Genomic DNA, 57,671 nt, shown 5'->3' on the forward strand with positions numbered 1-57,671 from the left:
GAGCGGAGGGGACACGCCCGACGTCTCACCCCGCGAAGTGCCGTAGCCGGGAGGGTAGCCATGGCCGTCGATCGTGAACGCCGCGCTGCCACGGTCACGCGGCTGATCGCGCTGCGCACTGCGGGAACCCTGACAACCGAGCACGTCCGCCTGGCCGCCCGGGGCCTGAAGGTCACCGAGCGCACGATCTGGCGCTGGCTCGATGAGCAGAGCAGAACTCCGCCGCAGCAGGCCAGGACCGGACAGCCCGGCTGCCGCGCCTACGCGCTCACCCCGATTGACCGGGAGGCCTTCGTCTACCTCCGCGGCAACGTCGCGGCCGTGCATCGCGCCCGCGCCGCAGTGGCAGACGGCACGATCACCGGGGAATCACCGGGGACCTGAGCACCATCACCGGCGTGGCGGTGCCCGACTTCCTGCGGCAGGGCTGGACGGGGGCCACGCCGCTGGCTCTCCGCACGCTGCAGGAGGCCTTCGCCCGCCAGCTCACCCCGGCCGAACGGGCCGCCTGGATCCGTGGCGAGGAAGGCCGCAGGCAGGCCTCGGTGTATCTGACGCGGCCCCGCTCGCTGCGCAACCACACCTGGGAAGCCGACCACAAGCAGCTGCCGATCGTGGTGCTGCCGCCGCGCGGTCCGGCGCTCAAACCGTGGCTGACCACGGTGGTCGACGACGGCACTCGCGCCCTGCTCGGGTGGACGCTCGCCGTGACCCCGCACACCGGCACGGTGCTGACCGCCTTCCACATGGCGTTGGTCTACGACGTTGAGCGCCGATCGACGACCGCTTCGCCGCCCGCGCCAGCGCTCAGGACGACAGCGACCCACACAACAGGTCAAGCCGATACGGATCGAACACTTCGCCGCCAGGTTCGCGATCTGGGCGCGCTGGTACAACACCGAACGTCCCCACCGAATGCTGAGCGGCCGCACCCCGCTGCAGGCCTGGGAGGCCGACCTCGGCGGGCTGGTCGAGCAGGGTGTAGCGGCCGGCGAGCATGACCAGGTCGACGTCGGTTTCGCGGACGGCACGGGCGAGCGGCTGCCACCGGTTCATACCGACGCCGACACCCTTGACGACTCCCTGCCCACGCAGCTCCAGCAGGGCGGGCACAGCCTCCTCGACTGCCTGTTGCCAGTGGTGGGGGGTCGTGTACGCGTGCGATGTCGATCGAGGAGAGGCCGAGGCGGTCAAGGTTGTCCTCCAGCGAGCGGCGCACCCCGTCGGCGGAGAAGTCGCACACCCGCCGGTGGTCTGCGGGAACGTCGAAACCCTGGTCGTCACGGCCGCCGCCCTCGGCAGGGCCCAGCAACCTGCCCACCTTGGTGGAGAGCGTGAACGACTCGCGGGGTCTCCTCGCCAGGAAGGCGCCGAGCCGTCGTTCCGACAGCCCGAGGCCGTAGTGCGGCGCGGTATCGAACAGCCGGATGCCCGCCTGTGGCGGGCTACAGGAGTCGGCGCCTTGTGCTGAAAGACTGGGGCACCGAGGAAGAGGTTACGTCCCGGTGTGAGCTACAGATCTTGTAAGGCGGGTTGCGCCACACCCACGTAAGGCATCCCATCATCCTGGCCACCAGCGCCAGCAACCCCAATTAGGCCCTGAGCTGGGAAATCAGCTTCCCGCTTCCAGCAGGTCTGTATCGAACCAGGGATGCGCACGAGGCAGTCACGCCGGTGACCTTGCCCGGCTGAGCGTGGCCCGGTCGTACCCCTGGAGCTGACCCACCTTTCGGCACCGGGAGAGCGCGCCGAAAGCCCGTAAGACGGGCCCGAGTCTCACTCCAGGGGCAGAGGGCGACGTGGCACGGGCGCAGTATGGATGAGAGATGTGGTCGTGTGCCCGTACGGGGTGAACAGGTCGAGGATCGGTTCGAGCTCGTCGACCGCCCGCAGGTGCATCGTGAAGTAGAAGCAGTCGTCGCCGGTCATTCTGTAGCATTCGACTATCTGGGGAACTTCCTGGGCGATCTTGGAGATGCGTTGGAGTTCCCGGATCGCCGGGCGGATTCGAACCATCACTGTGACCGGAAAGCCCAGGGCCCGCGGGTCGACCTCAGCGCGATAGCCGGTGATCACTCCGGTCTCCTCCAGCCGCTGCACCCTGTCCGCCACCGCGGGGGCCGACAAGGCGACCCGGCGGCCCAGCTCAGCGAAGCTCACTCTGGCGTCGACCTGCAACTCGGCGAGGATACGAAGGTCGAGGGCGTCGATTCCCTTTGGTTCGTATGTCCGCTCGGGTCTGATCTTTCGATTCGCCATTCTCCTAAATTACGGCCTGGCCAACGATGGGGTCATGCCGACAACCGGCCCTCGCGCCGTCCTCTCCGCGGTGCCTCCGTGGACCTACTTCATCGGGAGCGCCGTCTTCCACTACCTCGGCCCGGCTTTCGCCGTGCTCCTGTTCACCAGGCTCGCCCCGCTCGGGATCGCGGCGCTGAGGATCTGGAGCGCCGCACTTGTTTTCGCGCTCTGGCGTCGCCCCTGGCGGACTCTCGTCCGGCTCGATGCCGAGGGTCGTCGTACGATCATCGCCTGGGGCGCGGTGCTGGCGGCGATGAACGTGTGTTTCTACCTGGCGATCGCCCGCGTACCCCTGGGAACCGTCGCCGCGATCGAGTTTCTGCCGGTCATCGTGCTGGCCGCGCTCGGTGCCCGTACGGCACGTAACCTCATGGCACTCGTGGCAGCCGTCGGCGGTGTCTACGTGCTGACCGGCATCCGGCTGGCCGGGGAGCCGCTGGGGTTGGTGTTCGCCTTCGCCAACGCGGTGCTGTTCGCTGCCTACATCGTGCTGGCCCACCGTACGGCTCGGCGTCTGGGCGGCGTCAGCGGCATCGACGGTCTGGCCGCCGCCATGCTCGTCGCCTGTGTGTTCGTCGCGCCGGTGGCGGTTGGGCAGGCCGCTCCTGCGGTGATCGACCCGATCACGCTCGCCGCCGGGATCGGGGTGGGGATCTGTTCGTCGGTGATCCCGTACGTGTGCGACCAACTCGCTATGGCACGCATGGCTCGCTCCACGTACGCGCTGCTGGTGGCGTTGCTTCCGGCCACGGCAACGATGATCGGCATCGTGGTGCTCAGGCAACTCCCCTCACTCGCCGAGCTCGCCGGAGTCGGGCTCGTGGTGCTCTCAGTCGCGCTCCATCGGGAACTTCGGCCTCCTCCAACTGCGGTGAAGACCACGCTCTCACAAGAAGGTAAGACGAAATGCGATACATGAAGCTGGGCTCATCGGGACTGCAGGTCTCCCGGATCTGCCTGGGCATGATGACGTACGGCGATCCAGGTTCCTGGGAGTGGCTGCTGCGCGAGGACGCGGCCATGCCTATCGTACGGCGCGCGGTCGAGGCCGGTGTGACATTCTTCGACACCGCCGACATGTACTCCAACGGCGCGAGCGAGGAGATCACCGGGCGGCTGCTCAGCAAGCTCTTCGCGCGCCGCGACGACTACGTTCTCGCCACGAAGGTCTACTTCCCGACGGGGCCGGGTCCGAACGACCGAGGACTGTCCCGCAAACACGTGCTGGCCGCCATCGACGCCTCGCTCACCAGGCTTGGAACCGACTACGTCGATCTGTACCAAATCCACCGCTGGGACTATGAGACGCCGATCGAGGAGACCCTGGAGGCCCTACACGACGTGGTGCGGGCCGGCAAGGCACGCTACATCGGGGCCTCCAGCATGTACGCCTGGCAGTTCGCCAAAGCGCAGCACACTGCTCAGACGGCAGGCTGGACCAGGTTCGTGTCGATGCAGAACCACTACAACCTTGTGTACCGGGAGGAGGAGCGAGAGATGATCCCGCTCTGCCTGGATCAGGGGGTGGGGGTCATCCCGTGGAGCCCGCTAGCGCGCGGACTGCTCACCGGGAGCCGCCGACGCGACGGTCAGCGGCGTACGGTCCGGTCCGGCAGCGACCGCCTGGCCGACAGCATGTACGAGGACGCAGATTTCGACGTCGTCGACGAGGTGCGTGCGGTCGCTGGCGAACGGGGCCTGCCTCCGGCGCAGTTCGCGCTCGCGTGGCTACTCGGAAGGCCTGGTGTAAGCGCCCCGATCGTCGGGGCAAGCAAGGTGGGTCATCTGGACGACGCGATCGCGGCGGTGGATGTGTCCCTGAGCGAAGAGGAGACGGCCCGACTGGAGGCCCCCTACCGGCCACACCAGATCATCGGCCACTCTTGAACGGGGCGATGGTGTGACTCAGTCTCCGGCGGATGGTTGTTCGGCACAGCAGACTCCTTCTTCCGGGAACCAGGGTTCCCCAGAGATCAGACGTCCACCAAACCGGGTCAACTCCAGAAGTTCTTGCCCGGATCGGCCTGCGTCTGTCAGCGGACAAGACTCGCGTGGTCCACATCGACGACGGGTTCGACTTTCTTGGCCAAACATCCGCCGCCAGCGGAAACGGGGCACGAACGAGCTCGTCGTCTACACGAGGCCGTCCAGGAAAGCCGTCCAGGCGATCAAGGATCGGATCTCGGAACGGACCTACAGGCACACCCTGAACCAGAGTCTGGGCACGCTTTTGAGGAGACTGAGCCAGAAGCTGGCCGGGTGGGCGAACTACTTCCGCCACGGCGTGTCCAAGAAGACCTTCGATGCGATCGACCACCATGCGTGGCAGCGGATCGCTCGATGGCTCCTTCGCAAACACCGGATTCCTCGCAGTCACTTGCGGAGATTCTGCGACCAGGGCTGGAGATTCGCTGAAGGATCGGTAGCCTTCCGCGGCGCATCCGGTGTCGCTATCGTCCGCTACCGATATCGCGGAGCGGCCATTCCCAATCCGTGGACGTGGACCATCGAACCGGCAGCTTCAAGCTGATCACCGGGCAAGACACGTAGAGAGCCGGATGCGGTGAGAATCGCACGTCTGGTTCGGGACGGCGGCTCGAGGAAACGGACCGGTGGCAACACCGACACCGCGCCTCGGGCCGACCGCACGTGGACACTCAGGATGTGGGCCTATTGAGCGACTCTAGGGTGAAGCTCCTCGCTGACGTAGCGGGCGAAATCCTTATTGCCTGGTAAACCCCGCGGCTGTCTCATGTCTGTATCCGATTGTGGTGGTGCAGGTGACGCGGGACGTCGAAGAGGGTTTCGCCTGGTTCTTCCGGGCGCAGTTTCCGCGTGTTGTGAGCACGGTCTACCTGATCTTGCGTGATCACGGCCATGCGGAGGAGATCGCGCAGGACGCGTTCATCCAGCTCTTCGAACGCTGGACGAAGATCTCCCGGTACGAGCAGCCCGAAGCGTGGGTGCGCAGGGTCGCCATCCGCATGGCCGTGCGGCACGCCCGTCGCGAACGCCTACGCAACCTGCTGGAACGGCGCGGCGACGGCTGGGCCACGCCTGACGACGTGCCGGTGGACGTCCACGCCGCGGTGCTGCGACTGCCGCCTGCCCAGCGCGCCGCGGTGGTGCTCTTCTACTTCGAGGACCGGCCGATTTCGGAGATCGCCGACTTCCTGGGCTGCACCCGGTCGACGGCCAAGGTCCACCTGCACAAGGCCAGGCAGCGGCTGGCGGCCTTCCTGAAGGAGGAGGTCGACGATGTCCTTTGAGCGGCGCCTCCGTGACGGGCTGGCCGCGGCCGCGGCCCGGGTGGAGCCCGACACCGAGCGGGCGCTGGTCCGGGTATGGCTTCATCGTCGGCGCCGCCGCCTTTTCCGTCCGCTGTTCGGGGCGGTGGCGGTGGCGGTGGCGGTGGCCATGATCGTCCTCCTGGTGCCCGTCTTCCTGGCCATCTCGGCCGAGCGCCGGGACGAGGCCGTCACGCGGGAGCTCGCGGCGACGTACACGGCCGAATTGCCGGACACGCCCGGGCTGAACCTGGCCGGAAGGTGGTTCCTCACCGTCCGGGCCGACGGGTCCGCCAATGTCGGCGGGCCGCCGGGGCTCACGATCAGGGGGCCCGGTCCCGCGGGCACGTACGTCCGGCTCGACGACCAGCGGCTGCGTACCAACCTCTTCTACAACGACCTGTGCACGGGAGAGGGGCTGTACGGCTGGCGGCGTGACGGTGACGTGCTGATCTTCACGGTCGTGGAGGACACCTGTGCGGCGCGGCGGATGTTGTTGACTACGAGCACGTGGAACCGGTAAACCTTCCCGCCGCATCGGGTCTGTCTACGGGTATGAGGAAGCATCACTGGTCGGCAGCACTGCTCGTCGGGCTGGCTTTGACCGCGTGCGCGGATACGGCGGCCAAGGAGCGCGCCTTATCGCCTGGCTCCTCGGCGGCCGTCGAGGCGAGATTGCCTGAGGGCACCTATCGGACGTCCCCTGTCGGGCGGGACCGGATCGAGGCGGTGTTGGAGGAAGGCGGCTTCGACGCCAAAGAGATCGAGGGCGTCACGGGGCGGATGTCGTCGCAGGATCGGGTCGTCTTCACGGTGAAGGCGCAGAGCGGCCGCTGGACACAGTTCCAGTCCTTCAACGGGGGGCCAGATGAACTGGGCTGGAGTGGCACCTACCGGGTGATCGACGTTGGGACCGTGGCGGCCACGGACGCCTGCGGGACGGTCACCTACACCTACCGGCTCTCCGGTACCCAGCTGCGGCTGAAGATGACAGAGGACACCTGCGAGGGTATGGCCGGCGACAGCAGGACGGGCGAGCTGATGGCGCAGACCATTTTCTTCCACAGTGCTCCCTTCGAGAAGGTGTCCTGATGCGCGCCATCATCGCGGTCCTGCTGCTTCTGACGGCGACCGCCTGCAGCCAGGCACCCGCCAAGCAGCCCACGCCACGGCTGGGCTATCAGGGCATCGCCTGTCCCGCGGACGTCCTGGCGGAGATCGTCGGCGTCGAGCCCTCGTGCGGCTACCTGACGGTGCCGGAGTCACGGGCCACGCGCGACGGGGCGACGGTTCGGCTGTTCGTCATCCGCTTCGGACCACCCGGGACGGCGTCGCCCGATCCCATGGTGGTGGTGGGCGAGACGCTGGGGCAGCGCAAGAACTACGGAGAACTGGCGCCCTTCGCGCCGCGGACCCACCGTTCTGTGATCTTCCTCGACCAGCGGGGCATCGGCTTGTCGGAGCCCAGCCTTGCCTGCCCGGAAGTCCGGGCGATCGCTCCTGAACTGGCCGGGCTGCGGATGGCGGAGGCGAAGGGGCCGCTGCTGGAGGGTGTGCGGGCCTGCCGTACCCGGTTGGAGCGACGGGGGATCGACCTGACCGCCTACAGTCTGCGGGAAAGCGCGGCGGACGTGGCTGATCTGCTCGAGGCACTCGGCCTGGAACAGGTCAACCTCACGAGCTTCGGCACCGCGTCACTCCTCGCCCTGGAGGTCATGCGCCGCTATCCCGAGCACATCCGCTCTGTCGTCCTGGACAGCCCCGCCCTCCCCAACCTGCGGGTCGACCCGGACAACCGCCTGCGCGAGGTGCTCGCGAGGGCCGGCCAACTGTGCGCCGACGCTCCCGGCTGCCGGGCGCTGACCAAGGACCTGCCCCGCTCGTTCGACGAGGCTCTCGCCCGGCTTCGCGACGAGCCGGTCACCGTCACCGCGCGGTCCGCCTCGGGCAGGGACGTCAAGGTCGTCGTGGACGACGTGGCGCTCACGAGACTGGTCACCTCCGCCTTGGGCTACGGAGGCAACCTCCAAACGGTCGCGGAACTCGTGACCGGACCTCCCGACTGGGCGAGCGCCGCCGCGGGCCTGGCCAGCGACGAGGGCATGTGCGTGGGGTTCATGCCCGAGTGCGCCGGCGGGCTGACGCACGGCCTGTACTACTCGCTGACCTGCCCGCATGCTGCCGGACCGCACGCGGAGGCGTGCACCGTCTGGCCCGCCGGCGAGGCGCCGTCCGGCGAGCCGGTCGCCTCCGACATCCCCACGCTGATCACCATCGGTGGTCTGAACACCTTCAGCGGCTCGGCGCAGGATGTGGCGGCGGCGACGAGCTCGCTCACCCGCGCTCGCCTTCTGGAGATCCCGTTCGGCAACTACGGCGCCTACCGCGAAGACTGCCCCCGCCCTATCCGCAACGCCTGGATCGACGATCCGGCCGCCCCGCTCCGGAACACCGGCTGCGTGAAGGAGGTCGGACCACGTGTGCGCTGACGTGCCGTTCGCGGGCCGTACGGCAGAGCGCCAGGCGATCCGGGCCGCGCTGCACGAAGGCACGGGGATCTTGGTCGTCGGCGAGGCCGGGATGGGCAGAAGCAGGCTGCTGGCCGAGGCGGTCCCGTGGCGCGAATCCGTGGTGCGGGTGGTGGGCACGGCCCCCGAGACGTCGTTCGGCGCGTTCGCGCACCTGCTGCCCGGTACGCCCGACCCGGTCAACGCGGTCAACCCGGTCGGCTGGGCGGCGGAGCGCCTCGCTGGGGAGGTCCTCGTGGTAGGAGACGCGCACCTGCTCGACGCGTCCTCGGCGGCGCTGGCCGCTCACCTGGTCAGGCACCTGGGCGTACGGCTGGCGGCGAGCGCGCTGGCGGGCGCGCCGATCCCGGGCCCGCTGCTGGCGCTGTGGAAGGACGGCATCCTGCGCCGCCTCGACCTTGGACCGCTGTCCGTCCACGAGACGGCGCAGCTGCTGGCCGGGATGCTCGGCGGGCAGGTGGAGCGGCTGACGGTCCGGCGGCTCTGGCACGCCGCCCAGGGCAACCCGCGGTTCCTCGTCGAACTCGTACGCTCCGGGCGGCTCTCGCATAGCGGCGGCCTGTGGCGGTGGCAGGGGGAGATCGAGCTGACCGACCGGCTCCGGCAGCTGATCGAGGAGGCGATCGGAGAGGTGGACGAGGCCGAGCGCGAGGTGCTGGAGTTCGTCGCCTTCGGCCTGCCGCTGGACCTCGACGCGCTGCTCAAGCTGGTGTCCGCCGAGGCCGCCGAGCGGCTGGAGCGGCGCGGCCTGATCATGGTGGAACGTTCCGCGGCCCGAGTGCGGCTGCGTCACCCCCTGTACGCGCACGTGATCCGGACCTGGCCGGGACCCGTCCGGACCCGTCACCGGCTGGCGAAGGTCATCCGGTTGCGGAGCAGCGACGACCAGGAGGACCTTCAGCTGAGCGCCCGCGAACGCGAGGTCGCCCGCCTGGCCTCGTGGGACCTGACCAACAGGGAGATCGCCGAATTGCTCACGGTGTCCCAGCGCACGGTGGGCAACCACCTGTGCCGGATCTACGCCAAGCTCGGCGTCAACGACCGCCGCGGCCTGGCTCGCCTGCTGGCCTGAGCGGTGTCTGAAACGAGGAGCAGCCCTTTCCCTGCGCCGGGATCCAGGCCGGAGCACCATGATCTCGACGTCCGACCTCGCCCCAGCAACACCAGCCAACCGAACACCCGAATCAAGGTCAGATACAGCAGACGAGCCGACACAATCCGCGATCTTGCCCGCACGGTGTTTGGAGGTCAGAACCGCAGATCAAGCACCACGCGATAAGTTATGAAGCGGTACAGGGTTCCCGGCCTGGATAGTCCGGTAGGTATGGAACCCACGGCCGCTCTTGCGTCCCGTACGCCCCTCCGCCACCAGCTCGGCGAGCAGTTCGCACGGCTCGAAGCCCTTGTCGCCCGTGCATTCGAGAAGGACGTGCAGCGAGTCCACCACGGTGTCCAGCCCGATGAGGTCCGCCGTGCGCAGTGGCCCCATCGCGTGTCCGAAGCACTCCTGGAAGATCCGGTCGACCGCCGCCGCGTCAGCCGTACCCTCCTGCACCACCCGGGCCGCGTCGTTGACTGTGGCCATCAGCACCCGGTTCGACACGAACCCCGGCGCGTCGCCGACGACGATCGCCTCCTTGCCCATCGTGCCGAGCAGCTCGGTCGTACGGCGCAGCGTCTCCGCCCCGGTGAGCGGCGACCTGATCACCTCGACCGCGTCCTTCAGCGGCGCCGGATTCATGAAGTGCGTGCCGATGACCCGGTCAGGCCTGTTCGTGTACGAGGCCAGCAACGTGATCGGCACGGCGGACGTGCAGGACGCGAAGACGGTCTCCGGCGGGCAGACCTCGTCGAGGCGCCGCAGGACGGCCTCCTTGACGGGGATCCGCTCGCGGACGCATTCCACGACGAATCCGGCTTCGTGCAGCTCAGCAGGGTCGCGCACCCAGCGCACCCGTTCTGCCGCGCCCTTGGGCTCGAGTGGTGTGCGCCCGAGCAGGCGGCTCATCCGAATGCCGTCGCGCAGCCGTACGGGCCCTGCTGCCAGTGCGGCGGGGTCGCTGTCGACGACCACCACCTGGTGTCCCGCTTCGGCCGCGCACTGGGCCACGCCCACGCCCATGGTCCCGGCGCCGACGATGCCAACCCCGGTCACTAGGGCACCATCCTTACTGCGGGGCCCGCATAGGGTCTTGTGGAAGGGACTCGGCGGGAGCCGGGGTGACGGCCTGGTTCGGTCGCCTGTGAAGGGCCTCGATGACACCGCCGCCCCCGATTTTCCCGGGGCTGTGAACTGGCAACAGAGGGACGCGCCGTAGAACGCCGGTTAGTGACCACCCAGCTGTCAGCCTCCTCGCCGAGTCGTCGCTGCCGCCGTGAGGAGTTGTCGTGTCGCTTGCGCTGCCCCGGGCGCTGATGTTCGTCGGAGTCGACTGGGCCGTCGATGAGCACGCGGTCTGTGTGATGGACCCGTCCGGGGAGGTGGTGACCGGGTTCGTGATCGGGCATGCGGCGGACGCGATCGCCCGCCTGGTGCGCCGTCCGGCCAAGTTCGGCCCGGCCGGGCAGCTTCCGATCGCGATCGGGCGCCCGAACGGCCGCCTGGTCGATCTGCTGTTGGAGGCCGGGCATCCCGTGGTCCCGGTCAAGCCGAACGCGATCAAGGTGTGGCGCGAGAGTGAGGGGCCCTCGGGCGCCAAGAACGATCTCAGGAATGCCGAGGTGGTCGCGGATTATCTGCGGGCTCGTCAGCGTCGGTTGCGCGTGGCCGCGCCGTACTCCGACCACACCAAGGCCGTGCGCACCGTGGTACGCACCCGCGGTGATCTGGTCGAGGCCCGGGTGGCGGCCACCAACCAGGTGTCGGCTCTGCTTGCCGCCTACTGGCCCGGCGCCCTGGCGCTGTTCGCCGACGTCGAATCGCGGATCAGCCTGGAGTTCTTGACCCGCTATCCCACCCCGACCTCGGCGGCGCGGCCGGCGATCAAGGATCTCGATCGGTCGACCGCCGCCCACCTCGGGGAGCATCCGGACGGTGAGGTCTTCACGTCGCTGCCAAGGTCGGGTCAGATCAACGCCGCCCAGATGCTCACCGAGTAGGGCGACTGCCGTCCAGCTGACGAGAGCGCCGATTCGGTTGCCGTGCTGGCCGGGTGCACCCCGGTCACCAAAGAGTCCGGCAAGCACCGCGCGGTGCACTTCCGCTGGGCCTGCAACAAACGCTTCCGCCAGGCGATGACCACTTTCGCCGACAACAGCCGGCACGCCAGCCCTTGGGCCAAGAAGATCTACGAGCAGGCACGCGCCTCGAACAAGGACCACCCGCACGCCATTCGCGTCCTGGCCCACGCCTGGATCCGCGTGATCTACCGCTGCTGGCTCGACGGCAGGCCGTACGACCCCGAACAACACAGGTCCGCAGCAGCCCTCACCTAGCAACTGACCGGCCAAAATGCGGCGTGAGGTTGACGTAGGGGGTGTCATCGGCACACCACCCGTACCGGACCGGTCGTCGCCGGTGGGGGGCTCGCGCTGCCGTACCCGAGGAGCAGGGTGTCTCCGGTTCGGCTCAGTACCTCGAATCCGCTGAACCTCAGGTTTACCAGCATGACGCGGTTGACCTCCGTCGGGACGAACTCCGCGGTGGGGCGGCGGCCCGTGGCCAGCGCGTCCCGCACCAGATGGCCGATCAGCGCCGGTCCCACCCCGCGTGACATCACCCGGCAGGACAGCAGCAGGAGCTGGAGGCAGCTCGTGTCCTCGCGGTGCTCAGTGAGGGCCAGCCCCACGGTGCCGTACGCGCCGAAGCGGTCGGTCAGGTCGGCGACGAGCACCTGGTGGGAGGGCGAGTCACAGAGTGCGCGCAGCTCCGCCAAGTCGTAGGTGCGGCCGGTGGTGTTGAGCTGGTGGGTGCGAACGGTCAGCTCGCTGGCCCGGACGAGGTCGTGCTCGTCTGCTCTGCGTACGGCCAGCTCCAGGCCGAGCGTGGCGAGGAACTCCGCCGGGGGGCCGGTGTAGCTCTCCTTCGCCCGCCTGCGCTCGGCCTCCCGCCGGTAGAGCAGGCGGCGCTGCCTGGACTCCTCGGTCACCGGTCCCGTACGGAACTCCGGGAGTCCGGCGAGGGAGCCCGCGGCTTCCGCCGGATACGTACGTACGGCGGGCAGGGCGGCACTCACCTCCGCGCGTTCCAGCGGGTCGTTGTCGATGAAGGCCACGCTGTCGACACCGATGCCGAGGGTGTCGGCGATCCGGCGCAGGGCTTCCGACTTGGGACCCCAGCCGATCTCCTCCAGGGTGAACAGGCCGTCCAGCCCTTGTTCGATCAGGTGGTCCAGGGCTCTCGCACGGTCGCCGCGGCTGGCCACGGCGTGCAGGACGCCGCGTTCGTCCAGGGTGCGCAGCGCGGACACGGCCTCGTGGAACGGGACGGGCCGGTCGCCCTCCAGCACCGTGCCGTCCCACAGGGTGTCGTCCAGGTCCCACACCAGGCACTTCACCTCTGCGGTCATGGGGCGGTCTCCTTCTCGAAATCGCGGGGCTGAGGTCTTGGGGCCGTCTTCGCGAGATCGCGGGCGGGGGCGCCGGGCTGAAAGCTGTGCCGTCGCAGCAACCGGTCGGCGATGTGCAGCTCCGCGACGTGGGCGGAGCCCTCGATGATCTCCATGACCTGCGCATCACGGGAGAAGCGTCCGACGGCGCTGTCCGGATCGCAGCCGGCCGCGCCGAGCAGCCGCACCGCGGCCCGGCTGACCGAGCCCGCCGCCCGGGCCGCCGCGTACTTGGCCATGATCGTGGCGGCCACGGCCTCGGGGGCGCGCTGGGTACGCAGCCGGGTGGCCCGCGCGCACAGTTCGCGGGCGGCGGCGCTCTCCACCGCGGCGCGCGCGAGTTCCGCCCTGACCAGTTGGTGCTCGGCGAGCGCGATCCCGGCCTGGGTGCGGCGGACGGCGTGTGCGGCCGCCGCGTCCAGGCAGGACTCGGCCATGCCGACGCATCCCCAGGCGACGGTGAACCGCCCGTGATCCAGGGCGGTGGCCACGACGTGCGACAAGCCCAGGCCCACGGGCGCCACGAGATTGTCGCGAGGCACCCGGACGTCGTCGAAGCTCAGGTGCGCGATCTCGGCGGCCCGCATGCCCAGTTGGCCCTCGACGGGTTCGCGCCGGACTCCCGGCAGCCGCCCGTCGACGAGGACCGTCGTGGGACGGCCCGCCGAGGCGCCGAGGACCAGGAAGACGTCCGCCGTGCGGCCGAAGGTGACCCATCTCTTGGTGCCGGTCACGTGGATCCAGTCGCCGTCCTCGCGGATCTGGGTGCGTACGGCGGCCAGGTCGGTGCCCGCGCCGGGTTCGGTGGCGGCGAATCCGGCGATCGTGCGTCCGGTGGCCAGGCCGGGCAGCCAGCGGGTGCGCTGCGCGTCGGTCCCCCAGCGGGACAGGGCAGCCGCGACCATCGCCTGGACGGTGACCAGGCCGCGCAGCGCGCTGCAGGCTCCGCCGATCTGTGCGCAGAGTTCGCCCAGGTCGGCCTGGTCGCCGCCAAGCCCGCCGTACCGGGCCGGGATGTCGGCGCCCAGCAGTCCCGTCCTGCCCAGAGCTTGGCGTACGTCCCTGGGCAGCCGTCCGTGCCGGTCCCAGTCGCCGGCGTGCGCGGCCGCGAAGCGCGCGAAGCCGGCGGCCTCGGCGCCGATCACGAGGCTGTCTTCTTCCTGACGAAGGCGGCGACATCGGACACCGTACGGAAGTGGTCCAGACTCAGGTCGTCCACACCGATCTCGAAGCCGAACCTGTGCTCCAGGAACGTGACCAGTTCCAGGGCGAAGAGGGAATCCGCGATTCCCTTGGCGAAATAGTCCTCGTCGGGGGTGATTGCCTGGCCCAGGGCGGATTCGAGGAATCCTTGGATCTCTACGTCAATGGCCTGCTTCACGCTCTTCCTGCCCTTAGAGAAGGTGTGTGGTTGCGCCGGTGTGGCCGATTTCGACGAGCAGGATGCTCCACGCGGCGACTGGACTCGTACTGACCACCACGACGCGGTCTCCGTCGACCACGTGCTTGTCCTCCCGCGCCGTGTAGAGGTTCAACAGCGAGTCGTTCGAGCCCAGATGTCCGTAGCGCCGCAGGTTCTCCGCGCAGGAGGGCAGGAGCTCCACTCCCAGCGTCTCCCGGACGAACGCGTGACCGCCCGCGGAGAGGTTCTGCACGGCCAGCCCCGCCAGGTCCGTGGGGCGCATCCCGCTGCGTTCCAGGAGGCGTGCGAGCAGGTCGCGCAGCCTGTTGCGGGACTCCACCGCGAGGCGGAAGGAGTAGTCGGCGGTGTTCCGGCACTCCTCGCGCCAGTCGGCCACCGACCTGTCGCGGAAGTCGACGCGGAAGAGGTCCCAGTACGAACCGTTCGTCTCCTGGAGCAGGTCGAGCACCCGGACGGGGCCCGTGCGGGCGAGCAGGAGTGCCTGGCCGCTGTCGCCGTTCAGGGTGACCGGGTGGCGGTAGCGGCCCGGGGTCGCCGGTTTGCTGCCGTGGGCCACCAGTACGTGGTGCAGCTCGGGGTCGGCGGCGAGCAGTCCGCGCGCTGCCAGGAGCGCGGGGGTCAGGGATGCGCAGCCCAGGCCGCCCACCGAGAAGGTGAGGGCCTGGTGCAGGCCTAGCGTCTCCTGGAGCCGGGTCGCCGCCGAGATCAGCAGGTCCTGCGGGGCGCGCGGCTCCACCAGGATCAGAGCGTCGATGTCCTCGGGGCGCAGTCCTGTGTCCGTCAGGACCTGCCGGGTTGCGGTGGCCGCCAGGTCATGGTCGTCGAGGGTGTCGTCCGTCAGGACCTGTTCGATGCCCAGGCCGGTCAGGGTCTCCCGCTCCTGCGGGGTGAGGGCCGGGAGTTCGGGGAGTGCGGTGAGGGGCGTGGACCGGTCGGGCAGGTGCCAGGCCGCGGCCCGGACAGCCAGGGGCGCGACCACGTCATCGCTCTCCGGCCAGGTCAGGCTGCCCCGCTGGTTCTGGCTTTCCAGCGAGTTCGGCGAACGCGTCTGCGAGGTGGTCGGCGAGTTCCTCCATGCGAGCGGTGGGGAGCTGCCCGTCGTGCGCGAGGTGGATGACCAGCTCGCCGTCGCTCAGCATGCTGGACACGGCGACCGGTAGCCAGGCGAGCAGCGAACGGTGCTCGACCATGAGCGGCACGGAGCGTATCCACGCGTCACCGCGGCCGACCCGCAGCGCCTCTCCCCCGGTCGCGGTGTGTTCGACCAGGACGGCGGGCTCGGGGAGCGCGCGGATCCGCTCGGTCATCGGGGTGGCCGCACTGAGCTGGCGCAGCATGCCGTACCCAACCCCATCGTTGGGTACGGCATGCAGGTAGTCGGTGGCCGAGGCGAGGGCGTCGTCGGCCCGCTGTCCCTCCGCAACCGGGATCACCGCCGGGTATGAGCTGGTGAACCAGCCGATCGACCGGGACCTGCCATACGGGCGGAAGGGGTTGTGGGTGGCCTCGCCGACCAGCATCAGATAGGCGTCGGCGCGCCCCGTCCACCGGCTCCACGCACAGGCCACCGCGGCGGTGGCAGCGGTTCGGCCCGCCGTACCGCTGGTGGCGAGCGCAGGAGCGACGCGGTCCGCTGGCAGCACCCTGCGCAGCACTCCCGGGGGCGAGGGCGAGCTCGATGGTTCGAGTCCCGTGGGCAGGCGGCCGGTGGTCCGGCCGCCCTCCAGCACCGCGGCCCAGTAGCCGGCCTCCGCCGCGACTTCGTCGCTCGTGGACATCTCGGTCAGATGCCTGCTCCACCGGCTCCAGGCGGCGCGGGTGGCGGGGTCCTGGCGAGGGGCCGGCCCGGAGTCGCGCAGCGCGGCGTTGAAGTCCTCCAGCAGTGGGACCGCCGAGGTGTGGTCGTAGGCGAAGTGATGGACGACCAGCGTGAGCAGACCGGTACGGGCGGAGCCCCGGTCGTAGAAGCGCATCCGCAGCATCGCGCCCCTGGCGGGGTCGATGTCTTTCAGCAGCTCGTCCTTGTCGCTCTCCAGCACCGCGAGCTCGGCGCTCTCCCCCATGGCGGGCAGCACCGTGACGTCCAGGACGTCGTGGGGCCGGGCGGTACCCACGTCGATCCGCCATCCCGCGGCGTTGCGCCGCACCCGGTAGCGGAGCGGTTCGTGAAGGTCGAGGAGGGTGGCGGCGGCATGGCACACCGCGTCGCTCCGTACTCCTGCCGCGATCTCCAGAACCTCCACCACGACGAAGTCCTTGGCGGTGTCCTTCGCGCGGTCCAGCATGCCGTGCATGAGCGGGGTCAGCGGGATCGGCGTCGAGGAGTCCGGGGGCGGGGGGCCGTCCGCCGGCGAAGGCAGCACCCCGGCGGCGAGGTCCCGCAGCCTCGGCCGCTCCAGGACGTCCTGCGGGGTGATCGACAGGCCCGCGCTCTCCGCGCGGGCCGCGACCGCGACGCTCAGCAGGGAGTCCCCGCCGATCTCGAAGAAGTCGTCGTGGGGGTGCACCGATTCGCGGCCCAGCAGGTCAGCCCAGATCAGGCTGAGCGTCCGCTCCGGGTCGGGTGTGCCTTCCGCCGCGGGCAGAAGGGGGGCCGGGCGAGTGGCCATCTCCATCATCCTTTTCCTGTCGGTCTTCGCGTTGGGCGTCTGGGGCAGCCGGTCGTGGACGATGATCCGGCTGGGGACCATGTGCGCGGGCAGTCGTTCCGCCAGCCATCCGCGGAGAGCGCCGGAGTCGAGCCTTGGCTCTCCTGCCACGTGTCCTGCCATGCGTACGGTGCCGCGCGGACCGGTGTCGGGCAGGACCACGGCCTCCCGCACGCCGGGGTGTTCGAGCAGTACGCGCTCGATCTCGATGGGCTCGACGCGGTAGCCGCGGATCTCCAGTTGCTGGTCGCCGCGGCCTTCGAAGACGAGGGAGCCGTCCGGGCCGAGCCTGGCGAGGTCCCCGGTTCGGTACATCCTGGCCCCCGGGCGATCAGAGAACGGGTCGGCGACGAAGCGGGCGGCGGTGGCGCCGGGGAGCCCGTGGTAGCCGCGGCCGACGGCCGCCCCGCCGATGTACAGCTCGCCCTGTTCGCCTGGCGCGCAGGGCCTGCCGTCGGCGCGCAGGACGTAGGCGGCGCAGTTGTCCACGGGCCGGCCGATGCCTGGCAGGGTGTCGGCCGGACCTGGGGTCACTTCTGCCCAGGTGGCGACGACGGCGCACTCCGTGGGGCCGTAGTGATTGAGTGTGCGGAAGGGCGCGTGTGCCGGAGGGCGCACCCGCAACCTGTCCCCCCCTATGCTCAGCACTCGAAGCCGCAGGCCCGGCACGTCCGGGAGGTCACCCAGCACCATCTCGCCCAGCGGGGCGGCCAGGCAGGCCACGGTGATCTGCTCCCGCGCCATCCAGCGCAGCAGGTCGGCGGGCGGGCGTGCCGCATTGTGCAGAACGTGCAGGGCGGCGCCCTGGGACAGCGCCGAGAGCGTCTCCAGTACGGCGGCGTCGAGGCCGGTGGCGAGGACCTGGGCCACCCGGTCCTGCCGGCCCAGCCCTGTCGTCGCCGCGTACCAGGTGAGCAGGTTGCCGAGGCTGCCGTGGGTGACCTCGCAGCCGTGCGGCCTGCCGGTGGTGCCCGAGGTGTGCGCGATGTAGGCGAGGGAGTCCGGCGGCGGGTCGGGCGGCAGAACGCCCTCATGGACGCGGCCCCCCGCGACGGGGATCACCTCAATTGCCGCGGGACGTCGTTGTCCCTCTCCCAGCACGGCGAGTGGGTTGCCGAGTCCGGTCAGCAGTTCGGCCATCCGGGCTTCTGGCAGACCGGTGTCGATCGGCACGAAGGCCCCGCCCGCCTTCAGCACACCCAGCCATCCGGTCACCAGGTCCAGGCCTCGCCCGGCGACGACGGGAACGGGGGTGCCGGGCGTGACACCGGCGGCGACCAGCCGCCGCGCGAGGTCCTCGGCGCGGGAGTCCAGTTCCCCGTAGCTGAGAGTACGGCCTGCTTCTGAGTCGACCACGGCGGGCCGGTCGGGGTGGCTGGCCGCCCACCGCTTCACCGCCCTGTGCACGGACAGCGGTGCGACCGGGCGCTCCCGGCCGCGCAGTACGGACAGCGCCTGGCCGTGCAGTACGGAGTCGCTGGAGCGCTCCGGCGCCTTGGCGGCGAGTTCGGCCAGCCGGCGGTCCGGGTCGTCCACGGCAGCGCCGACGAGGTCCTGGAAGAACGTGGCCAGTTGCTCCGCGGTCGACAGGTCGAAGAGGTCGACGGCGTACTCCAGGTAGCCCGTCATCGGGCTGTCCGGCTCGTCGTTCAGCCCGATGGTGAGGTCGACCTTGGAGGTGCCGGGCGCGACACCGCCAATCGTGCCGCCCGCGGGCGCCAGGTCGAGCGAGGCCGGTGCGCTGAAGTGCCCGGCGGTGTTCTGGTGTATGTAGGAGACGGTGAACACGGGATGCCGTGACGGATCCCGGCGTCCGCCCAGATCCGCGACGATCTTCCCGAACGGAATCTCCTCATGGTCCAGTACGCCTGCCACCGTCTTTGCGCAGCGCCGTACCAGCTCACGGAAGGTCAGGTCCTCGTCGACGCGGGTACGGAAGGGCAGCCCGTTGTTGAAATACCCGATCATTTCGTGGGTGTCCGGGTGGGAGCGGCCCGAGGTGGCACCCCCGACCACGACGTCCTTCTGGCCGGCCCACAGGTGCAGCAGCGCGTCCACGACGGAAAGCATCGTGACGAAGGTGGTCACGCCCTCCTGCCTGCTGAACTCGCGGAGCGCCAGGGCGTGTTCCGCGGAGAGGCTGAACGGCAGCAGGGCGCCCGCATGGGTCTCGACCACAGGGCGCGGCCGGTCCAGCGGTAGCTCGGTGGTCCGCAGGTCGGCCAGTTCCTCGCGCCAGAACCGCAGTCCCCGCTCCAGCCGATCGCCGGTCAGCACCTCGCGCTGCCAGGCGGCGAAGTCACCGTATCCGCAGGTGAGTTCGGGCAGCGTGGCAGGTTGTCGGGTCAGCCGGGCGGTGTAGTAAGCGCCGAGGTCGCGGAAGAACACGGTGGGCGACCAGCCGTCGAAAACGATGTGGTGCCACGTGCAGAGCAGGATGTGCTCGTCGTCGGCCACCTGCAGCAGAGTTGTGCGGAGGAGGGGGCCGGACGACAGGTCGAAGGGGGCGATGGCCTCGTCGTGGGCGAGCCGGCGGGCCTCCGTCTCAGGGTCCACCGATCCACGCAGATCGACCACGGTGAGAGCGGGGGCAGGGGCGTCGAAAAGCACATACGGGCGGCCCATGTCGTCCAGGACGCGGGTGCGCAGCACCTCGTGCCGCGCGACCACGTCGAGCAAGGCGGCCCGGAGCGCCTCGTGGTCCAGTGGGCCGCGGTGGCGCAGGTCGCCGGGGATGTTGTAGAGCGGTCCCGGCGAGGCCAGCCGATCGAGGTACCAGAGTTGTTCCTGGTTGTACGAGAGCGGGATCCGGGCCCCCGCGGGCAGCCTCGCGATCCTTCCGTCCGCGGGGGTTTCGCCCGGGGCTGTCAGGCGGGCGGCGATCAGGCCGGCCATCTCCCGTACCGTGCGGTGCTCGTAGAGGTCGGCGAAGGTGGGCCTGACACCGAAGCGGCTCTCGGACTCGCGGAGGAAGGTGATGCCCGCGATGGAGCTGCCGCCGAGGGCGAAGTAGTCCGAATCCGGGCCGATGTCGGGGGCTTTGAGGATGTGCGACCAGATGTCGGCGACCCCGCGCCGGATCTCCGCCGCGTCCGCCGCGTCCGGTGCCGGGCCGGACGCCGTGACCGTGGTGTCCTCCGGCGGCCGGTACCAGCAGGAGTCGGGTTCGAAGGGGTACGTCGGGACCTCGGTGCGGCGGATTCCCGCGCCCTCGTAGTGGCGGTCCCAGTCGATGGTCGCCCCCTGCTCGTAGAGCCGTGCCAGGGCGTCCAGCACACAACCGCCGCTGAGGAAGGGGAGCACGGTGAGTTCGGGCGCGAGCTCTCTGATTCGGCGTGACAGGACGCCGTCGCTGCCGAGCTCCAGCAGAAGGACGCCGTCCCGGTCGAAGTCCCGTACGGCCCTGCGGAGTCCGGCGTCGTCGACGTCCGCGGTGCGCTCCAGGTGCGTCGCGTCGCGCCAGGCGTCCTCGGGCGATATCTGCCCCCGGATGACCTGTACCGCGAGATTTCCCGGTCCGGAGCCCACCAGCCTGCCGGTGTCCAGCCCCAGGGACCTGGCCAAGCCGTACAGGGCTAGGTGCCGCCTCAGCAGGACCTGAGCGCCGCGGTCGCCCGCTCCGAAGAGCCGGTCCTCCTCGTCGGCGAGCGCGGGAAAGTCCTTACGCAGGGTGTGCCAGAGCGCGTCGCCCGTCGCCGTGTCGCCTATGTCGCCGTCGCCCGAGAACAGCAGGACGAGTGGCGGCGCCCGATCCGGAACCGGCTGCGTGGGCGGCTGAGCGCCGAGCAGCGCGTCGGCGAACTCTGGGAGGTCTCGCACCGCGAAGGCCCGCCGCCACGGGTGATCGTCGCGCCCCCGGTTGAGCGCGTGGGCGACGGTGGCCAGGTCGTCGTCCGTGGTCTTCAGGAATTCGCCAAGGCTCCGCGCGTACCGGACGTAGGCCTCCGGGGAGGCGGCCGAGAGGGTGACCAGTTCGGCGGCCGGGCGGACGCGGTCCGAGCGCGGCCGGGGCCGGGACTGCTCCTCCACCACGGCGTGCACGTTGGTCCCGGTCAGGCCGAAGGAGCTGACACCGGCACGGCGCGGGCCACCGTCCGGCGCGGACGGCCACGGCTGCCGATCGACGGACACTCTGACCGGTTCCTCCGGGACGAGTGACGGGTGGGGGGTGCGGAACCCGGCGGTCGGGTAGAGCGTGGCGTGCCGCAACCCGGCCAGGACCCGGAACAGGCCCGCCATGCCCGAGGCGTGGTCGAGATGGCCCACGTTGCCCTTGGCACCGCCGATCAGCACGGTCCTGCCCGCGCCCTCCAACGCCTGGCGCAGCCCGCCCACCTCCACCAGGTCACCCAGCGGCGTACCGGACCCGTGGCACTCGATGTACCCGGCGTCGGACACGGACAGACCCGCGTCCCGCCAGGCGGCGGTGAGCAGTTCGCTCTGGGCGTCCTGGCTGGGTGCGCTGAGGGCGGTGGCCCGGTAGCCGTTGTGGTTGACCGCGACGCCGCGCAGCACCGCGTGGACGTGATCTCCGTCGGCGACGGCGGCCGCGAGTGGTTTGAGCAGGACGAAGCCGCCGCCTTCACCGCCCACGGTGCCGTCGGCATCGGCGTCGAACGGGCGGCAGACGCCGCTGGGGGATTCGATGCCGGGCAGCGGATCGTACTGAGCGGCGGGCCGCAGCAGCGCCTGCACGCTGAGCCCGCCCGCGATCGCCAGGTCCGCCCGCCCCGCGCGGAGCTGCCCCACCGCGTCGGCGAGCGCGGCCAGGCTGCCGCTGCACGCGGTGTCCACCGCGAGCACCGGGCCCGCCAGGTCCAGCAGGTACGCGACGCGGGCGGCAGTCGCGGCGGGCAGGGTCCCGAGGATCTGCTGCGGGTCGTCCTCGCTGAACAGGGTGGCGTACTCGGGGCGGGGCGCGCTGAGCACGACCGCCGTGCGCGTCCCCCGCAACGAGCGGGTCGCGTACCCGGCGTTCTCCACGGCCCGGTGAACCAGTTGGATTGTGAGCCGCTGATGCGGGTCCATCAGCTCGGCCTCGCGCCGGGAGATGCCGAAGAACCGGTGGTCGAAGAGGTCGATACGGTCCAGATACCCGCCCGGCACGTAGGCGGTGCCGACGTCGCCGCCTGCGTGGCGGACCCTTTCGTCGGCCGGCTCACAGAGTCTGCTGTGCCCGGCGCCCAATCCGTCGTGCAGGGCGTCCAGGTCGTCGGCGCCCGGCAGGGACAAGGCCACTCCGATGATCGCCACCGCGTCCCGGTTCATGTCGTTACCTCGCCTCACAGTGCGTAGTCGCGTTCGTGATCGGTTCCGGTGGGCTGTTTCAGCAACTTCGCCATGGCCTCGACCGTGGAGTGCTCCAGGAGCGCGGCCACCGGTACGGGTACGCCGGCGATCGCGGTGAGCCGCTGCGCGAGCTGCATCAGAGTCAAAGAGGTGCCCCCGGCCTCGAAGAACTTCTCCTGAACGCCGATGTCGTCGGCCTCGCGTTCCAGCACCCGCGCCCACACCTCGGCGACCTTCTGTTCCGCGTCGTCCCGCGCGGCGCGGTGCTGGACGGGCGGAGCCTCGCCGAGGTCGCGCGTTTCCAACGCGCGCCGGTCGACCTTGCCGTTCGCGGTGTACGGCAGCGCGCGGTGCAGCCTGACGACATCAGGGACCAGGTACGGCGGGAGCCTGCGGGCCAGGTGTTCCCGAAGCTCAAAGACGCTCGGAGCATTGCCCGCCACGGGTACGACATGGGCCACCAGCCTGCGTCCCTGCGCCTCCCCCACCGCCACGACGGCGGCCTGGGCCACCGCGTGGTGGCGGGTCAACTCCCGTTCGACCTCGCCGGGTTCGACCCGGTACCCCCGGACCTTGACCTGATCGTCGGCCCTCCCACGGAAGACCAGCCCCCCACCGGGCAGGCGCCTCGCCAGGTCCCCTGTCCGGTACATCCGGGCTCCCGGCGGCCCAAAGGGGCAGGCCACGAAGCGCTCGGCCGTCAGCGCGGACCGCCCGACGTACCCTCGCGCGAGCCCCTGTCCGCTCAGATAGAGCTCGCCGGTCACCCCGTCGGGTACGGCCCGCAGCCGCTCGTCGAGCACCCAGGCGCCGGTGCCGGGGATCGGTTCGCCAATCTCCGGTTCCCTGGTGCCGTCCAGCCGCGCGCTGATCGTCGCAGCGACGGTCGATTCGGTCGGGCCGTACCCGTGGAACATCACGCGCTCCGACGCCCAATGGGCGGCGACCTCACGCGAACAGGCCTCGCCCACGGCGAAGAGCACCAGTCCTGGCGGAAGGCTGCCGGGGGGCAGCACGGCCAGGACCGCGGACGGCAACGTCGCATGGGTCACCCGGTGCTCGGCGATGGTTCGCGCCAGGGGTGGCCCCGCCAGCAGGTCCTCCGTGGGGGCGAGCACCAGCGCGGCCCCGTTGCAGAGCGCCGTGACCGTTTCCCAGAAGGCCCCGTCGAACCCGCCCGCGGCGAAGTGCAGCACCCGGTGCCCCGGACCGATGGGAGCGGAGCGGGCGGCCCCCGCAAGCATTCCGGTCACCCCGCGATGGGTGACCGCGACGCCCTTGGGACGGCCCGTCGACCCCGACGTGTAGATGACGTAGGCGAGGTGGTCGGGCAGCATCTCGACCTGCGGCGGCTCCACCGGGTACGCCGCGAGCCGGCCCGCGAGGACATCGAGGTGCAGGACCGGTATCTCCGGCGGGCACCAGTCGACTGGCGTCGCCCGGTCGGTGAGGAGCAGGGTCACGCCGGTGTCGGTCAGCATCGTGCGGAGTCGTTCGCCGGGGTGCGCGAGGTCCAGCGGAAGGTGAGCGCCGCCTGCTTTGAAGATCGCCAGCAGAGCGACCGTGTGGCGCATGCCCCTCGGCAGTGCCAGGGCGACCGCCCGGTCCGGGCCGACGCCGTACAAGCGCAGGTGGTGGGCGAGCTGGTTGGCCCTGCGGTCCAGTTCGGCATAGGTCATGACCTGCGTACCCTCGCGGAGGGCGGCTGCCCAGGGGGTTCGCGCGGCCTGCTCGGCGAAGAGCTCGTGCGTGCACCGCGCGGGTGGTGCGGCGGGAACCGGCCGGGGCGGCTCGCTGGGCAAGGACACTTCGGCGACCTGCCGTTGGCCGGGTGCCGAGAGCTGCGCCAGCAGTGCGCGCAGTTGGCCCGCGAGCCGCCGCGCCGCACCCTCGTCGAACAGCGCGCTGTCGCAGCGCACCTCCAGCACCAGGGTGGATTCGGTGCGCACGAGCAGGGACAGCGGGTAGTTGGTGGCGTTGGCGGTGTCCAGGGCGGTGACCCGCAGGCCGCCGACGGCCAGCGTGGTGGGGTCGACCGGCAGGTTGTCGACATTGATCGCTGTGTCGAAGAGCGAAGTGCCCGGTGCGACCGAGGTGTGGGCGCGTTGTTCTGACAGCGGGTAGGTGTCGTGCTGCCGGGCCTCCGCCTGCTCCGACTGCACCCGGCGCAGCCAGTCCCGCACCGTGGCGGCCCCGTCGATCCGTATCCGTACCGGCAGTGTGTTGATCAGCGGCCCGATGGTGGACTCCACGCCGTACGGCTCCGGCCCGCGATGCGCCACCGTGGCGCCGAAGAGGACGTCGTCGGTTCCGCTGTGCCTCGCCAGCAGGAGCGCCCAGGCTGCCTGGATCAGGGTGTTGACGGTGAGCCCGCTGCTCCGGGCGAAGTCCTGGAGTCCCAGGTGCGCGCTCTCCTCCAGCCGTTCCAGGTGCACCATGTCGGGGCCCGGCCTGCGCCCCGGTGCGGGGGCTCCGGCGTACGGCAGGGGCGTGGGGGCGGGGAATCCGGCCAGGGCCCGGCTCCAGTAGGTGCAGGCGGCGGTCAGGTCCTGGGCTTCGAGCCAGTACACGTAGTGGCTGAAGGGGGTACGGGCGGGGAGGTCGGGGGTGCGCCCCGCCGCCAGGGCCGCGTGGGCGGCGAGCACGTCGCGCAGGACCTCGGTTATGCTCCAGCCGTCGAGGAAGAGGTGGTGGCAGGTCCACAGCAGCCGTACCTCGTCGTCGGCCGTTCTGACCACGGTAAGCCGCAGGGGCACCTCCCGGCGCGGATCCGGCGGGTTCGCCTCCAGGTGCCCCCATCCGGAAAACCAGTCGACCGGGAGGGCGAAACGCGGCTGCACCCGCTGCACGGGTCCGGCGTCCTCGTCCTCCTCCACGGTGCTGCGCAGCGCCGGGGTGCGGTCGACCACGAACTGCCAGGCGCGTAAGAGGAGGTGCGGGTCCGTGACTCCGCTGATCGTGACGTCGATGCGCCGGGCGTAGACGTCCGGCGCCCCCTCCGCGGCCAGGGCGTGGTACAGCAGTCCGCTCTGGAGTGGGGTGAGGGGATAGCGATCGTGCTCCGCAAAGCTCGATACGGGTTCCAGGTGCGCCCGCGGGGCGTCCCGCGCGAGGGCGCGGATGGTCGGCCGGGTGAAGACGTCCTTCGGCGTCAGGGCGAGACCGGCGGCGCGGGCAGCGGTGGCGAGCCGGACGCTGGTGAGGGAGTCGCCGCCGAGGTCGAAGAAGTCGTCGTCGATGCCTATCTCCTGGACGCCGAGCACCTGCGACCACACCGAGACGAGGGCGTGCTCCGCCGGGGTCGAGGGCGCGGCGTACGCGGGTTCGCCCCGCCGCGCGTCCTGCGGCTCGGGCAGGGCGCGCAGGTCGACCTTGCCGTTGGGGGACAACGGGATGGCGTCGAGGACCTGGAACACCGAGGGGATCATGTAGGCGGGCAGCAGGGTCTCCAGGTGCCGGCGTAGCGCGGTGGTGGTGGGCGCGGGCCGCCCGGGGACGGGGACCATGTAGGCGATCAGCCGGTGGGGTTCCCCCGTTCGGGCGGTCACCGCCGCCTCGGCAAAGGTGGTCACCGCAGCCTCGGCTAGGTCGGGATGGGCGGCCAGGGCAGCGGTCACCTCGCCGGTCTCCACCCGGTAGCCGCGGATCTTGACCTGGTCGTCGCCCCGGCCGAGGAACTCCAGGACGCCGTCGGCCCGGCAGCGCACCAGGTCGCCGGTCCGGTACATCCGGCTGCCCGGCTCACCCCAGGGGTCGGCGACGAACCGTTCCGCGGTGCCGTACGGGCTGCCATGGTAGCCACGGGCGAGTCCGGCACCGGCCAGATACAGCTCGCCTGTCACGCCCGGGGGGACGAGGTTCAGGTTGCGGTCCAGCACGTAATGCCGTACGCCGCGTACGGGTTTGCCGATGGGGACGACGCGTTCCGGTTCCTGCTCCACGGCGTGGGCGGTCGCGCACATGGTGGTCTCGGTCGGGCCGTACAGGTTGGCGAAGGGGTGGACCGCGCGCCACCGACGGGCGGTGTCCGCGGGGCACACGTCCGCCGCCGAGCAGACGAGGTCCAGGCCGGGCAGCGACGCCGGGTCCAGGAGCGCGAGCAGCGCGGGGGGCAGCATCAGCACGGTGACGGAGTCCTGCCGGATCCGCTCGGCGAGCAGCGCGGGGTCCTCGTACTCCTCGGGCGTGCTCATGCAGACGGTCGCCCCGGTCAGCAGCGGCATCAGCGCCTGCCAGATGCCGCCGTCGAAGGCGAAGGGCAGGTGCTGGAGCATCCGGGCGCCCGGCCGCAGCCCCAGGGTCGTCCGGCTGTCGGCGGCCAGGTTGCCGACTCCGGCGTGCGGGACGAGCACTCCCTTAGGGCGTCCTGTGGAGCCTGAGGTGTACACCGCGTAGGCCAGGTTGCCGGGCAGGGCGCGGTGCGCGGGCAGGGTGGATGGGCAGGCGGCTGCCTGGTCCGGGCAGACCACGGTGGTGAAGGTGTCGGGGAGCCGTAGCAGGTGCCGTTCCCCGGCGAGCAGCACCCGGGCGCCGCTGTCGGCGACGATGTCGGCGATGCGGCTCGTGGGCTGTGCGGGGTCCAGGGGGAGGAAGGCGCCGCCGGCCTTCAGTACAGCGAGCGCGGCGACGAAGAGGTCGGGGTCGCGGTCCAGGCAGAGCGCCACCATGACGTCGGGGCCGACCCCCTGCGCGATGAGATGGTGGGCGAGCCGGTTGGCCTCGGTGTCGAGTTGGGCGTAGCTGAGCTGCCGCTCCCCGCACACGACGGCGATGCGGTCGGGCCCCTGGAGGACCTGGGCGTGGAAGAGGTCGTGTACGCAAGCGTCGTCCATCCGCTTCTGAGGGGAGCTCCAGGAGGCCAGCAGCCGGTTCTGCTCGTCGCCGGTGAGCAGGGGCAGGCGGGCCGGGGTGCTGGTGGGATCGTCCGTGATGCCGGTGAGCAGAGTCTCCAGCCCGTCGGCCATCCGTTGGATCGTCGCGCGGTCGAACAGGGCCGTGTTGTAGAGGAGGTCGACGGTCAGGCTGTCGTCGCACTCCTGGAACTCGACGGTCAGCGGGAAGGCGGCGCGCACCGGGGGCGTGTCGACGTCGCGGACGCGGAGGGGGCCGAAGCGGCGGGCGCGGGCGGGGGCGTTGCGCATGACAACGAGGGTTTCGATCAGCGGGGTGCGGTCGGCGTCGCGGGCGGGGGCCAGCGCCTCGACGAGCCGGTCGAACGGGAGATCGGCGTTCTCCGCCGCGTCGAGCATGGCGTCGCGTACGTCGGTGAGCAGCTCGATGAACGGCCTGTCGTCGGTCACCTGCGTGCGCAGGACCAGGGTGTTGACGAAGAACCCGATCAGGTGGTCGGCCTCGAGGTCCTCCCTGCCAGAAGTCACCGTTCCCGACACGATGTCGGACTGCCCGCTGTGGCGGGCGAAGAGAATCTGGCAGGCGGTCAGCAGGGCCTGGAACAGGGTGGCGCCGTGCTGGTGGGCGACGGTGCGCAGGCGGCCGGGGATTGGGCCGGGGATCCGGTGCCGTACGCGTGCGCCCTCGGTGCCGGTGTGCGGGGTCCTGGCGCGGTCGGTGGGGAGTTCCAGCGGGGGCGCCGCGTCGAGCCGCCGTCTCCAATAGGCCAGTTGCGCGTCCGCGGTGCCGTCGTCCAGTCGTTTCCGCCGCTGGATGCCGTAGTCGGCGTACGTCAGCGGCAGGACGGGCAGGTCGAGCCTTTCCCCGGTGTAGTGCGCGCCCAGCTCGGAGAGGAGGATCTCGTACGACCAGTCGTCGGTGATGAGGTGGTGGGCACTCAGGGAGAGGATGTGCTCGGTCGGGGTCAGCCTGACGAGCCTCGGTCGGAGCAGGGGGCCCTGGGAGAGGTCGAAGGGGTGCAGCAGTTCGGTGCGCAGGAGATCTCGCACCGCCTGCTCCCGCTCGGTTTCTGGGATTCCCGTGAGGTCGGTCCGTTCTGCCGCGATCGGCCCTGGAGGGTGCACCGTCTGTGTGCCCCGGCCTGTCGCATCGGCCGCGAACGTGGTGCGCAGTGGTTCGTGGCGGGCCACGACCTGGGAGAGGGCCCGGTCCAGCGCGTCGGGGTTCAGCCGGCCTGTGAGGCGTACGGCACAGCCGACGTTGTAGTCCACGCCGGGCGCGTAGCAGTGCAGGAACCACAGCCGCTGCTGGACAGGCGCGAGCGGCATAATGCGCGGCCTCCCGGCCGGCACGTCCGTCGGCTCTGCGGCGGGGGCCGCGGATGCTGGATGTCCGGGCAGTACCTGGGCGAGCGCCGCGACGGTGCGGTGTGCGAAGAGGGCACGTACCGGGAGGTTGACGGCCAGGGCCGCGCGGACTCTCCCAACCAGCTGTGTGGCATGCACCGAGTCGCCGCCGAGGGCGAAGAAGTCCTCGTCTACCCCGACCTGTGCCAAGCCGAGCACTTCCGCCCAGAGCCTGGCCAGCGTCCGTTCGCGGTGGTCACGGGGCGCGGGGCCGTCGGCTGGGGTGGAGGGCGGCGCGTCGGGGAGGGCCTTGCGGTCGACCTTGCCGTTCGGCAGCAGCGGCAGCGACTCCAGCGGGACCAGGACTGCGGGTACTGAGTGCTCCGGCAGCTGCCGACGGAGGAAGGCGAGCAACTCCTCGGGGTCGACTGTTGCGGGGTGGGCGGGGACAAGGAAGCCGACGATGCGTCGGGGGCCCTGGCCTCCGCCGCCGCGGACGGCCACCGCCGCGGCGGCGACGTCTGGGTGGCGTACCAAGGTGTTCTCGATCTCCCCAGGCTCGATGCGGAACCCGCGGACCTTCATCTGCTCGTCGCTCCGGCCGAGGAACTCCAGCACCCCGTCCGGCCGCCTGCGGGCCAGGTCGCCGGTCCGGTAGAGGCGTGCGCCCACGGCCCACGGATCGGCCACGAACCGCCGCGCGGTCTCCCCCGGGCGGCCGTGGTAGCCACGGGCGACGCCGGGCCCGCCGATCCACAGCTCCCCGCTCTCGCCGTCCGCCACCGGGCGCAAATGCGCATCCAAAAGGTGCGTGGTGGTGCCGGGAACGGGCAGTCCGATCGGGACCAGAGGACTGTCCTCCGAGTCCTGGCGGCCAGGGAAGAACGCGCAGGAGTCCACGGTGGTCTCCGTGGCCCCGTAGGCGTTGACGACGGTGGTGCCGGGCGAGAGGAGGCCCAGAAGTTCCCGGCAGTCCTCGGCGAGCCAGCCCTCGGAGCCGACGGACACCAGCTTCAACGGAGGCAGGAGCCGCCCGCGCGCCACCGCCTCCCTGCCCAGCGCCTTGGCCATGCTCGGCACCAGCTCGACCGCGTCGGCCCGCTCCGACTCCAGGAGGTCCAGGAGCCTCGCGGGGTCGGCGACGGTGTGTTGGGGCGCGATGACGATCGTTCCGCCCGCGAACACCGAGCGGAGCAGGTCGGCGAGGAAGAGGTCCACCGAGAGGCTGGTGGTCGACACGAAACGCAGCTTGTTACGACGCAGCCCGTGAAGGGCCTCCCACGCCTCGAACACACTGCACAGCCCTCGGTGTTCGACCACGACGCCCTTGGGCGTGCCGGTCGAACCCGAGGTGTACATCAGGTAGGCGGCCGACTCCGGCAGCGGGCTGGTGATCGAGACGGCGGGCTCGGGGGCCGGGTCGAGGAACACCGGCGCCGGGCCTCCAGCCGGGAGACGCCCCGCGAGTCGCGAGCGGGTGAGCACGAGGGAGATCCCGGAGTCGGCCGCCATCAGCTCCAGCCGGTCGCGCGGGTACGCGGGGTCCAGCGGCACGTACGCCCCACCGGCCTTCAGAATGCCGAGCACGCCGACGGCCATGTCGGCTTCGCGCTCGACACAGAGCCCCACCAGCACCTCGGGCCCGACACCGCGCCGGGCAAGCCGCCTGGCCACCTCGTCGGTGCGACGGTCGAGTTCGGCGAAGGTCAGCCGCTGCCGCCCGGCGACGACGGCGGTCTCCTCAGGGGTGAGCGCGACCTGCTCCGCGAACAGTTCGGTCAGGGTCATGCTGGGTCTGCTCCTCGCACTCCAGGTCGAGCGCGCCGGGACCGTAGATCTCCTGGACCCATCCGCGCTGGTAGACCGAGTCCAGGTACCGCTCCCCCAGGTCGGGCGCGATGGCCACCGCGGTCAGGTCCGCGTACGCGGGATGCTCCGCGAGCCACCGCATCGCCCCGCTGATCACGGTTCCGGTGGACCCGCCGAACAGGAAACCCTTACGCGCCAGGCGGTGGCAGGCCCGGATGGTGTCCGCCTCCGGCACGTGGATCACATCGTCGATGTACGACTCGTCGAGCAGCGGCGGGCGGACGCCGGTGCCCAGCCCGGGGATCATCCGGGTCAGCGGCGGCCCGCCGAAGGCCACAGAGCCGACCGCGTCGACCGCCACCACGGTGGCCTCCGGCCGGTGCTCCGTGAAGTACCTGGCGCAGCCCATCAGCGTGCCCGTGGTCCCGGCGCCGACGAACAGCACGCCGAGGTCGGGGAACCGCTCGGCGACGGCGGGCGCGGTCCAGCGGTAGTGGGCCTGCCAGTTGGCCGGGTTGGCGTACTGGTTGAGCCAGAGGTAACGGTCGTCCGACTCGCACAACTCACGCACGTACCGCAGCCGCGCGCCGAGGAAGCCGCCGTCCAGCGCGGGCTCCACCACCGTGTACACCCGGGTGCCCAGCGACTCCATCAACTGCTTGGTCGCCAGGTTGCACCGGGTGTCGGTCACGCACACGAACGTGTAGCCCCTGCTGGCCGCCAGGATGCTCAGGGCGACGCCGAGGTTGCCCGACGAGGACTCCACCAGGATCGACCCCGGCCGCAACCGGCCACTGCGCTCGACCGCCGCGACCATCTCGCGGGCGACCTTGAGCTTGATCGAGCCAGCGAAGTTGAACCCCTCGCACTTGAGGTAGAGCCTGCGGCCGAAGGTCTCCTCGAGGTCGACGTACAGATCCTCCTCGTGGTAATCCTGCGGTTCGACGATGATCGGCACCGCTCCACCTCCGTCTAGCCGTACCGGCGAAGTTCATGGAAGAAGTCCTCGACGACGTGGAGTTCCCCGCTCTGGCTCAGCTCGGCGTAGACGTGCGCGCCGACGGCGAGATCGAGGACGCCGAGCCCGAACGGCGAGAACACCAGCGGGCGGTCGGCGGGCGGCTGCACCCGGCCCGACATCACGTCGTACAGCGTGCCGTCCACGAAGTCCCGGTTGCCGACGAGTTGCTCGGCCAGGTGCGGGGAGGTGCCGGCCTTCAGGCAGTGGTCGACGTCGTCCACGATGGTGGTCGAGGCGAGGATGATCTCCGGGGAGAGATCCCGCAGCGACACGTGCAGGACGATGGGGTTGTGCGAGAACCAGCTCGGCTCGGTCACATGCGGGGTCGCCGCCACGGTCGCGAACACCAGCAGGTCCGAGCTTCGGATCAGGCTCTCCGCCTCGTCGTGTACGGTGACCCGCCCGCTTTCGCCACTCCGCTCCAGATGGTCACGGAAGCCGGCGGCGTGCTCCTGCGACAGATCGTGCACGCCGACCTCGTCGAACGCCCAGTCGGTCGCGGCGAGGTAGGTGTGGATGTACCTGGCGATCAGACCGGTGCCGACGAACCCGACCCGTGGCGGGCGTCCGCGTTCCCTGGTGAACCAGTCGGCGGCCAGCGCGGCCGACGCGGCGGTCCGTGTCGCGCTGATGATGGAGCCCTCCATGCAGGCGAAGGGGTAGCCGGTTCGCTGGTCGTTGAGTATCAGCACCGCGGAGGCGCGTGGTAGTCCTGACGGGACGTTCTCGGGGAAGCTGGAGATCCACTTGATGCCGTCCACGCCGGGGTCGCCGTCGATGGAGGCGGGCAGGGCGATGATCCGTGCGGTGGGACGGTCGGGGAAGCGCAGGAAGTACGACGGCGGGTTGACCGTGTGTCCGGCCCCGTGCGTTCTGTAGGCGGCCTCGACGATCTCTGTCATGCGTTTCTCCTGGCCCCGGAGCGCGCTCTGGACCTGCGCGCCGGAGATCACGGAGAAGGTGGGGACATTCTGCGACATCAAGCGCTCCAAAGTTGTGGCCGGTCCGCGCTCGGAGAGCAGGCGTCCAGCGAGACCGGGTAGCCCATGGCGACCAGCACCTCACGGGGTCCTTCGTACGCCTCTCTGCTGTGCGCCATGCGGAGGTTGTCGACGAGCATCACGTCACCGGCCTGCCACGGCTCGCGCAGCGTCACCGAGTCGTAGATCTTGTTGATGAGCTGGACGACGTCCTCGCCGATCTCGTCGCCGTTGCCGAAGCGGGTGTTGAACGGCAGGCCGTCCCTGCCGTAGACGTCCACCAGGTACTCGCGCACCTCGGGCATCATGGTCCACTCGTTGAGAAACGCGATCTGGTTGAACCAGAGCCTCTGGCCGTTCTCTGGATGGGTGATCACGGCGGGACGGCGCTGGCTGGTGCGTAGCCCGCCGTCAGAGGTCCACTCGAAGGTGATCCTGTTGGCGGCGCAGTAGCTCTCCACCTCGGCCCTGCTGGAGGTGCCGAACGCCTCCTGCCACGGCACGCCGATCTCGTCGTTGTAGGACCGGGTGAGCAGCCAGCCCTCGCGCTCGAACCGCTCGACAAGATCCGCGGGAAGTGCCGCCAGCACGCGGGACGCCTCGGCCACCGCCGTGACGCCGCCCTGCGGGGGCGCGCTGAGACAGGCGAAGAGCAACATGCTTGGAGACTCCAGCGTGTAGCTGAGCTCGTGGTGCATGCACATCGGCTGGTTGGACGGCCATTTCGAGGAGGAGTAGACACCCTGCTCGTAGGTCTCTCTGGGGGCGAACGCCTCTCGTTCCGCCATCAGCTCGGTGGCCAGGTTCTTGAGTATCCTGCCCGCCTCCGCGGCGTCGCGCGGGACGAGCCCGCGCACCATGACGGCTCCGTGGCGAGCGACCGCGCGGTGCAGGGCGTCCCGGTGCCCGGCGACCCAGACGGCGGGGTCACCCGCGCCGCTCACCCAGACGATGGCCGGTCTCCCTTCCTCGACGTCGAGGTCAACGCCGAGGTCGAGGGAGGGAGAGGGGACGAGGGAAGAGTCAGGGTCGGCGGAGGGATCGGTTGGTCGCACCATCACACTCGCTCCTTAGTGTTCCGCTCAACAGCGGTGGATCATCACGCTGGCCTTCGATGAAGGCCGCCAGCTCAGCCAGGACCGGATAGCGGATCAGTTCCTTGAGCGACACCACCCGCCGCAGCTTCACCACCAGCCGGACCGCAGACAGCGAGGTCCCGCCGGAGTCGAAGAAGTGGCTGGACCGTCCGACCTCGGCAGGCGTGACGCCGAGCACCTCCGCCCACGCCGCCGCCACCTCTCGCTCGGTCGGTGTGCGTGGCGGCTCCACGACGTCCTGGCCGTCGGCTCTGAGACTCGCGGCGAGTACGGCAAGCGCCTTCTTGTCAATCTTGCTGTTGGCGGTCAGCGGCAGCCGCTCCAGCCAGTGCAGGTGGCTGGGCACCATGTACTCGGGCAGCGTCAAGGACAGGTGCGCGAGCAGCTCGGCGGCGGGCAGCTCGGCGGGAGCGGAGTAGAAGGCCACCAGGGTCCTGCCCCGGTCCGGCCACTCGGCGACGACCACGGCAGCGTCACGCACGCCCGCGGCGCCCAGCAGCCTGTTCTCGATCTCGCCGATCTCGATGCGGAAGCCGCGGATTTTCACCTGGGCGTCGCGGCGGCCGAGGAACTCCAGCTTGCCCTCGGGGAGCCAGCGGCCGAAGTCGCCGGAGCGGTACAGGCGCCGGCCGGGCCTGTGCGGGTCGGTGAGAAAGGCGGCAGCCGTACGCTCAGGGTCGTTGATGTAGCCCCGGCCGACGCAGACTCCGGAGAACACGATCTCGCCTGGCGAGCCGAGCGGCACCGGGTTCAGATTCTCGTCCACCACGTAGACGCTCACGTTGTTGACCGCCCGCCCGAGAGGCACCCGGTCCCGCTCTGGCACCCGGTCCATCACCTCGTGATTGGTGTCGTCGCAGGTCTCGGTGAGTCCGTACGCGTTGACGAGTTTGATGTGCGGGAACGCGGCGAACCAGCGCTCGGTCAGCTCTTTCTTCAGCGCCTCGCCCGTAGCCGAGACGCAACGCAGCCTGCCCAGGTCGCCGGGGTGTTCCTCGAGATGCGAGAGCACGACCTCCAGGTAGGACGGGACGACCTGCATCACGTCGACCCCGCCCGCGACCAGCTCCACGAAGCGCTGGACGTCGAGGACCGCGCTCTGCTCCACGATCAGCGTGCGCCCGCCGACAAGCAGCGCCGACACGAGCTGCCACAGCGAGATGTCGAAGCACTGCGGGGCGATCTGCGCGACCACGCTCCCCTCGGTGATCTCCAGGTCGTCGATCTTGGCGTAGAGATGGTTGACCATGCCCGCCTGCTCGCACATGACGCCCTTGGGTTCACCGGTGGATCCTGAGGTGAAGTAGACGTAGGCCAGGGCGTCATGGGCGACCCGTACTCCCAGGTCGTGGTCGTCGTACGGCTCCGCGCAGATACCTTCGATGTGCAGCTTCCGCACCCCTGGCAAGGTTTTCACGGCTTCGTCGAGCGTGCCGGTGCTGCCCGGCTCGGTGAGCACCAGTCCGCACCCGGCCCGGCCGAGCATCGTGGCCACCCGGTCGGCCGGGAAGTGCGGCTCGATCGGCAGATACGCTCCGCCTGACTTGAAGATGGCCAGCACCGAGGCCATCCAGTCCAGGTTCCGCTCGGTCACCACCGCCACGACGTCCTCGTCGGACAGGCCCGCGGCGAGCAGCGCGCGGCCGATCCGGTTGGCGCGCCGGTTCAGCTCCGCGTAGGTCCACCGCCGGTCGCCGTGAATGGCGGCGACCGCGTCAGGGGTGCGGCGCACCTGCTCCTCGAAGAGTTCGTGGAAGCGGCGGTCCGGCAGCTCACGCTCCGGCCCTGCCAGGCCGTTGAACTGAAGGTCCAGTTCCTCGGCGGACAGCAGGCTGTGTACGGCATGCTCGGCATCCGGCTCTGTGGCGATCATCCGCAGCGCGCTGAGGTAGTACCCGCCTATCCTGGCCATGTGGTCGGCGTCATACGCGTCCGTGCGATATCGCAGCCGCAGCGTTCCTCCCTCAAGGGAGACCCAGAGCGCCACCCCCTCAGGCAGGTGGCCCTGATATGCGCCGAGAACAACGTCGAACACCGGCTCCGCGACTTCGGCGGCCGCCCGTCCCGCACTCTCGACGAGGTCCCGCCACGACCTACCGCCAACCTTGAGCAGGCACGAGAGCGGCTCACCCGCGTCCCCATCAGGAAGGAACCCGGTCAACACCTCCTGCTCACCCTGCACCGCGGCGATCACCTTGGCGTGCGCCGCCAGGATCTCCTGGACGGTGAACTCGCGGGCAACAGCCACCTCGTGCTCGGCGACGTCCGACGCGAGGGCCGTGGCTGATCCGCTCGCGCTGTGAACTCTCTGCCTGGAATCGGTGGGCGCCATCGAGGTCTACTCCCCCTCACGGAAATGCGTGGAATGCGGCCGTACTATTCACGCGCTCGGAGAGCGCGCGCAGCAGATCGGGCTCCTGGTCGGCCAGGTAGAAGTGCCCACCGGGGAAGGCCCGCTGCGTGTACGTGCCGGTGGTGGTGTCAGCCCACGCCCGCATGCCCTCGGGCCGCGAGTCGACGTCCTGGTCGCCGAAGCAGGCGAGGATCGGGCAGTCGAGAGGCGCGCCAGGTTCGGGCCGGTAGGTGTGGACCAAGGCGAAGTCGGCGCGGATCGCGGGCAGCACGAGATCACGCATCTCGGGGTCCTCGAACAGTTGGGGGTCGTATCCACCGACTCTCTGGACCTCGGCCACCAGCGCGTCGTCGTCCTCGAAGGCCCTCGCGGGGTCCTTGCTGTCCGGGGCCACCTGCCCGGACACGATCAGCAGGTTGAGGCTGAACCGTCGGCGGCGGAGCAGCCGCAGCGCCACGTCGTAGGCGACCCAGGCGCCCATGCTGTGCCCGAACATCACCATCGGCAGGTCGAGTAACGGGTCGAGCGCATCGGCCACATGGCCGGCCAGCGTGTCCATACGGTCGACGCATTCGTCCATCACCCGCTCCTGGCGGCCCGGGTAGCGCACACCGAGGACCTCGATGTCCTCCGGGAGGCCGGCGGGCCAGGTGCGGAACGCGCTGGGGCCCCCACCGGCGTGGGCGAAGCAGACCAGGCGCAGCCGGGGACGGTCTACGGGCCGATATCGGCGGAGCCATTGTTCGGTCTGTTCATTGAACATTGCAGTCATCGGGTCATCTCATCTGGAGAAGCACTACACGCACCGGTCTTTTTCACGCCGTCTCCCGTTCGTCATACGGTTACCTGACTTTCCAGCAGGATTTTCATGCGGTTTTTGAGAGCTCCGCGCATTCTCGTGCGTGTAGCGCCAGCAATCGTGGGAGCCGGTAACGGAATCGCCCGTTCGGTTCTTCTCCCGCCACCTCCAGCAGCGCGGCGTCCACGAGTTGTTCCATCAGGTTCTCCGCGTCCGTCGGATCGGTGTCGAGGAGCTCCGCGCCGAGCCGTACGTTCAGGTCGGGTGGGTCTGTCTCCGAGCCGTTCAGCAGGCCGAGCCGCCGGTACATGGCGGCGGCCGCCGGGCTGAGGTCGCGGTAGCTGAGGTCGAAGGCGGCGCGGATCTCGGGCCTGCCACGGCTGAGCTCCGCGAGCCTGTTCAGCGGATCGCGCAGGCGGCTTTCCAGGTGGGAGAGGCTCCAGTGCGGTTTGGCTGTGAGGCGGGCCGCCGCCGCGGTCAGGGCCAACGGCAGGTGGTCGCAGAGCGCGGCCACCCGCATGGCGGTGCCTGGATTCTCGCGTACCCGGCCGTCTCCGACGAGCCTGTCGAGGAGCGTCACCGCGTCCGCGGCCTGCAGAGGGTTCAGGCGCAGCCGTACCCGGGCCGGAATCGACAGCATCTCGCGGCTTGTCATCAGCACGGAGCAGACGCCCTGGGGAGGGATCAGCGCACGGGCCCAATCCTCCTGGACGTCGTCGAGCACGATCAGCATCCGGCGGTTCTCGAGCGATCGGTGGAACAGCGCCACCCGGTCCGCCAGATCGTCGGGAATCTCCTCCTCGGAGAAGCCCAGGGTCCGCAGGAACCGTGTCACCACAGCGGGGACGGGATCGCCGTTGTCGCTCCCATCCTCACGCAGGCGGGCGAACAGCCGGCCGTCGGGAAACGCGCCAGAGACCAGACGCGCCCAGTACGCCGCCAGCGTGGTCTTGCCCACGCCCGGCCGCCCGACGAGCAGTCCAATGGCCGGCGAGCGGTCCCGAGGGGGGCGATCCAGCAGTCCGTTCAGCGCCGCGAGCTCGTGCTCCCTGCCCACGCACGTCGAAAGGTCCGGCGGAAGGGTGGTCATCGATGAACCGCCGCGCGGCGAGGCGAGCAGCGCCGCGGCGGGCATGAGCGCGGGATCCTCGCGGAGGATCGCGCTGTGCAGGTCCTGCAGCACCCGCCCCGGCTCAAGCCCGAGCTCTCCGACGAACACCTCCCTGGCATGCCGGAACAGCTCCAATGCCTCTGACCTGCGGCCGGACCGGTACTGGGCGAGCATGAGCGACGCGCGCGCGTGCTCTCGCAGTGGCCGCTCCTGGACCAGGGCGGACAGCCCGGGTACCACCTCGCGGTGACGGCCGAGCTCCAACTGCAGCGCCGCGTACTGCTCGTAGGCGCTGCAGCGCTGCTCGTCCAGGAGTGCCGCCTCGGCCTCGACGGTGTAGCTGGAGATTCCGGCGAGTGCTGGTCCCCGCCACAGGCCGAGGGCGTCGCCGAGCAGTTCCGCGGCCTCTGCCGTCCTCCCCTGCTTAGCCAGGCGCTGGGCGGACTCCGCCCGCTTGGAGAAGCGCACCGCGTCGATGCGATGCTCACCGGCGAGCAGCATGTAGCCGGTCGGGACGGTTTCGATGACCTCTCCTGGAAAGCCCGCGGCCTTGAACGCCTTGCGCAGGCTGCTCACACAGATGGCGATCTGAGTACGGCTGGTCGTCGGCTGGTGCCCGGCCCACACCGCCTCGACCAGCCGGTCGACCGATGCCACCTGGTCCGGTGTGAGCAGCAGCATGGCCAGCACCGTGCGCTGGCGGTGCCCGCCGATGGCGACGCGGTCGCGACCCGCCGTCACCTTGAGTGGACCGAGGATACGGAAGTCGAATCCCACGGCCTCCGAGTCACCGACTTCGGTGGTTGCCTGGTCGGCCGCTTGGGAAGAGTCCTGGTAGATATCTGCCCCCTGGTCGCTCGACTGTCTCATGCCCGCAGCGCGGCATAGCCCATAGGCGGCAGGAAAGCCGGCCTACCAGGAAAACGGGCTACGGAGTCACATATCCAACACCGTCCGTTAAATATGCGGCTTGCGACATGCGGCAATCTCAAGGAAATCAGCTATATCCACTGTATGAGACCAAGTGGATATCTCCCGTATAGCCTTCGTATAAGGGCGTTGACTTGGGGATCCTCATTTTGTAACGCGCCAAGCAAGCGAGCGGCACCCGGAAGGCTTGCGCCGATATAGGGGCATGTGTGATCTTGGGTCTGCCGGGTTGGACGTGCGGGAAGGGCCCACGGGGTGTCGTCGGCGCCGGCACAGGATCATTGAGGCGCTGCTCTGACGCACCACCGGAAATGTGCACGCCGGTCATACGGCCGTCAGCACTTAGGGCACCAATGTCCAACCTTGGGGGCAAATATGATCTTTCAGCTACTTGGTCCAGTTTTGGCCGGAGACGTCGAGATGATCACTAATTCCCCGCTGGTGAGGACGCTACTCACCGCCTTCCTCGTCGCCGATGGCAAACCTGTCACACGGAACGGCCTCATCAATCTGGTCTGGCAGGACCCGCCAGCGTCCGCGGCGGACAACATAAGACTGCACGTTAGACGTCTTCGCGAGGCACTGGCCTCGGTTGACTTGGCCGAACGGCTCACCACGATCCGCGGAGGGGGCGGAGAGGGAGGTGGAAGCGCCTACCATCTGCTCATCGACCCCGGGGAGCTTGACGTCCACATCTTCCACGAGCGCGTCAATCAGTCGCAGAGCCACGCGGACAAGGACCAGATCGCTCAAGCCGCTGTTCAGCTGGAACGGGCACTCCAGCTCTGGCGCGGCCCCGCGGGGACGGATTCCAGAGGCTCGCAGAGCCTCGCACGCCGCCTCGACGCGCTCAACGAGCAGCGGCTGCTTGCCTGGGAGGACCTCCTGGAGCTCAGGCTCCGCCTGGTCCCACCCTCGCGGATCACCCCCGACCTCTACACGCTCATCGCCGAGTCTCCGCTGCGGGAGCGCTCGCACTCCCTGCTGATGAGAGCCCTCTACTTGAGCGGTGACACCGTCGGCGCGCTCGCCGCGTACGGGAACGCCAGGAACCTGCTGACTGAGGAGCTGGGCATCGATCCCGGCCCGGAGCTGCGGCGCATCCACCAGGCCGTCATCGACCACAACGAGCCGGCCATTCTGCACTTCAACGGCAGACTGCTGCCGAGATAGCCCGTGCTATTCATCGATGGGCAGGCCCATCAGGTGGATCAGCGGACGGGTGGCCGCCGTGGTGATCAATGCGACCAGGACGAGCATGGTCAGGCCGAGCGCGCTGATCAGGTGATGCTGGTATCCGATCGCGGCGACGACCAACTCGGTCACCCCTCGGCAGTTCATCAGCGCCCCAAGACGCCACGCGTCCCTCCGTGGCAGCGAGGCCAGGCGGGCGAAGCCGACCACGCCCGCGAACTTGGTGGCGACGGCGGTCAGCAACACCGCGACAAACAGCCCCCAGTGCGCGATGGAACCACCGATCAAGCCGACCGAGGTGGTCAGACCGATCCCGGCGAAGAAGAGCGGAAGGAGCACCATGATCACGAAACCCTGCAGTTGCCGCTTGAGGTCCTCCACGACCGGCACTTCCCGGGGAACCACGGCACCGAACAGGAAGGCGCCGATCGCCGGGTGCAGCCCCATCAGGTGGGTGACCGCGGCATAGCCGAGCGCGCCGACCAGCAGCACGGGCAGGAGGAACCGTCCCGCGAAGGCCTGTTTCTCGGCGGCGCGCACCATGGCGGCCAGCGCGGGACGGACCCACAGCATGGTGATCAGCGCCAAGGCGACGCCGATGCCCGCGGTCGTGATGACGGAGACCCCCCCGCTCAGGCCGAGCACGACGGTCAGCGCCAGCCAGATCAGCCCGTCGCCTGAGGCGGCGGAGGCCAGTGCGAGGGTGCCGATCCGCGTGCCCTCGATGCCCAGGTCCAGCAGAACGCGGGCGAGCACCGGCAGCGCCGTGATCGACAGGGCAAGGCCGAAGAAGACCACGTAGGCGCCGCGGTTCGGTGAGTCGCCCGCCAGCGCGTCCCCGCCGACCAACGCGAGGCCGGCGCCGCCGAGGAAGGGCAGCCCGATCGCGCCGATGCTGACCAGCGCGACCACGCCGCGGGAGGTGCGGACACCGCCCCTGCCCAGCTCACAGCCCAGCAGGAACATGAAGGTGACCAGCCCCAACTGCGCGACCGTGCCGAGGGCGCTCACCACCGTCGGGGTGAACAGCCACTTGCTCGCGCCGGGCCACAGGGAGGTCAGGACCGAGGGACCGAGCAGGAGGCCGCCGAGGATCTCGCCGAGCACGGGCGGCTGGTGGAGTCTCTCGAGCACGGTGCCGAGCAGGTGGCTCACGAAGACGATCACGGCGACCGCGAGCAGGAACGGGGCGACCGGGTCGAGCTTCCCTGTACCGCCGGCCGGTAGTTCGAAACCGAAGGCGGCCGCGACCGCCGCGAGCACCACCAGGCCTCCGGCCAGCCGTAACAGCACCGTGCGCCGGACCGGGCCCTTCGCACTGCCGGCCGGGCTCGGTGCGGGACGTTCTGGCTCGACGCTCACCATGCTGGCGACCTCCGCGTGCCGTACGAGTCGGAAACAGCAGTCATGGCACTCACCTCGGGGCTCTCGTGGCGCGGCGTCGGTACCAGACGATGGACAGGGGGGCGAAGACGATGACGAGCGCCGCGATCCAGGCGAGGCTGTGCAGGACTGGTCCCGTCGGCGGTCCGCCGGTGAGCAGGGCGCGGGACGCGTCGACGATGGAGGTGGTCGGATTGAGCTCGCTGAAGATCCGCAACCAGGTCGGCATCGTGGCGGGATCGACGAACATGGAGCTGCCGAACTGCAGCGGCAGCGTCCAGAGGAATCCGATCGACTGGACGGTCTCCGGGTTCCGTATCGCCAGGCCGATGAAGGCGGAGACCCAGCAGAAGGCCATTCCGTAGAGCATGAGCAGGGCCAGGGCCGCAAGCGCGGAGAGCAGGTCGGTTTCCACTCGGAAGCCCATGATCAGGGCGAAGACGAACATCACCGCCAGCCCGAGCAGCATGCGGCACATGTCGGCGACGATGCGGCCGGTGAGCACCGCGGACCTGGCGATGGGCAGGGTCATGAACCTGTCCATCAGGCCGTTGGCGAAGTCGAACGACATCCCGATTCCGGTGGACCGGGCGGCGAACGTGACGATCTGCACCATGATCCCGGGGATGAGGAACCGCTGGTAGTCCGCGGAACCGTTGCCGATCGCGCCGCCGAACACATAGACGAACAGGAGCGTGATCACCAACGGCATCAGCATCGCGTCGAGTAACTGCTCGGGGTCGTTGCGTAGCTGGATGAGGTTGCGCCGGGCGATCGCCATCGAGTGGCGCAGGATCGCGCCCGGCCCGATTCTGGCCGGCGGCACCTCGATGCCGGGCAGCGCCCGCAACGGCAAGGAGTCGTTGGCAGTCGATGTCATGTCGTGGTCCGATCCGGAACGTCGCTGGTCAGGGAGAGGAACACCTCGTCAAGGCTGGGCAGGTGGGTGTCGATGCCGGCTAGCTGAAGGCCCGCCGCCGCCAGAGCACCGATCGCCTGGGTCAACTCCGATTCCCCGCCAATGGGCAGCACCACCAGGCCGTCGTCGGCCAACGTCATGGGGGCGCCTGAGCCGATGGCGGAGAGCACCGCCGCCACCGCGGCCAGGTCCGCCGGGTCCGCCGGCCGTACCTGGAGCACCTGGCCACCGACGGCCGTCCTTAGCTCGGTCGGGGTGCCCGTGGCGACGATCTGGCCGCTGTCGATCACCGCGATCGCGTCGGCCAGCATCTCCGCCTCCTCCATGTACTGGGTCGTCAGCAGCACACTCGTGCCCTGGGCCACGAGCAGGCGCACCTCGTTCCAGAGGTTGTTGCGGCTACGCGGGTCAAGGCCGGTGGTCGGTTCGTCGAGGAAGAGCACTCGGGGATTGCCGATCATGCTGGCGGCCAGGTCCACTCGTCGCCGCATGCCGCCTGAGTAGGTGTGTACCGGCCGCCGTGCCGCCTTGACCAGGTCGAAGCGTTCGAGCAGCTCGTCGGCCCGCCGGCGCGCGCCGGACGCGGACAGGTTGAGCAGGCGGCCGATCAGGTAGAGGTTCTCCCGCCCTGAGATGTTCCCGTCCACGGTGGCGTACTGACCGGTGAGACCGATCAGCGTGCGTACCTGCTGCGACTGCCTGACCACGTCGAAGCCGTACACCTCGATGCGCCCGGCGTCCGGCCGGACCAGTGTGGAGAACATGCGCACCACGGTCGTCTTGCCCGCGCCGTTGGGACCGAGCAGACCCAGCACGGTTCCGGCGGGCACCTCGAGATCAACGTGTCGTACCGCTTGGGTAGCACCGAAGCTCTTCTTCAGGCCTTCGGCTCGTAGCGCGTAGCTCATGCCCGTCATAGGCGTGACCATAACGACGAGCGTTTTCGTCTCCATATCAATGCCGCGTCCCCTAAGCGGCCGGGCGATCTGGAACCGATAACGAGTGGAAGCTGGGAATTCATAGCGTGGCTCCGATGGGGACCCCATGGTCGCTGCACGACGAGGAGGGTCCCGGACGATCTATCGCGGAGGTTCCGATATGACGGTGGTCACGCCTTCCGTCGCACCGCCCCTACCTGTCGAGCTCAACGCGGATGACCGAGCAGAGGTCGCCCGGCTGGCCGAAGCGCTGTGCGGTCCAGGCACCATGCAGGTCGACGATTCCCTCTGGGTCTCCAGAGCCAGGGAAGCCTGGGAGGAGAGCCCGGTCGGCCTGCGTCAGCCGCTCCGGGCATTTCGCCGCGATGCGGGTCCGCATGGCGCGATGATCATTCGGGGGCTGCCCGTACGGGAACAGGGCCTGCCTGACACGCCGTCGGTGCCGGGCTCGGTACAGAGGACCGCGACGGTTTCGGCGGCATTACTGATCATGATCGCCGCCGGCCTCGGCGACCCCTCGGCGTTCCTGTCGGAGAAGTCAGGATCCCTGGTGCAGGACGTCGTACCGGTGCCGGGCAAAGAGAAGTTCCAGGGCAACGCGGGCTCCGTGCTGCTGGAGTGGCACAACGAGAACGCCTTTCACGCGCACCGGCCGGACTACGTGATGCTGCTCTGCCTGCGCGCCGACCACGAGAAGATCTCAGGCCTGCGTACGGCCTGCGCCCGCCAGGTGGTTCCGGTGCTCGGCGACGCCGCCCGCGAAGCACTCTTCGCCGACGAGTTCGTCACCGCGGCACCGCCCTCGTTCGACGTGGGCGAGAGCACCGTCCATCACGCGGTGCTGACCGGCGCGCCGGAGGATCCCGACATCCAAGTGGATCTCGCCGCCACGACGGGCCAGACTGCCCGGGCGCAGAAGGCGCTTCAGGAACTACGCACCGCGTTCGAGCAGACCGCGCTGGTCCACCGGCTCCAGCCGGGTGAACTGGCGATCGTGGACAACCGGATCACGGTCCACGGGCGAACCGAGTTCCGACCGCGCTACGACGGCCGGGACCGCTGGCTGCAGCGAACGTTCGTGACGAACGACCTGAGACGCTCCCGCCACCAGCGACCGGCTGACGGTTACGTCCTCAAGTGACATAGATGTGCCGCATCCCCACCGGGATGCGGCACCTGGTCATCGCTCCAGGATCGGGGCCAGCGCCCCGCAGACCTCGGCCACCGGGCCGGGGTCTATCAGTTCGTGGTGCCGGCAGTCCACCTCGACCACCTGGATCTCCCCGTCCACGCGGGACTTCCAGCTCTCCGGCGTCATCCAGGGCTGACGATCCCGCAGCGCGGCGATCAACAGCACGTCGCCGGGGTAACGGTCCGGCTCCTCGTCGCGCAGCAGGGCCTGCACGTTGCTGAGCATGACGTCCAAGATCCGGGATCGCCGCGCGACGGTCAGGAAGCGCAGCTCGCTGGTTCCCCTGCCGAGGTAGCTCAGGCACTGCTCACGCAGGGCGGCGGGGTCGGTGGCCATCTCCACATCGTCGATGCCGTCGTAGAACTTGGCATAGCCGGCCACCATGGCGGTCATCATGGGGAGGTCCTCGGGCGGAACCCTGGACTCCGGGTCGTCCGACGGGTACGAGTCCATGATCCCGACCAGGCCGACCTGCTGGCCGGCCTTCCGCAACTGCACGGCGACCGGCTGCACGAGGTTGCCGCCGAACGACCAGCCGAGCAGATGGTAGGGGCCCTCCGGCCGGACGCCGCGGATGACGTCGGCGAGTTCGGCGGCGATCTCGGCGATATCGGTCGGCAGCGGCCCGTCTCCTGTGAGTCCCTTCGACTGGATCGCGTAGACGGGAACCCGAGGGTCGAGCGCGCTCAGCAGGTTGACGTACCGCCAGCTCATCCCGGTGTTCTGGGGCAGGCAGAACACCGGCGGCAGGTCGCCTTCCGCGCGCAGCGGCAACACCCTGGCGAACGGGTCCAGTGCGCTGCCCGCGTCATCCAGGAGCGCGTCGACGCCGGCCGGGGTCGGCGCGTCGGACAGCGCGCGGACGCTCAGGTCCACGCCCAGCACCGACCGGATCCGCGCGGCCAGCTTGGCGCACGTCTGGGGATCTCCTCCCAGCTCGAAGAAGTCATCCTCCGGCGCCGTCTCCGGCGCACCGAGCGCCTCGGCGAACAGCCGGCACAGCACGTACTCCCGCAGGGTCTTCGGCGCCTGGCGGCGCCACCGCGCTTCCGGCGGCGGGGCGGGCAGCCGGGCCGGGTCCAGCTTTCCGCCGGGCGTCACCGGTAGCGCGTCCAGCGTCACGAACACCGAGGGCACCATGTACTCAGGGAGCTGTCCCGCGAGGTAGCCACGCAGTTCGCCGGTGGAGACCGGCTCGCCGGACGGCACCACGTAGGCGACCAGCCGCCGGTCGCCATGCCGGTCACCGCGCACCACGGCCGCCGCGGCGGCGACTCGCTCGTGTCCGCGCAGGGCCACCTCGACCTCGCCGACTTCCACACGGAAACCACGGATCCTGAGCTGGTTGTCCGCGTGCCCGGCCAGGTCAAGCCGCCACCCCTGGGCCGCGCGCCGCCATCGGGCGAGATCCCCCGTGCGGTACAGCCGTCCACCCGGCGGGCCGAAGGGGCTGGCCACGAAGCGTTCCGCGGTCAGCGCGGGCCTGCCGTGATAGCCGCGTGCCAGACCGGCGCCCGCGACGTACAGCTCGCCGGTCACCCCTGGCGGTACGGGCCGCATCGCCGCGTCCAGCACGTAGGTCCGTACGCCGTGGATCGGCCTGCCGATGCCCGTGGTCCTGTCGCCTGGCTCGCACCGAGCGAAGGTCGCGTCGACGGTCGTCTCGGCCGGGCCGTACGCGTTGACCACCAACCGGTCCTGCGCCCAGTGGTCGATCAGCTTGTCCGGGCACGGCTCCGCGCCGGTGATCCAGGCACGCAGGTGTGGCAGCGGCACCGTGGGCACGCCGAGCATCACCGATGGCGGCACCTGCGCGTGGGTGATGCGCAGCCGGTTCAGCTCGCTGGCCAGGTCCGCGCCGGCCAACTGGTGCGGCGTCACCACCAGGCAGGCGCCGGAGAGCAGTGCGAGCGTCAGTTCGGCGATGGACACGTCGAAGCCGGGCGAGACGAACGGGAGCACCCTGGACTCGGGGGTGATCCGGTAGTGCTCGCGCTGGTTGGCGGCGAGACCTGACAGTCCCGCGTGGGTGACCACAACACCGCGGGGGCTCCCGGCGGTGCCTGACATGTAGATGACGTAGGCGGGATGGGCAGGACTCAGCGGCGCGGTTCGATCCGCGTCGGTAGGCTCTGTGACGGGCAGTCCAGTCAGGTCGAGGTCGTCCAGCTCGACGACCTTGGCGCCGCCGTGGGACAGCCCGGCGGACCGGTTGGTCAGCACCACGGTGGGAGCGAGGTCGGCGAGCAGGTAGTCGGAGCGCGTGGCGGGATCGTCCAGGTCGATCGGCGCGTACGCGGCCCCGGCCTTGGTGACGGCCAGGACGGCCACCACGAATTCGACGGAGCGGCGCAGGGCCAGCGCGACCACCTGTTCAGGACCGACACCCAGGCCGATCAGGTGGTGCGCCAGCCGGTTGGCGCGCGCGTCCAGCTCGGCGTAGCTGACTGCCACTCCCCCTGCCTCGACCGCCGGGCGGTCCGGGGTCTTCTCGGCCTGGGCGGTGAACAGGGCCGGCAGGGTGGCCTGCGGCTCGGCCTCGACGGCTTCGCCCGCGGGCACCAACTGGCCGCGCTCCGTCGCCGACAGCAGGTCGAGCGCGCCGAGGCGGAGGTCGGGGTCGTCGGCGACCTGCGCCAGCAGCCGCGCCAGCCGGTCCGCGATGGCCTGCGCGGTATCGGCGTCGAACAGGTCCATCGCGTAGTCCAGCGTGCCCCTGATCCCGCTCGGCGCCCCGTCCGCGAACCGCTCCGCCACGCTGAAGGACAGGTCGATGCGGGAGGCGCCGATGCTGACGTCCTCGGCCGCCACCTTCAGCCCTGGCATGTTCAGGGTCGGCCCCGCGTTGTTCTGGAACACCAGCATCACCTGGAACAGCGAGTGCTGCTCGGTGGAGCGCGCCGGTTTGGCCATCGCCACCACCCGCTGGAACGGCACGTCCTGGTGGGCGAACGCCGCCAGGTCGGCCTTGCGTACCCGGCCGACCAGGTCGCGGAAGCTGGGCTCGCCCGAGGTGTCCGTGCGCAGCACCAACGTGTTCACGAAGAACCCGACCAGGTCCTCGAGCACCTGGTCGTTGCGGCCGGCGACCACGGTGCACAGCCGGACGTCGGTGCCCGCGCCCAGCCAGGTGAGCAAGGCGGCGGTCGCCGCGTGCACCACCATGAACATGCTGGACTGGGTGGCGCGCGCGAGGTCGGCCAGCCCGCGGTGCGCGGCGGCGTCCATCTCGAAGGACACCACGTCGCCCCGGTGGCTCGGCGTCGCGGGGCGTGGCCGGTCAGTCGGCAGTTGGAGCTGGCTGGGCAGACCGGCCAGGTTGTGCCGCCAGAACTCCAGTTGGGTGCTGACCAGGCTGCGCGGATCCGACTCAGCGCCCAGCAGTTCCCGCTGCCACTGCGTGTAATCCGCGTACTGCACCGGCAGGTCCTGCCAGTCAGGACGTCGCCCCGCGCGACGCGCGGTGTACGCGGCGGCCAGGTCACGGCCCAGCGGCGCGGCGGACCAGCCGTCGCTGACGATGTGGTGGGTCAGCATCAGCAGCACGTGCTCCTGCGGGCCGGTGGCGAACAACCAGGCACGCACCGGCAACTCGGTGGCCAGGTCGAACGTGGTGGTCGCCGCCCGCAGCATCGCGTCGTCCAGCTCGTCGGCCGCCACCTCGGCGTACTCGACCACCGGGCGCGCCTGCGCCGGCGGCAGCACCTGCTGGTACGGCATGCCGTCCACCTCGACGAACAGCGTGCGCAGGCTCTCGTGCCTGCCCACCACGTCGACGAGCGCGGCCACCAGTGCCGCCCGGTCGAGCTCTCCTGTCAGCCGCATCGACATCGGCAGGTTGTAGGTGGCGCCGGGGCCCTCCAACTGGGCGGCGAACCAGAGACGCTGCTGGGCGAACGACAGCGGGATCTGGTCCGGCCTCGCCGTACGGCGCAGCGCCGGCCTGGCCAGGCCCGCGTCGTCCAGCCGCGCCACCAGAGCGGCGATGGTCGGAGCCTCGAAGACACTACGGACCGGCAGCTCAACGCCGAACACGGCACGCGTACGCGAGAGCAACTGGATGGCGCTCAGCGAGTGCCCGCCGATGTCGAAGAAGTTCTCGTCAGGCAGGACCCGGTCACGGCGCAGCACATCGGCCGCCAGCCCGCACAGGATCTCCTCTCGCGGATCCCTGACCAGGCGCGCGGGTACCGCCGCGGCGTCGGCCGGCGCGGGGGCGGGCCCGGCGAGCAGGTCGCCGAAGAGGATGACCCGCTCGGCATCGGCCAGGGTGACCGGCCGGCCCAGCGGACGCTCCCCCGCCTGGATCAGGCAGTGCAACGCGTCAGAGAACGCGTCGGCGACCCAGTGCGCCGCGGCCTCGTTGAGCAGGTCCTGCCGGTACTCCAGCACGACCTGCAGGCGCTCGCCGGTCAACCTGACCACCAGACGCAGCGGGTAGTGCGCGGCGTCATCGCCGGTGATCTCGGTCAGCCGCACGCCCGGCGCGATCTCCCGCGCGGACGTGTCGACCGGGTAGTTCTCGAACACCACGAACGTGTCGAACAGGGTGGCCAGGCCGGTCTGCTGGGTGACGTCGGTCAGCCGGAGGTGCTGGTGCGCGATCAGCCGGGTCTGCTCGTCGGCGAGCCTGGCCAGGTTGTCCGCGACGCTCGCCTCGGGCCGCAGCCGGACACGCACCGGGACCGTGTTGATGAACATTCCGACCATCTTCCGCACGCCGTCGATCTCCGGCGGCCTGCCGGACACCAGCGTGCCGAACACCACGTCGTCGCGGCCGGTGATGGCTGCGAGCACACTCGCCCACGCCGCCTGCACCAGGGTGTTCGCGGTCAGGCCGGTGGACTGCACGAGCTGACGCAGTCGCGCGCCCACCTCAGGGTCAGGCCGGACGTCGAGCTGCGCGGGCAGTTCGGAGCCGAGCGCCGCGTCAGGAGCCACCAGCGTCGGCCGGTCCACCCCGGCCAGCGCCACCTGCCACGCCTGCGTCGACGCCGCGCTGTCCTGGGTGGACATCCAGGTCAGGAAGTTGCGGTAGGGGGTGATTGCCGGCAGCCCGCTGGGGTCGCCGCCGCTGGCGTAGAGCGTGAACAGGTCGTCGATCAGCACGGCCAGGGACCAGCCATCCACCAGGATGTGGTGGTTGGTCAGCACCAGCCGGTACTCGTCAGCGGCGAGCTTGACCAGGGTGAACCGCATCAGCGGCGGCCGCCCGAGGTCGAAACGGGCCACCCAGTCGGCGGCCACCAGCTCGCTGAGTCTTAGGTCACGCTCCTCAGCTTCGAGATCGGACAGGTCCATCTCGGACCAGTTGAGCGGGACCTCGCGGTAGATCACCTGGATCGGCTCGCCCGTCTTGCGCTGGCGGAAACCGGAACGCAGCACAGGGTACCTGCGGACCAGGGCCGCCGCGGCGTCACGGAGCACCTCGGGATTCAGCCTCCCGGCCAGGGCGAGCACGGCCTGCGCCTGGTAGACGTCGACCCCGTCGTCGTCGTAGGCGGCGTGGAAGAACATGCCCTCCTGCAGCGGCGTGAGCGGCAGGATGTCCTCAAGCTTGGTCACCCCAGCGCTCCCTCTTCAGCTTCCAGCTCTGCTTCCAGCTCGTCGATCTCTGCCTGCGCGAGGTCGATCGACAGGTCGGACGGTGTGAGGCCGCCGGCGCTCGGGTCCACCGCATGCCGTACCAAGGTCCGCAGCGCGTCGAACCACGCCTCGGCGAGCTCGGCCACGTCCGGCTTGGCCAGCAGCGCTTCTGGCCAGGCCCAGGTAACCGACAGGCTGGGCCCGTCAGGTCCGTCGATCGCCGCCGCGTTGATCTCCAGGACGTGGGGTACGGCTTGCGCGGCGTCGAGAGCCGGGGGTTTGGCGATGTCGTCGACCTGGTCCCAATCCTCCCCTGAGGCATCACCCGAGCCGACACCGAACCGGCCGATGTAGTTGAACCCCAACTGCGGGGCGGGCAGGGCCGCGAGTGCGGGCGCGGTCTCCGTGTTCAGATAGCGCAGCAGGCCGTACCCGATGCCGTGGCCGGGGATCACGCGTAGCTGCTCCTTGACCGCCTTGAGCGCACGGCCGATCGCGGGCCCGCCCGCGCTGGCCTCCTGCCAGTCGGCCGGTCCTGGCTCCAGCCGCACCGGGTACATGCTGGTGAACCAGCCCACCGTGCGTGACAGGTCGGCTCCGGGCACCACGTCCTGGCGGCCGTGGCCCTCCAGGTCGAGCAGTACGGCGCCGCCCGGCCTGTCACGCCACTTGTTGATCGCCAGGGCCAGGCCGGTGAGCAGCACGTCGTTGATTCCGGCGTTGAAGGCCGCGGGCACCGTGGTCAGCAGCGGCTCGGTGTGCTCAACCGGCAGCGTGGTGGACAGATAGCACAGGGTGTCCGCGACGTCCACATCCGGATCGAGCGCCCGCTTGCCCACCCGCGGTTCATCTCCGGCCAGCAGCCCCTGCCAGAAGTCGAGCTCGGCCACCCGCTCCGGCCGGTAGGACTCCTCCGCCAGCCCCCTGGCCCAGCTACGCGCCTGGGTCGGCACAGGATCCAGCAGCGGCGTGTTGCCCGCCGCCGCGTGCCGCCAGGCCAGGGACAGGTCAGGCAGCAGGATCCGCCAGGACACCACGTCGGTGGACAGGTGGTGCACGATGAGCAGCAGCCGCCCGTCCTGGTCGGGCCCGTAGTCGAACCACACCGCCTGGAGCAGCAGGCCGTCCCTCGGCGCCAGCCGGTCGCGTGCGGCCAGAGCCTGCGCCGAGGTCGTTTCCGCGATCTGTTCGCCGGTCGCCCCTGCGAGGTCGACCCGGGTCAGCAGGTCATCGACCGCCGGCTCGCCGACCGGCTGGATGGTGAACGTCCACTGGCCGTCCTGCGCGACGGTGAGCCGCTGGCGCAACGACTCGTGGTGGTCGACCACCGCGCGCAGCGCCGCTTCGAGGTCCTCACGCCGGAGGCCGCGCGGCAGGCGAACCGCGACGGACTGGTTGAAGCCGTCGTACTGGCCGGCGAGTTCGCGCAGCCAGCCCATGATCGGCAAGGGGCCGAACTCGGCACCGGCGTCCTCGTCGTCCGCTCTGGCCACCGGCGCCTCCGCCCAGGTGGCCACCGTGGCGAGCGCGGTGACGGTGCGCTGCTCGAACACGTCACGCACCGTCATGGCGAGGCCGGTACGGCGGGCGGCGGCGACGAGTTCGATGGAGATGATGCTGTCCCCGCCGAGGGTGAAGAAGTCCTGGTCGGGATTGACGTGGGACAGGCCGAGCACCTCGGCGAACAGGCCGCAGAGTATGCCCTCGCGCGCGTCGCGCGGGCCCGCGGCCACCTCCGGCGCGACCTCGTTGACCGGCTCAGGCAGCCCGGCCCTGTCCAACTTGCCGTTGGCGGTCACCGGCAGCGCGTCCAGCGTCACGAACGCCGAGGGCACCATGTACTCGGGAAGCTGACCGACGACATGCCCGCGCAGCTCATCCGCCGGAGCGGGCTCGCCGGTGGGCACCACGTAGGCCGCCAGCCTGCGATCGCCAGGCCGGTCCTCACGCACGATCACCACGACCTGCTTCACCGCGGCGTGCCGCAGCAGGACCGCCTCGATCTCGCCCAGCTCGATGCGGTATCCCCGCACCTTCACCTGGTCGTCCACCCGTCCGGCGAACACCAGCTCGCCCCACGCGTTCCACCGCGCCAGGTCACCGGTCCGGTAGAGCCGCGTACCGGGCGGACCGAACGGGGAGGCGACAAACCGCTCCGCGGTCAACGCCGCACGCCCCAGGTAACCGCGGGCCAGCCCCGCTCCTGCCAGGTACAGCTCGCCGACGACGCCCGGCAGCACCGGATTCAGCCGCTCGTCCAGCACGCACGCCCTGGCCCCGACCATCGGCCTGCCGATCGGTACCTCCTCGGCGTCCGCCGGCAACGGCTCGCTCGCCGTCACGCACACCGTCGCCTCGGTCGGACCGTACGCGTTGATCATTCGCCGGCCTGGAGCCCACCGCGCCACCAGCTCCGGTGCTGACGCGTCGCCACCCACCACCAGCGTCATGCCCGTGGGCAGCGCGTCCGCCGGTAGCGCGCCCAGCGCCACCGGCGGGATCATCATGTGGGTCACCTGCTGCCGCGCCACCAGGTCGGGCAGCCCGGCCAGGCTCACGTCCCGCGCCAGCACCAGGCACGCGCCGCACAGCAGGGTCCCGAAGATCTCCCCGGCCGCCACGTCGAAGCTCAGCGCGGCGAACTGCAGCATCCGGCTCCCGCGGTCGATGGCGAGCCGCTCGCCCTGCCCCGCGACCATGTTCTCGATGCCGCGGTGGGTGACCACCACGCCCTTGGGCCTGCCGGTCGACCCCGACGTGTAGATCACCCACGCCGGTGAGTCCAGGCTCAGCGGCGACAGCCGCTCGCCGTCCACGACGGGCGCGTCCGAGAGATCGGCCACCGCCTTGGCCACCATCGGGTCGTCGACCAGCACAGGCGGCGTGCCCCCGCCGATCTCCGGCAGCCGGTCCGCCAGATCCCCCGTCGTCACCAGGCACACGGCCGCGGAATCGGCGACCATGAACTCGAGCCGGTCGGCCGGGTAGCCGGGATCCAGCGGCACGTAGGCGCCACCGGCCTTGTGCACCGCCAGCAACGCCACGATCAGCTCCACCGACCGCGGCAGGGCCACCGCCACCAGTCGTTCCGGGCCGACCCCGCGTCCCACCAGGTAGCGCGCCAGCCGGTTGGCGCGCGCGTCCAGTTCACCGTAGGACACGGTCTGGTCCTCGAACACCACCGCGGGCGCATCCGGGTCCCGCGCGACCTGCCGGGCGAACAAGTTCGGAATCGTCGCCATCGATACCGCTCCATCCATCCAGTTGTTATCCGCCGACGACCGCTGACGGTCTCGGCCGGGTAGCAGGGGCACCGCGCTCAACGGGCGATCGGCGGCAGCGACGACATCGGACAGCAGCCGCGTCAACTGGGCGGCGATCTGTTCGACCGATTCGCGGTCGAACACGTCCATCGCGAGCTCGAGTACGCCGTCGAGGCCGGCGGGGCGACCTTCCGCTGTGAAGGTCTCCGCCATGCCGAAATGGAGATCCAGTTTTGCCGCGCCCGCGCCGAAATCGGCGTTGGCGACGCGCAGGCCGTCCAGTTCCCACTGGCCGGCCGTACCGCTGGAGTAGGACATGGTGATTTGGAACAGCGGGTGCTGGGCCAGCGAGTGTTTTGGTGCGAACGCGCCGACGAGCCGGTCGAACGGCACTTCCTGGTGGGCGTAGGCTGCCGTGCTGGCCTGCCGTACCCGGGCCAGAAGCTCACCGAAGGTCGGATCGCCCGAGGTGTCGTTGCGCAGCACCAGGTTGTTGGCGAAGAAGCCGATGAGATCGTCCAGCGCCGGATCCGCGCGGCCGGCGGTCGAGGTGCCGATCAGGATGTCGGTGCCGGCGCCCAGCTTGGTGAGCAGGGTGGCGATCGCGGCCTGCACGACCATGAACATCGTGACGTCGTGGCCGCGCGCCAGCTCCACCATGGCGGCATGGGTCGCGGCGTCCACCACGAAGCGCACCTCATCGCCCCGGCGGGTCGGCGTCGCCGGATGGGGACGGTCGACCGGCAGGACGATCGGCTCGGGAACCTCGGCGAGAGCTTCTCGCCAGAACTCCATCTGCCTGCCGATGGTGCTGTGCGGATCATCCTCAGCGCCGAGAATCTCGCGCTGCCACAGCGTGTAGTCGATGTACTGCACGGGCAGATCAGGCCACTGCGGTGCGGCACCGGCTCGCCTTGCGGCGTAGGCGCGGGCCAGATCCCGGCGCAGCGGTCCCAGGGACAGACCGTCCGCGGCGATGTGGTGGATGAGCAGCAGCATCACGTGCTCGGTCTCGCCTTGCGCGAACAGGACCGCCTTGATCGGGATCTCGGTGGCCAGGTCGAAGCCGTAGCCCGCCGCGTCACGCACTGCGGCAGGCAGTTCGTCCGGTTCGACGTCGGTGACCGACACCTGCGGACGCGCGTGGCTGACGTCGAGAACGCTCTGGTACGGGACGCCGTCGTGTTCCGGGAAGACCGTGCGCAACGCTTCGTGCCGGTGCACGACATCCGTCAGCGCCGCTTCGAGTGCCGCCCGGTCCAGGTCTCCCGACAACCGCAGCCCGATCGGCATGTTGTAGGTCGGGCTCGGGCCTTCCAGCTTGTACAGGAACCACATACGGCGCTGGGCGAACGACAGCGGCACGTACCGCGGCCGTTCGACCGGTACCAGCGCGGCACGACCTGCCTCCGCGCCGTCGAGCCTGGCCGCCAAGCGCGCGACCGTTCCCGCGTCGAAGATCTCCCACACCGGCATCTCGCGCTCGAACACCGTGCGGATCCTGCTGGCCAGCCTGATCGCCAGGATGGAGTGCCCGCCGAGGTCGAAGAAGCCGTCGTCGATGCCGACCGAGTCCAGCTCCAGCACCTCGGCGAACAGGCCGCACAGGATCTCTTCCCGCAGGGAGCGCGGACCTCGGAACGCGGCCGAGGCGGCCACCGCGGGCGCGGGCAGGGCCTTCCTGTCGATCTTTCCGTTGCTCGTCAGCGGCAGCTCGTCCAGCACCGTCACCATGGCGGGGACCATGTAGTCCGGCAGCCAGTGCCGCAGGTAGGCACGCAGTGACCGGCCCAGCGCGTCGGCCTCGTACGGCCTGGCCGGGTCATTGCCATACTCGGCCAGCGGCCGGGTGGACGCCGCGGCGGGGTACACGATGCCGACGGCGCCGGTTGATGAGTCCCGGGTGAAAACGGCGTCGAGACGGCCGTCGTCGGCGTCGAACGTCCAGGACACTCCGGTACGGAGTCCGTTCCTGCCGCCCAGGTCGTACAGCGTCTCCGGGTCGACAGGTTCCGCGGGAGACGCCGGTGTCTCCCCGTCCACGGCCGACTGCGCCGCCAGTTCGGACACCAGGCGGGCGTTGGGCATGCCGGTCACCCGGACCGCCTCTCCGCCGAACTCGGCCAGGTGGGCTTCCAGCGCCGCGAGATCGGCCACGTCCGCGCCCCACCGCAGTTCTCTGGGCTCGCTGACCGGCTCGGCGTCTCTGCGCAACACGACGTCATACCGGTAGCGGTTCAGCTCGTTCTGGGCCGCACCGCGCTTGACGCCGATCTCCACCGCCTGGCCGAGAGCTGGGAAGAACTCCGGATCGATCAGCAGTTCCTTCTCCCGTCGGACGGCCTGCGCCACGGCTCTGCGCCGCTGCGCCGGGTCCTCGCCGGGGTGACGGATCACCTCGATGGCCGCGCGGAAACACCGGTGCAGACGACGGTTCCGCACGTCTCCCACGAACACCGCGCCACCCGGTACCACCAGGTTCAGCGCCTGCCGCAGCACGGATTCGAGATAGTCGACGTTCGGGAAGTACTGCACCACCGAGTTGATGACGATGGTGTCGAAGAACTCCTCAGGCAGACCGTCGAAACAGTCGGCCGCCTGGGTACGCAGCACGACCCGGTCGGCCAGCCCCTGATCCCCCGCGACGATGTCCTGCAACGCCGTCACGGCGATGTCGGAGAAGTCCGTGGCCCAGTAGGCCTCGCTGTCCGGAGCCAGCTGGGCCATCAGCAGACCTGATCCCACGCCGATCTCCAGGACGCGCCGTGGCCGCAGTTCCCGGATTCGCTCCACCGTCGTGTCACGCCACACCCGCATCTCGGTAAGCGGGATGGGGGCGTCGTCGTAGCTGCTCCGCCACACCGAGAAGCTCTCGCTGAACTCGCCCGACCTCGCTTCCTCCTCGTACGCGGAGTCGTAGACCTGCTGCCAGTCGTCGACCTGCTGCTGCTCCACGGCGTCATCAGCGGACTCCGGCCGGGCCAGCGGTGCGACGTAGGCGATCAACTGCTCGTTCTTGCGTGCGACGACGGCGGACTGCGCGACCTCGGGATGCCGGGACAGCACGCTCTCGATCTCGCCGAGCTCCACGCGGAAACCACGCAGTTTGATCTGATGGTCGACGCGGCCGAGGAACTCCAGCTCCCCGTCCCTGTTCCACTTGGCCACGTCGCCGGTGCGGTACATCCGCGTGCCCGCCTCACCGTGGGGGTTCGCGACGAAACGCTCCGCGCTGCGCCTGGCCTGTCCGTGGTAGCCGCGGGCCAGACCGTCGCCGGCGATGTACAGCTCACCCGCGACGCCGACGGGCACCGGGCGCAGCTCGCCGTCCAGGACGTGGATCTGGGTGTTGGCGATCGGACGGCCGATCGGCGGCACGCGGTCGTCGCCGGCCACCGAGGCCGTCGTGGACCAGATCGTGGTCTCCGTCGGGCCGAACTGGTTGATGACCACGGCGGAACGCTCGCGCATCCGCGTGGCTAGCCCCGCGGGCAGGGCTTCTCCGCCGACCAGCATCCGCACGTCACGGAAGGTGCTGGTCCCGGTGCTCAGCAACACCTGCCACATCGTCGGCGTGGCCTGCATGATCGTGCAGCCGCTGGCGGCGGCGAGCTCGGCCAGCGCCGTCGGATCGTGGACCGTCTTCTCCCGCGCGAGCACCACCTGGGCGCCCTGGATCAGCGGCATGTACAGCTCCAACCCCGCGATGTCGAACGAGACCGTGGTCACTGCCAGCCAGCGGTCGCGAGGGGTCACCGCGCACTGCTCGCGCATCGCGGTGAGGAAGTTCGTCAGGTTCTCGTGCGTGATCACGACGCCCTTGGGCACGCCGGTCGATCCAGAGGTGTAGATCACGTAGGCCGGATGGCCGGCGCTCAACGGCTGGACACGATCGCCGTCGCCGAGGTTGGTGTCCGCCTGTCCGGCCAGCCGTGCGATGGTCTCCGGGTCGTCCAGCACCAGACGGGTCCCAGGAAGATCAGGCAGCACGCCGGTGGTGGTGACCGTCAGGACGGCCCCGGCGTCGCCGAGGATGTAGCCCAGGCGGTCGGCCGGATAGCCGGGGTCGAGCGGCAGATACGTTCCACCGGCCTTCTGTACGGCCAGCAGCGTGACCAGCAACTCGGGCGCCCGCGGCATCAGGACGGCCACGATCGACTCGGGTCCGACACCCTCCTCGATCAACACCCGAGCCAGCCGGTTCGCCCGGCTGTTCAGCTCCTCATACGACAGCTCCACCTCGTCACAGGCGAGCGCGATCGCGTCGGGATCGCGCCTGACCTGTGCTTCGAACATCTCGTGCGTGGTCGCGGGTGGGATCTCGGCGGCCGTGTCGTTCCAGGTCAGCAACCGGTCGCGTTCGACGGGCAGCAGGACGTCGTGCGCTCCGATCGGCCGGTCGGGATCGGCCAGCACCGCGTCCAGCCACCGGGTCCAGCGGGCACCGAGCCACTCCACCGTCGCCTCGTCGAACACGTCGGTGCTGTACTCGATCACGCCGGTGATGCCGTCGGGAGCGCCCGCCGGGTTTCGCTGCTCGTTCAGCAGGAAGAACAGGTCGAACTTGGCGGTGCGGGTGTTGATGTCCGAGGTGGTGACGTTCAGGCCGGGTAATTCGAAGTTCGTGCTCGAATAGGCGAAGAATCCGAGCATGACCTGGAAAAGCGGGTGATGCGCCGCGGAGCGGGCGGGGTTGAGGATCTCCACCAGCCGCTCGAACGGCAGCTCCTGGTGCGCGTAGGCGGCGAAGTCGGTGGTTCGCACCCGATCGAGCAGTTCACGGAAGGTCGGCTCACCCGAGGTGTCCGTCCGCAGGACCAGGCTGTTCACGAAGAACCCGACCAGGTCGGTCAGCGCGTCATCGGTACGTCCGGCG

Annotated in this window: 33 protein-coding genes and 2 pseudogenes (1 of these 35 running past the window's edge); 14 read left to right on the forward strand and 21 right to left on the reverse strand. The window is 70.1% G+C overall.

Annotated features, from left to right (window positions below):
* Nucleotides 1-60: 60 nt before the first annotated feature.
* Both ACFSKW_RS29040 and ACFSKW_RS29045 read left to right on the forward strand, forming a co-directional pair.
* On the forward strand, nucleotides 61-384 hold the full coding sequence (locus tag ACFSKW_RS29040) for a hypothetical protein (RefSeq protein WP_379575640.1): 324 nt from the start codon (nucleotides 61-63) through the stop codon (nucleotides 382-384).
* A 14-nt stretch (nucleotides 385-398) separates the two neighbouring features.
* The gene (locus ACFSKW_RS29045; RefSeq protein WP_379575641.1) at nucleotides 399-1,001 is read left to right on the forward strand and encodes a hypothetical protein; all 603 of its coding nucleotides are present in this window, start codon (nucleotides 399-401) and stop codon (nucleotides 999-1,001) included.
* Between the two features lie 194 nt (nucleotides 1,002-1,195).
* Here the strand turns inward: ACFSKW_RS29045 and ACFSKW_RS29050 are convergent.
* Together ACFSKW_RS29050 and ACFSKW_RS29055 are read right to left on the reverse strand one after the other, a co-directional pair.
* Nucleotides 1,196-1,429: pseudogene (locus ACFSKW_RS29050) on the reverse strand (aldo/keto reductase); the annotation flags it as partial.
* Nucleotides 1,430-1,776: 347 nt separating this feature from the next.
* The gene (locus ACFSKW_RS29055; RefSeq protein WP_350808738.1) at nucleotides 1,777-2,259 is read right to left on the reverse strand and encodes an Lrp/AsnC family transcriptional regulator; all 483 of its coding nucleotides are present in this window, start codon (nucleotides 2,257-2,259) and stop codon (nucleotides 1,777-1,779) included.
* Between the two features lie 34 nt (nucleotides 2,260-2,293).
* Between ACFSKW_RS29055 and ACFSKW_RS29060 the strand changes: the two genes are divergently transcribed.
* The 8 genes from ACFSKW_RS29060 to ACFSKW_RS29095 all read left to right on the forward strand — a co-directional run bounded on the left by ACFSKW_RS29060 (nucleotide 2,294) and on the right by ACFSKW_RS29095 (nucleotide 9,188).
* Nucleotides 2,294-3,220 carry an EamA family transporter gene (locus ACFSKW_RS29060; RefSeq protein ID WP_379575642.1) on the forward strand — a complete coding sequence of 309 codons (927 nt, stop codon included), beginning with the start codon at nucleotides 2,294-2,296 and terminating at the stop codon, nucleotides 3,218-3,220.
* The gene (locus ACFSKW_RS29065; RefSeq protein ID WP_379575643.1) at nucleotides 3,208-4,188 is read left to right on the forward strand and encodes an aldo/keto reductase; all 981 of its coding nucleotides are present in this window, start codon (nucleotides 3,208-3,210) and stop codon (nucleotides 4,186-4,188) included. Before ACFSKW_RS29060 ends, ACFSKW_RS29065 begins: the two co-directional genes overlap by 13 nt.
* Before the next feature lie 13 nt (nucleotides 4,189-4,201).
* Nucleotides 4,202-4,831, forward strand: coding sequence for a group II intron maturase-specific domain-containing protein (locus tag ACFSKW_RS29070; protein ID WP_379575644.1), 630 nt, complete (start codon nucleotides 4,202-4,204; stop codon nucleotides 4,829-4,831).
* Between the two features lie 250 nt (nucleotides 4,832-5,081).
* Complete coding sequence (locus tag ACFSKW_RS29075) at nucleotides 5,082-5,570, forward strand: RNA polymerase sigma factor (RefSeq protein WP_379575645.1); 489 nt, start codon at nucleotides 5,082-5,084, stop codon at nucleotides 5,568-5,570.
* Nucleotides 5,560-6,111 carry a hypothetical protein gene (locus tag ACFSKW_RS29080; RefSeq protein WP_379575646.1) on the forward strand — a complete coding sequence of 184 codons (552 nt, stop codon included), beginning with the start codon at nucleotides 5,560-5,562 and terminating at the stop codon, nucleotides 6,109-6,111. The genes ACFSKW_RS29075 and ACFSKW_RS29080 overlap by 11 nt, the downstream gene beginning before the upstream one ends.
* On the forward strand, nucleotides 6,099-6,680 hold the full coding sequence (locus ACFSKW_RS29085; protein ID WP_379575647.1) for a hypothetical protein: 582 nt from the start codon (nucleotides 6,099-6,101) through the stop codon (nucleotides 6,678-6,680). The genes ACFSKW_RS29080 and ACFSKW_RS29085 overlap by 13 nt, the downstream gene beginning before the upstream one ends.
* Complete coding sequence (locus ACFSKW_RS29090; RefSeq protein ID WP_379575648.1) at nucleotides 6,680-8,077, forward strand: alpha/beta fold hydrolase; 1,398 nt, start codon at nucleotides 6,680-6,682, stop codon at nucleotides 8,075-8,077. The genes ACFSKW_RS29085 and ACFSKW_RS29090 overlap by 1 nt, the downstream gene beginning before the upstream one ends.
* Nucleotides 8,067-9,188, forward strand: coding sequence for a helix-turn-helix transcriptional regulator (locus tag ACFSKW_RS29095; protein WP_379575649.1), 1,122 nt, complete (start codon nucleotides 8,067-8,069; stop codon nucleotides 9,186-9,188). Before ACFSKW_RS29090 ends, ACFSKW_RS29095 begins: the two co-directional genes overlap by 11 nt.
* Nucleotides 9,189-9,377: 189 nt before the next feature.
* Here the strand turns inward: ACFSKW_RS29095 and ACFSKW_RS29100 are convergent, their stop codons facing one another.
* Complete coding sequence (locus tag ACFSKW_RS29100) at nucleotides 9,378-10,271, reverse strand: 3-hydroxyacyl-CoA dehydrogenase family protein (RefSeq protein ID WP_379575650.1); 894 nt, start codon at nucleotides 10,269-10,271, stop codon at nucleotides 9,378-9,380.
* 233 nt (nucleotides 10,272-10,504) lie between these two features.
* On the opposite strand from ACFSKW_RS29100, the gene ACFSKW_RS29105 reads away from it, so the two are divergent.
* On the forward strand, nucleotides 10,505-11,215 hold the full coding sequence (locus ACFSKW_RS29105; RefSeq protein WP_379575651.1) for an IS110 family transposase: 711 nt from the start codon (nucleotides 10,505-10,507) through the stop codon (nucleotides 11,213-11,215).
* A 33-nt stretch (nucleotides 11,216-11,248) separates the two neighbouring features.
* Nucleotides 11,249-11,551: pseudogene (locus ACFSKW_RS29110) on the forward strand (transposase); the annotation flags it as partial.
* Between the two features lie 44 nt (nucleotides 11,552-11,595).
* On the opposite strand, the gene ACFSKW_RS29115 reads toward ACFSKW_RS29110, so the two are convergent.
* The 12 genes from ACFSKW_RS29115 to ACFSKW_RS29170 all read right to left on the reverse strand — a co-directional run bounded on the left by ACFSKW_RS29115 (nucleotide 11,596) and on the right by ACFSKW_RS29170 (nucleotide 38,167).
* Nucleotides 11,596-12,624, reverse strand: a complete 1,029-nt coding sequence (locus tag ACFSKW_RS29115) for an HAD-IIIC family phosphatase (RefSeq protein ID WP_379575652.1) — start codon at nucleotides 12,622-12,624, stop codon at nucleotides 11,596-11,598.
* The gene (locus tag ACFSKW_RS29120; protein WP_379575653.1) at nucleotides 12,621-13,808 is read right to left on the reverse strand and encodes an acyl-CoA dehydrogenase family protein; all 1,188 of its coding nucleotides are present in this window, start codon (nucleotides 13,806-13,808) and stop codon (nucleotides 12,621-12,623) included. The genes ACFSKW_RS29115 and ACFSKW_RS29120 overlap by 4 nt, the downstream gene beginning before the upstream one ends.
* The gene (locus ACFSKW_RS29125) at nucleotides 13,805-14,044 is read right to left on the reverse strand and encodes an acyl carrier protein (RefSeq protein WP_379575654.1); all 240 of its coding nucleotides are present in this window, start codon (nucleotides 14,042-14,044) and stop codon (nucleotides 13,805-13,807) included. The genes ACFSKW_RS29120 and ACFSKW_RS29125 overlap by 4 nt, the downstream gene beginning before the upstream one ends.
* A 13-nt stretch (nucleotides 14,045-14,057) precedes the next feature.
* Nucleotides 14,058-15,065, reverse strand: coding sequence for a 3-oxoacyl-[acyl-carrier-protein] synthase III C-terminal domain-containing protein (locus tag ACFSKW_RS29130; protein WP_379575655.1), 1,008 nt, complete (start codon nucleotides 15,063-15,065; stop codon nucleotides 14,058-14,060).
* Nucleotide 15,066: 1 nt separating this feature from the next.
* Entirely contained in the window at nucleotides 15,067-22,002 is a 6,936-nt protein-coding gene (locus ACFSKW_RS29135; protein ID WP_379575656.1) for an amino acid adenylation domain-containing protein, read from the reverse strand.
* Nucleotides 22,003-22,016: 14 nt separating this feature from the next.
* The gene (locus tag ACFSKW_RS29140) at nucleotides 22,017-30,008 is read right to left on the reverse strand and encodes a non-ribosomal peptide synthetase (RefSeq protein WP_379575657.1); all 7,992 of its coding nucleotides are present in this window, start codon (nucleotides 30,006-30,008) and stop codon (nucleotides 22,017-22,019) included.
* Nucleotides 29,962-30,987: a 2,3-diaminopropionate biosynthesis protein SbnA gene (sbnA, locus tag ACFSKW_RS29145; protein WP_379575658.1), complete on the reverse strand. Its 1,026-nt coding sequence runs from the start codon at nucleotides 30,985-30,987 to the stop codon at nucleotides 29,962-29,964. The genes ACFSKW_RS29140 and sbnA overlap by 47 nt, the downstream gene beginning before the upstream one ends.
* Before the next feature lie 14 nt (nucleotides 30,988-31,001).
* Nucleotides 31,002-32,030 (reverse strand): 2,3-diaminopropionate biosynthesis protein SbnB, encoded by a 1,029-nt coding sequence (gene sbnB / locus ACFSKW_RS29150; protein ID WP_379575659.1) that lies wholly within the window; start codon nucleotides 32,028-32,030, stop codon nucleotides 31,002-31,004.
* On the reverse strand, nucleotides 32,030-33,088 hold the full coding sequence (locus tag ACFSKW_RS29155; RefSeq protein ID WP_379575660.1) for a TauD/TfdA family dioxygenase: 1,059 nt from the start codon (nucleotides 33,086-33,088) through the stop codon (nucleotides 32,030-32,032). The genes sbnB and ACFSKW_RS29155 overlap by 1 nt, the downstream gene beginning before the upstream one ends.
* Complete coding sequence (locus ACFSKW_RS29160; protein WP_379575661.1) at nucleotides 33,054-35,459, reverse strand: non-ribosomal peptide synthetase; 2,406 nt, start codon at nucleotides 35,457-35,459, stop codon at nucleotides 33,054-33,056. The genes ACFSKW_RS29155 and ACFSKW_RS29160 overlap by 35 nt, the downstream gene beginning before the upstream one ends.
* 16 nt (nucleotides 35,460-35,475) lie before the next feature.
* A complete protein-coding gene (locus ACFSKW_RS29165) occupies nucleotides 35,476-36,243 on the reverse strand; it encodes a thioesterase II family protein (protein ID WP_379575662.1) in 768 nt (255 codons plus the stop codon).
* Nucleotides 36,244-36,346: 103 nt separating this feature from the next.
* Complete coding sequence (locus tag ACFSKW_RS29170) at nucleotides 36,347-38,167, reverse strand: AfsR/SARP family transcriptional regulator (RefSeq protein ID WP_379575663.1); 1,821 nt, start codon at nucleotides 38,165-38,167, stop codon at nucleotides 36,347-36,349.
* A 528-nt stretch (nucleotides 38,168-38,695) separates the two neighbouring features.
* Between ACFSKW_RS29170 and ACFSKW_RS29175 the strand changes: the two genes are divergently transcribed.
* A complete protein-coding gene (locus tag ACFSKW_RS29175) occupies nucleotides 38,696-39,493 on the forward strand; it encodes an AfsR/SARP family transcriptional regulator (RefSeq protein WP_379575664.1) in 798 nt (265 codons plus the stop codon).
* Between the two features lie 6 nt (nucleotides 39,494-39,499).
* On the opposite strand, the gene ACFSKW_RS29180 is transcribed toward ACFSKW_RS29175, so the two are convergent.
* The 4 genes from ACFSKW_RS29180 to ACFSKW_RS29195 all read right to left on the reverse strand — a co-directional run bounded on the left by ACFSKW_RS29180 (nucleotide 39,500) and on the right by ACFSKW_RS29195 (nucleotide 43,133).
* On the reverse strand, nucleotides 39,500-40,879 hold the full coding sequence (locus ACFSKW_RS29180) for a cation:proton antiporter domain-containing protein (RefSeq protein ID WP_379575665.1): 1,380 nt from the start codon (nucleotides 40,877-40,879) through the stop codon (nucleotides 39,500-39,502).
* 49 nt (nucleotides 40,880-40,928) lie between these two features.
* Nucleotides 40,929-41,777 carry an ABC transporter permease gene (locus ACFSKW_RS29185; RefSeq protein ID WP_379575666.1) on the reverse strand — a complete coding sequence of 283 codons (849 nt, stop codon included), beginning with the start codon at nucleotides 41,775-41,777 and terminating at the stop codon, nucleotides 40,929-40,931.
* Nucleotides 41,774-42,733: an ATP-binding cassette domain-containing protein gene (locus tag ACFSKW_RS29190; RefSeq protein WP_379575667.1), complete on the reverse strand. Its 960-nt coding sequence runs from the start codon at nucleotides 42,731-42,733 to the stop codon at nucleotides 41,774-41,776. The genes ACFSKW_RS29185 and ACFSKW_RS29190 overlap by 4 nt, the downstream gene beginning before the upstream one ends.
* Nucleotides 42,734-42,947: 214 nt before the next feature.
* Entirely contained in the window at nucleotides 42,948-43,133 is a 186-nt protein-coding gene (locus ACFSKW_RS29195) for a hypothetical protein (protein WP_379575668.1), read from the reverse strand.
* Nucleotides 43,134-43,139: 6 nt separating this feature from the next.
* Here ACFSKW_RS29195 and ACFSKW_RS29200 point away from each other — a divergent pair, with 6 nt between their 5' ends.
* Entirely contained in the window at nucleotides 43,140-43,895 is a 756-nt protein-coding gene (locus ACFSKW_RS29200) for a TauD/TfdA family dioxygenase (protein ID WP_379575669.1), read from the forward strand.
* Between the two features lie 39 nt (nucleotides 43,896-43,934).
* Here the strand turns inward: ACFSKW_RS29200 and ACFSKW_RS29205 are convergent, their stop codons facing one another.
* Together ACFSKW_RS29205 and ACFSKW_RS29210 are read right to left on the reverse strand one after the other, a co-directional pair.
* On the reverse strand, nucleotides 43,935-49,511 hold the full coding sequence (locus ACFSKW_RS29205; RefSeq protein WP_379575670.1) for an amino acid adenylation domain-containing protein: 5,577 nt from the start codon (nucleotides 49,509-49,511) through the stop codon (nucleotides 43,935-43,937).
* Nucleotides 49,508-57,671: the 3' portion of an amino acid adenylation domain-containing protein gene (locus ACFSKW_RS29210; RefSeq protein ID WP_379575671.1), read on the reverse strand. Its footprint extends 3,953 nt past the window's final position; 8,164 of the gene's 12,117 nt are visible here — the last part of the coding sequence; its start codon lies beyond the right edge, outside the window — the gene reads right to left on this strand; it ends in the stop codon at nucleotides 49,508-49,510. The genes ACFSKW_RS29205 and ACFSKW_RS29210 overlap by 4 nt, the downstream gene beginning before the upstream one ends.

It is taken from the genome of Nonomuraea mangrovi (genome assembly GCF_042681425.1).
GTDB classification, from domain to species: domain Bacteria; phylum Actinomycetota; class Actinomycetes; order Streptosporangiales; family Streptosporangiaceae; genus Nonomuraea; species Nonomuraea mangrovi.

What these genes read in the sequence shown, in the direction of transcription:
- ACFSKW_RS29060 (WP_379575642.1), top strand. Translation starts at nt 2,294, where the DNA reads ATGCCGACAACCGGCCCTCGCGCCGTCCTCTCCGCGGTGCCTCCGTGG.
- ACFSKW_RS29065 (WP_379575643.1), top strand. Translation starts at nt 3,208, where the DNA reads ATGCGATACATGAAGCTGGGCTCATCGGGACTGCAGGTCTCCCGGATC.
- ACFSKW_RS29195 (WP_379575668.1), bottom strand. Translation starts at nt 43,133, where the DNA reads ATGCGGACCCGCATCGCGGCGAAATGCCCGGAGCGGCTGACGCAGGCC.
- ACFSKW_RS29190 (WP_379575667.1), bottom strand. Translation starts at nt 42,733, where the DNA reads ATGACGGGCATGAGCTACGCGCTACGAGCCGAAGGCCTGAAGAAGAGC.
- ACFSKW_RS29115 (WP_379575652.1), bottom strand. Translation starts at nt 12,624, where the DNA reads ATGACCGCAGAGGTGAAGTGCCTGGTGTGGGACCTGGACGACACCCTG.
- ACFSKW_RS29160 (WP_379575661.1), bottom strand. Translation starts at nt 35,459, where the DNA reads ATGGCGCCCACCGATTCCAGGCAGAGAGTTCACAGCGCGAGCGGATCA.
- ACFSKW_RS29140 (WP_379575657.1), bottom strand. Translation starts at nt 30,008, where the DNA reads ATGACCCTGACCGAACTGTTCGCGGAGCAGGTCGCGCTCACCCCTGAG.
- ACFSKW_RS29185 (WP_379575666.1), bottom strand. Translation starts at nt 41,777, where the DNA reads ATGACATCGACTGCCAACGACTCCTTGCCGTTGCGGGCGCTGCCCGGC.
- sbnB (WP_379575659.1), bottom strand. Translation starts at nt 32,030, where the DNA reads ATGTCGCAGAATGTCCCCACCTTCTCCGTGATCTCCGGCGCGCAGGTC.
- ACFSKW_RS29165 (WP_379575662.1), bottom strand. Translation starts at nt 36,243, where the DNA reads ATGTTCAATGAACAGACCGAACAATGGCTCCGCCGATATCGGCCCGTA.
- ACFSKW_RS29090 (WP_379575648.1), top strand. Translation starts at nt 6,680, where the DNA reads ATGCGCGCCATCATCGCGGTCCTGCTGCTTCTGACGGCGACCGCCTGC.
- ACFSKW_RS29135 (WP_379575656.1), bottom strand. Translation starts at nt 22,002, where the DNA reads ATGAACCGGGACGCGGTGGCGATCATCGGAGTGGCCTTGTCCCTGCCG.
- ACFSKW_RS29055 (WP_350808738.1), bottom strand. Translation starts at nt 2,259, where the DNA reads ATGGCGAATCGAAAGATCAGACCCGAGCGGACATACGAACCAAAGGGA.
- ACFSKW_RS29200 (WP_379575669.1), top strand. Translation starts at nt 43,140, where the DNA reads ATGATCATTCGGGGGCTGCCCGTACGGGAACAGGGCCTGCCTGACACG.
- ACFSKW_RS29180 (WP_379575665.1), bottom strand. Translation starts at nt 40,879, where the DNA reads ATGGTGAGCGTCGAGCCAGAACGTCCCGCACCGAGCCCGGCCGGCAGT.
- ACFSKW_RS29175 (WP_379575664.1), top strand. Translation starts at nt 38,696, where the DNA reads ATGATCTTTCAGCTACTTGGTCCAGTTTTGGCCGGAGACGTCGAGATG.
- ACFSKW_RS29080 (WP_379575646.1), top strand. Translation starts at nt 5,560, where the DNA reads ATGTCCTTTGAGCGGCGCCTCCGTGACGGGCTGGCCGCGGCCGCGGCC.
- ACFSKW_RS29040 (WP_379575640.1), top strand. Translation starts at nt 61, where the DNA reads ATGGCCGTCGATCGTGAACGCCGCGCTGCCACGGTCACGCGGCTGATC.
- ACFSKW_RS29155 (WP_379575660.1), bottom strand. Translation starts at nt 33,088, where the DNA reads ATGGTGCGACCAACCGATCCCTCCGCCGACCCTGACTCTTCCCTCGTC.